This window comes from Oceaniovalibus sp. ACAM 378 (genome assembly GCF_008085915.1).
Classification (GTDB): Bacteria; Pseudomonadota; Alphaproteobacteria; order Rhodobacterales; family Rhodobacteraceae; genus Oceaniglobus.
Genome location: NZ_VSJK01000001.1, coordinates 342465 through 399178, shown reverse-complemented (window position 1 = coordinate 399178; position 56714 = coordinate 342465). Strand labels below are relative to the sequence as shown.

Here is a 56714-nt window from a genome sequence, read left to right as displayed (position 1 = left end):
CATTTCCTGCACCCGCTGTGTGCGCTTCATCACCGAAGTGGCCGGTATCCCCGAGCTTGGGCAGACGGGCCGGGGCGAAGATTCCGAGATCACCTCCTATCTGGGCAAAACGCTCGATTCCGAGTTGCAGGGCAATATCATCGACCTGTGCCCGGTTGGGGCGCTGACCTCCAAGCCCTATGCCTTTACTGCGCGTCCTTGGGAGCTGTCTAAGACCGAAACCATTGACGTGATGGATGCGCTTGGGTCGAACATCCGGGTCGATACAAAGGGGCGCGAGGTCATGCGCCTGCTGCCCCGCAACCATGATGGCATCAATGAGGAATGGCTGAGCGACAAGTCGCGCTTTGTCTGGGACGGATTGCGCCGCCAGCGGCTGGATCAGCCCTATGTCCGCGTCGATGGCAGGCTGAAGCCGGTTACCTGGCCCGAAGCGCTGAAGGCCGCAGCCGAGGCGATGCAGGGCAAGAAAGTCGCCGGTCTCATCGGCGATCTGGCCCCGGTTGAGGCAGTGTTTGCCCTGAAGCAACTGCTTGAAGGGCAGGGCGGTCATGTCGAGTGCCGCACGGACGGAGCGAAACTGCCTGCGGGCAACCGATCCGGCTATGTCGGGACGGCGACAATCGAAGATATCGATAATGCCAAATTTATCCAACTGATCGGCACCAATCCGCGCGTCGAAGCGCCGGTTCTCAACGCCCGTATCCGCAAGGCCTGGCTGCGCGGTGCCGAAGTCGGTCTGATCGGCGAAGCGGTCGATCTGACCTATGACTATGCCCACGTTGGCACTGCGCCCGCCGATCTGGCAAAGCTGCTGGACGGTGACTTCGGCAAGGTGCTGGACCAGCCGTCGCTGGTGATTGTTGGACAGGGCGCCCTGTGCCGCGAAGACGGTGCGGCGCTTCTGGCCCAAGCGATGGCGCTGGCCGAGAAAACCGATTCGCGATTGCTGATTCTGCACACCGCCGCGGGGCGCGTCGGTGCTATGGACGTCGGGGCCGTGACCGAAGGCGGCATCACCGCCGCGCTGGACGGGGCCGAGGTCGTGTATAATCTGGGCGCTGATGAGGGCGATATTCCCCCCGGCCCCTTGGTGATTTATCAGGGCAGCCATGGTGACAGGGGTGCACATCGCGCCGACATCATCCTGCCTGCCGCCGTCTGGACCGAGGAACAGGGGTTGTTCGTCAACACCGAAGGCCGCCCGCAACTGGCGTTGCGTGCCTCGTTCCCTCCGGGTGAGGCCAAGGAAAACTGGGCGATCCTGCGTGCCCTGTCTGCCGAAATGGGGGCAACCCTGCCGTATGATTCGCTGGCCGCGCTGCGCCGCGCCCTGATCAACGCGGTTCCGCATCTGGGACTGATCGACGATGTGCCGGTCAACGATTGGCAGGCGGTCGAATCAGGCGACACCGGCGATGCGGCATTCCGCCCCGCCATCGCCGACCACTATTTGACCAACCCGATCGCCCGGGCCAGCGTGCTGATGGCAGAACTCAGCGCAAACGCCCGTGCACGCAAGTCTCCTCCCCTCGCGGCGGAGTAGGGTGCGATGGGCCGCAGTGGCGGATTGGCCATCACCTGCGTGTTGTTGGCAGGCTGTGAACCGGTGAATCCGACGGTCGATCAGTTGGGGCTCGTTCCGGATTATGTCGGGGTGCAGACGCGACTGCTGGACGGCGATCTGGTGAATTTTCTGGTCGAGGCCCGGGGGGCCTTGCAGCCATCGGACGTGGCGCGTTATGCCGAGTGTGCTGCGGCGCAGTATGCGCTGATCCGTGGCTATGGGTTTGCGCGCCATGTGCGCACGAATGTGGATGAAGAGGGTGGCCTTTGGCGCGGCGATGCTGTTTACACCATTTCGCCAGCGTTGCCTCAGGGGGTCAGGACGATCGACGCCGAAGTCGTGGTCGATCGTTGTCGCGAAAGCGGCATACCCACTGTGTGAAAAGATCGGATCGAAGGGCGGGACATGGTTGAGTTTTTCACAGAGACGTCTCTGGGCATCGCGCTGCTGATTCTGGCGCAATGCCTGTTGATCGTTGTTCCGCTGCTTCTGGCGCTTGCGTTCCTGATGTATGCTGACCGCAAGATCTGGGCGGCGGTGCAGATGCGCCGTGGCCCGAACGTGGTGGGTGTCTTCGGTGTGCTTCAGTCCTTTGCGGACTTCCTGAAATACATCGTGAAAGAAATTGTCGTGCCTGCAGGGGCCGACCGCGTCGTGTTCTTTCTCGCACCCCTTATTGCCTTTGTTTTACCGGTGATCACCTGGTCGGTGATTCCGTTCAATGACGGCTGGGTTCTGTCGGACATCAACGTCGCGATCCTGTTCATCTTTGCCGTCTCGTCGCTTGAGGTATACGGCGTGATCATGGGCGGATGGGCCAGCAACTCGAAATATCCGTTTCTGGGCAGCCTGCGGTCCGCCGCGCAGATGATTTCATACGAGGTCAGCCTTGGTCTGATCATCATCGGCGTCATCATCTCGACCGGCTCGATGAACTTTGGCGATATCGTGCGCGCACAGGACGGCGATCTCGGGCTGTTGAATTGGTACTGGATACCGCACTTTCCGATGGTGTTCCTGTTCTTCATCTCGGCGCTGGCTGAAACCAACCGCCCGCCGTTTGACCTGCCCGAGGCCGAATCAGAATTGGTCGCCGGCTATCAGGTGGAGTACTCGAGCACGCCGTTCCTGTTGTTCATGATCGGCGAGCTGATGGCCGTCGTGCTGATGTGTGCACTGGTGTCGCTGTTGTTCTTTGGTGGCTGGTTGTCGCCTCTGCCGTTCCTGCCCGATGGAATGTTCTGGATGGTGCTGAAGATGACCATGGTTTTCTTCATGTTCTCCATGGTGAAGGCGATCGTGCCTCGCTACCGCTATGACCAGCTCATGCGCCTTGGATGGAAAGTGTTCCTGCCGTTCTCGCTGTTCTGGGTGGTTCTGGTGTCGTTCTTCGCACATTTCGGAGCCTTTGGCGGCGCCTATGCCCGCTGGGCCGTGGGGGGCTGAGCAATGGCTGGAAACCTTGAATACGATGTTGCCGGGGCGCCAAAGACATTACCCCAGGGGATGAATCCGGGGCTGGCAGGGCGCACACGCGCTGTCGGCACGCCGGTTGCCCAGATCAAGACAATGCCGGGGAGCGCACAATGAGCAAGTTCGACTATGTCCGCGCAGGCAAGTATTTCCTGCTGGTCGATATTCTTATCGGCTTCAAACTTGGGTTCAAATATTTCTTCGCGCCGAAGGTCACGCTGAACTATCCCCATGAAAAGGGGCCGCTGTCGCCCCGGTTCCGCGGCGAACATGCGCTGCGCCGCTATCCCAATGGCGAAGAGCGTTGTATTGCTTGCAAACTGTGCGAGGCGATCTGTCCCGCTCAGGCGATCACTATTGACGCCGAACCGCGCGACGACGGCAGCCGCCGCACCACGCGCTATGACATCGATATGACGAAATGCATTTATTGTGGCTTCTGCCAAGAGGCCTGCCCGGTGGATGCCATCGTCGAGGGGCCGAACTTTGAATTCGCGACCGAAACACGCGAAGAACTCTACTATGACAAGACCAAGCTGCTTGAGAACGGCGACCGCTGGGAAGCCGAGATCGCGCGCAATCTTGAAATCGACGCGCCATACCGGTGAATGACATGAGCGACACCCAAACCATGCAGAGACCGGGGCGGCTGAGCCGTCCCAACCTGCCCGAGGCATTCGACATTCGGGCCGGGACGTGGCAGATCCCCGAGTTCACGCGCGGGGCCATGCTGCGCAAGTCAAAGGTTAATCCGGTCGCGCTCCGGTTCGATTCATGCGAGGAGACAAGATGACCGTCGCCGTATTCGCCTTTTACATGTTCGCGATCATAACTGTCGCGGCTGGCCTGTTGGTCGTGATCAGCCGGAATCCGGTGCATTCGGTGCTGTGGCTGATTCTCGCGTTTCTGTCCTCTGCGGGCCTGTTCGTGCTGCTGGGCGCCGAGTTCGTCGCCATGCTGCTGATCATTGTCTATGTGGGCGCCGTGGCGGTTCTGTTCCTGTTTGTCGTGATGATGCTGGATGTGGATTTCGCCGAAATGCGGGCCGAGATGTCGCAGTATATGCCGCTGGCACTGCTGATTGGCGTCGTGATCCTGATGCAACTGGGCATCGCATTCGGCGTCTGGGAAGCAAGCGAGCAAGCGGTCGGACTGCGGGAAGCCGTGGCCGCCGATTTCGATGGCGCCGACAATACCACGATGCTGGGTATGTTGATTTATGACCGCTATATTCTGCAATTCCAACTGGCTGGACTGGTCCTGCTGGTGGCGATGATCGGAGCGATCGTGCTGACCCTGCGGCACCGCACGGACGTCAAACGTCAGGACGTTATCGCTCAGATGATGCGCGATCCCGCTGTGGCGATGGAAGTGCGCGATGTGAAACCGGGGCAGGGACTTTGACAGGAGGGAATACCGATGTCGACCAATACAATCGTCGTACTTGTCGTCGTGCTGATCGTACTTTTCGGCGGATACTCATTTCTGGGCTGACTTGCCCGAACGAACAAAACGGATGAACCGATGATCGGAATCGAACATTATCTGACTGTTGCGGGCACGCTGTTCGTGATCGGCATCTTCGGCATATTCCTGAATCGCAAGAACGTGATCGTGATCCTGATGAGCATCGAACTGATGCTGCTGGCGGTGAACATCAACTTCGTCGCCTTTTCGTCATTCCTTGGCGATCTGGTGGGGCAGGTCTTCACGATGTTCGTCCTGACCGTGGCCGCAGCAGAAGCGGCGATCGGGCTTGCGATTCTTGTCTGTTTCTTCCGCAACCGTGGAACCATCGACGTTGAAGACGTCAACGTGATGAAAGGCTGATCGCAGTGGAAACCATCATCCTTTTCGCCCCGCTTGTCGGTGCCCTGATCTGTGGTTTCGGTTGGAAACTGATCGGTGAAAAGCCGGCACAGTGGACAGCGACCGGACTGCTGTTCTTTGCGGCGCTGCTGTCGTGGATCGTGTTCCTGTCATTCGACGGCGAAACCCGGCAGATCCCGATTCTGAACTGGATCGAGTCGGGCAGTCTTGTCGCCGACTGGGCGATCCGGATGGACCGGCTGACCGCCATCATGCTGATCGTGGTGACAACGGTATCGTCGCTGGTTCACCTGTATTCGTTCGGCTACATGGCCCATGACGTGAACTTCCGCGAAGGCGAAAGCTACCGCCCGCGCTTTTTTGCCTATCTGTCGTTCTTCACCTTCACGATGTTGATGCTGGTGACGGCAGACAACCTGTTGCAGATGTTTTTCGGCTGGGAGGGCGTGGGTGTCGCGTCCTATCTGCTGATTGGGTTCTACTACCGCAAACCCAGCGCGAATGCGGCGGCGATCAAGGCGTTTGTGGTCAACCGGGTGGGCGATTTCGCCTTTCTGCTGGGGATCTTCGCCATCTATATGGTGTTTGACAGCACCCAGTTTGCGACGATCTTTGCCGAAGTTCCCGGCAAGAGCGACGAGAGCCTGCGGTTCCTCTGGGCCGACTGGAACGCGATCGAGGTGATTTGCCTGCTGCTGTTCATCGGTGCCATGGGCAAATCGGCGCAACTGTTCCTGCACACCTGGTTGCCCGACGCGATGGAAGGCCCGACGCCGGTTTCGGCCCTGATCCACGCGGCCACCATGGTGACGGCGGGTGTGTTCCTTGTCTGCCGCATGTCGCCGCTGATGGAGTTCGCGCCCAATGCGACAATGTTCATCACTGTGATCGGCGCGACGACGGCGTTCTTTGCCGCCACCGTCGGACTGGTGCAGAACGACATCAAGCGGGTGATCGCTTATTCGACCTGTTCACAGCTCGGCTATATGTTCGTGGCTGCCGGTGTCGGGGTCTATTCCGTGGCGATGTTCCACCTGTTCACCCATGCCTTCTTCAAGGCGATGCTGTTCCTCGGGGCCGGTTCGGTCATTCACGGAATGCACCACGAACAGGACATGCGGAACTATGGCGGGCTGCGTAAAAAGATGCCCTATACGTTTTGGGCAATGATGATCGGCACATTGGCGATCACCGGTGTCGGTGTCCCGCTGACCCATATCGGTTTCGCCGGTTTCCTGTCCAAGGACGCGGTGATCGAAAGCGCGTGGGCCGGCGGCACCGGCTATGCCTTCTGGCTGCTGGTCATCGCGGCGATGTTCACCAGTTTCTATTCCTGGCGCCTGATGTTCATGACGTTCTTCGGTGAATCGCGCGGCGACAAGAAAACCCACGATCACGCCCACGAGAGCCCCACGGTGATGCTGGTGCCGCTTGGCGTGCTGGCCGTCGGGGCGGTGTTGTCCGGGATGGTCTGGTTCAATCCGTTCTTCGGCGACCACGACAGCGTCAACCGCTTCTTCGGCATGGACAAGGGGGCGGTGCATGCGAGCGCCGCGCCATCAGGCGAAGAGGGTGCGCATGCAACCGATGAGCCTTCGGCCGAGGGACAGCCAACCGAAGAACACGCTCCGGTACCGGGGCAGGGCGCAATCTATATGTCACCCGACAATCATGTCATGGAAGACGCGCATAATGCGCCGGTCTGGGTCAAGGTCAGCCCATTCATCGCCATGATGATCGGTCTTGTCACCGCCTGGCTGTTCTATATCCGCGACACGACGCTGCCGGCGCGTCTGGCCGAGAATCAACCGCTGATCTATCGGTTCCTGCTGAACAAATGGTACTTCGACGAACTTTACGATCTGATTTTCATTCGTCCTGCCAAGGCGTTTGGGCGGTTCCTGTGGAAAAAGGGTGACGGCAAGGTGATCGATGGCGGCATCAACGGCCTGGCCATGGGGATCATTCCGTTCTTCACCCGCATGGCGGGGCGGGCACAGTCGGGATACCTGTTCCATTACGCTTTCGCGATGGTGCTCGGCATTACGATCCTGATCACTTTGATGTCGATCAAGGGATGAGGGATGTATATCGAACACCGCGCCATCACCGGCATCTGCGTTGCAGCCACGGGGCTTTCGGCCCTTCCGCTGCCGGGCGAGGCCTTGCGCAATCTGTCAGCCGCCGCCGCGGGGCGGTCAACGAGCCGTCGATTCCGGTTTTTGCGGGCGGCAGCATGATTAATCTTGTTTCCATCGTTGCCCCGGTGACGATCTCTCCGGAGTTCCGGCATGGATAACCTTCTTTCCATCGTCACGTTCATTCCCGCATTGGGCGCGCTGATCCTTGCGCTGTTCCTGCGCGGTGATGATGAGGCGGCCCAGGGCAACGCAAAATGGCTGGCGCTGATCGCGACCTCTGCGACCTTCCTTGTGTCGCTGTTTGTCCTGTTCGGCTTTGATCCAACCGACACGGGCTTCCAGTTCGTTGAAGAGCGAGACTGGATGATGGGGCTGAAATACAAGCTTGGCGTCGATGGCATTTCGGTGCTGTTCGTCATGCTGACGACGTTCCTGATGCCGATCACCATTCTGGCTTGCTGGGATGTGAAACACCGTGTCAAAGATTACATGATCGCTTTCCTGCTGCTGGAAACGATGATGCTGGGCGTGTTCGTCGCGCTGGATCTGATACTGTTCTATTTGTTCTTCGAGGCCGGCCTGATCCCGATGTTCCTGATCATCGGGATCTGGGGCGGGGCCGAGCGGATTTATGCGTCGTTCAAGTTCTTCCTCTATACCTTCTTCGGCTCGGTTCTGATGCTGGTGGCGATGGTGGCGATGTTCGTCGATGCGGGCAGTACCGACATTCCGACCCTTCTAGCCCATAATTTCGGATCGTCGACCTTCAGTCTGCTGGGAATTCAGGTTGTCGGCGGCATGCAGACCGTGATGTGGCTGGCGTTCTTTGCGTCCTTCGCGGTGAAACTGCCCATGTGGCCGGTGCACACCTGGCTGCCGGACGCTCACGTGCAGGCACCCACGGCCGGATCGGTTGTTCTGGCCGCGATCCTGTTGAAACTGGGCGGATACGGATTTTTACGGTTCAGCCTGCCGATGTTTCCTGTCGCATCCGAAATCATGGCGCCGCTGGTGCTGTGGCTCAGCGCCATTGCGATCGTCTATACCTCGCTTGTGGCGCTGGCGCAGACGGATATGAAGAAATTGATCGCCTATTCCTCGGTCGCCCATATGGGATATGTCACTGCGGGTATTTTCTCGATGAACCAGCAGGGGATCGACGGCGCCATCTTCCAGATGCTCAGCCACGGCTTCATCTCGGGCGCGTTGTTCCTGTGTGTCGGCGTGATCTATGACCGGATGCACACCCGCGAAATCGACGCCTATGGCGGTTTGGTGAACCGGATGCCCGCCTATGCGATGATCTTCATGCTGTTCACCATGGCCAACGTCGGACTGCCGGGCACCAGCGGGTTCGTCGGTGAATTCCTGACGCTTGTGGGCGTGTTTCAGGCGAACACCTGGGTGGCCGTCGTCGCCACCTCTGGCGTGGTCCTGTCGGCGGCCTATGCGCTTTGGCTGTACCGCCGGGTGGTCATGGGCGATCTGATCAAGGAAAGCCTGAGGTCGATCACCGACATGACCACCCGCGAGCGGGCGATATTCGCGCCGCTTGTGGTGATGACAATCCTGCTGGGGATCTTTCCAGGGCTTGTCCTCGATATTATCAGCCCGTCCGTCGGACATCTGATCGGCGGAGTTGAAACCGCACAGGGGGCGTTCCACGCCGCCAGCCAGACCGCGCAGAACTAGGGATTTCAGAGAATGACAAACGATCTTTTCCAGATCCTGCCTGAAATCCTGCTGTCAGTCTTTGCCATGCTGGGGCTTCTTGCAGGGGCGTATTTCGGCAAGGACGCATTGGCGCGGCCGCTGCTTTGGCTGACGGCTGCGGTTATGGCGCTGCTGGGTGTGGCCATCGCCACGGGTGCTGAAACATCAACATCCGCGTTCCACGGCATGTTCGTCAACGATGCTTTTGCGCGCTTCGCCAAGACGCTGATCCTGCTGTCCGCCGCCGGAATTCTGGTCATGAGCGAGCAGTACATGACCCGCCGCAATCTGTTGCGGTTCGAATACCCGCTGCTGATCTCGCTCAGCGCCGTGGGTATGATGGTGATGGTCAGCGCGGGCGATCTGATGACGCTTTACATGGGGCTCGAGCTGCAATCGCTCGCGCTCTACATTGTAGCATCCTTGCGGAGGGACAGTCTGAAATCGACCGAGGCGGGGCTGAAGTACTTTGTTCTTGGGGCGCTGTCTTCGGGTCTGCTGCTTTATGGCTGTTCGCTGACCTATGGCTTTTCCGGAACCACGCTGTTCTCGGGGATTATCGCTGCGGTCGGCGACAGTCAGCCGTCTGTCGGACTGCTGTTCGGCCTGGTCTTTGTGATTTCGGGAATGGCATTCAAGATTTCGGCGGTTCCGTTTCATATGTGGACGCCGGATGTGTATGAAGGGTCGCCAACCCCGGTCACCGCGTTCTTTGCCACGGCACCCAAAGTGGCCGCGATGGGGCTGTTTGCCCGCGTGGTGCACGACGCCTATGGCGGCATCGTTGGCGACTGGCAGCAAATCATCGTTTTGCTGTCCGTGGCTTCCATGCTTTTGGGGGCGGTCGGCGGCATCGGCCAAAGGGACATCAAGCGTCTGATGGCCTATTCCTCGATCTCGCACATGGGCTATGCCCTGATCGGGCTAGCCGCGGGTACGGCTTTCGGGGTCCAGTCGATGCTCGTCTACATGTCGATCTATGTCGCGATGAACATCGGCACGTTCGCCTTTATCCTGTCGATGGAAAAAGACGGACAGCCGGTAACGGACATCGGATCGCTGAGCCAATATTCGAAACGCGAACCCCTGCGCGCGCTGGCGGTTATGGTGCTGATGTTCAGCCTTGCGGGCGTGCCGCCGATGCTGGGTTTCTTTGCCAAGCTGAATGTCTGGCAGGCCGGGCTTGACGCCGATCTCTTTTGGTTGGTGGTTGTCTCGGCCGTCGCATCGGCGATCGGTGCATTCTATTACCTCAGGATCGTGTTCCTGATGTACTTCGGCAAGGACGACCAAGGGCTTGAGGCTGGCGCTTCGCCTGTGCTCTGGGGGTTCCTCATGGCTTCTGCGGCGGCAATGATTCTGGGCGTGGTGAACCTGTTCGGGATCGAGGGCGCGGCGGCTGCCGCGGCAGCGACCCTTGTCAACTGACCCCGGCGCGATCTGGCCCGAAGGCTATCGCCGGATCGTTCTGGACGAGGTTGACAGCACAAACGCCGAGGCGTCGCGGATTGCCGCCGATCTGGATCGTCCGACCTGGATCATGGCCCATCGCCAGACCGCCGCGCGGGGGCGACGTGGCCGGGCTTGGAACATGGCGCCGGGCAATTTTGCCGCCACACTTCTGATGCGGCCCGGCGGCGTGCCAGCCTGGGCGGCGCTGCGGTCTTTTCTGGCGGCCAATGCAGTGTTCGAAACTCTGGCGCTGCATGTGGACCGGACGCGATTGTCGAACAAATGGCCGAACGATGTGCTGCTGGATGGTGGCAAGGTCGCGGGAATTCTGCTGGAAAGCGCTGGCAAGGGCGGACAGATCGATTGGCTGTCGATCGGGATCGGAGTGAACCTGACGAGTGCGCCGGTGCTGCGCGACAGTCTCTTTCCGCCGGTATCGCTTGCCGAACAGGGTGGGGCAAATGTGACTGCGGAGACCTTCCTGACCGAGCTTGCCGGTTTTTATGCGTCCGAGGAATCGATCCTTGAACAGTTGGGTTTTGCGCCGATCCGTGAAAAATGGCTGCAAAATGCCGCGCGCGTCGGCGAAGTGATTACCGCCCGCACGGCGGATGGCGAACATACCGGCACCTTTGAAACTGTGGACGATGCCGGGCAACTGGTGCTGATAACATCCAACGGGCCTATGACCATTCCTGCCGCCGACGTATATTTCTGAAGGGCGCGATATGCTGCTGGCCATCGACTGCGGAAACACCAACACCGTCTTTTCCATCTGGAACGGAACGGAATTCATCGCAACCTGGCGGACCAGTACCGAATGGCGCCGGACGGCGGATCAGTACTATGTCTGGCTCTCGACCCTGATGAAATTCCGCGACGTAGAGGCGGTGATCACCGAAGTGATCGTCAGCGCGACCGTGCCACGCGTGGTCTTTAATCTGCGTGTGCTTGCGGACCGCTATTTCAATTGCCGGGCTCTGGTCGTAGGCAAACCCGACTGCCTGCTGCCGGTCGATGTCCGGGTCGATCTTGGCACCGCTGTGGGGCCGGATCGTCTGGTCAATACCGTGGCGGGACACGATATGTTTGGCGGCGATCTGATCGTCGTTGATTTCGGCACTGCGACGACTTTTGATGTGGTGGCTGGCGACGGTGCCTATATCGGTGGGGTGATTGCCCCCGGCGTGAATCTGAGCCTCGAGGCGCTGCACAATGCGGCTGCGGCGCTGCCTCACGTGGACATTTCTAAGCCGCTTAAGGTGGTCGGTACGAATACCGTCGCCTGCATGCAGTCGGGTATCTTCTGGGGCTATCTGGGCCTTGTGAAAGAGATCTGCGCACGGATCAAGGCCGAGCGTGATCGCCCGATGCGCATAATTGCAACCGGGGGGCTGGCCCCGCTGTTCCAGCAGACAGAACCAATATTTGACGTCTGGGAAGACAATCTCACGATGCACGGTCTGACCGTGATTCATCGGTACAACAAGGATATACAAGCTCGATGAGCAAATCACACCTGATCTACATGCCCCTCGGCGGCGCCGGGGAAATTGGCATGAACTGTTATGTTTATGGCTATGGCCCGAAAGGCAAAGAACGTTTCATCATCGTCGATCTGGGGGTCACATTCCCCGATATGGACGGATCGCCCGGCGTCGATCTGATCTTTCCCGATATTTCGTGGATCGCGGACCGTGCTGACCGGTTGGACGGCATATTCATCACCCACGCCCACGAGGATCACATCGGCGCCCTGGGCCTGCTTTGGGCACGGCTGAGGGCGCCGGTGTATTGCCGCGCCTTCACCTCGATCCACGCACGTCGCAAGATGGAAGAGCAGGGACAGGATGCGTCCCATGTGAAGGTCACCTCGCCTTGGCCCGAAACCGTGCAGGCCGGGCCGTTTTCGGTCGGGTTCCTGCCGATCTCGCATTCGATCCCCGAAAGCAGCGGTCTGGTCATCGACACACCTGAAGGCCGGGTCTTGCACACGGGCGATTTCAAGCTCGACAAGACACCGCTGGTTGGCGAGGCATATGACCCGGAATTGTGGGCGTCGGTGGCGCGCAGCGGCGTAAAGGCTCTGGTCTGCGATTCGACCAATGTGTTTTCGAAACATCCTGGCCGCTCCGAGGCAAGCCTTGGCGACAACATAACCGCCCTGATTGCACAGCAGCCGGGTATGGTGTTGGCAACGACTTTTGCCTCGAACGTGGCACGGTTGCGCACTTTGGCTGTGGCCGGGGTCAAGGCCGGGCGCACCGTCTGTCTGCTTGGGCGGGCGATGCAGCGCATGGTCGACGCGTCAGAGCGATCTGGCGTGCTGACCGATTTTCCGGCAACCGTCCCGGTCGAAGAGGCGCGCGACCTGCCGCGCAACAGTCTGATGCTGATCGTGACCGGATCTCAGGGTGAGCGCCGGGCGGCCAGTGCGCAATTGGCCCGCGGCAAGTATCTGGGCATGAAGATGAAGGATGGTGATACCTTCCTGATGTCGTCCAAGATCATCCCGGGCAATGAGCGCGGTGTGTTCCGGATCGTTAACGCCTATTCCGAAATGGGCGTGGATGTGATCGACGACAACGATGGGCTGTACCATGTATCCGGCCATGCCAACCGTCCCGATCTGCTGGAGTTGCAGAATCTGGTGAATCCGCAAATCGTGGTGCCGATGCATGGCGAACACCGCCACCTGCGCGAACACTGCAAGATGACGGAAGCCGCTGGCCGCACCTCGGTTCTGGCGCCGAACGGCACCTGCATTTCGCTGTCGTTTGATGTGCCGCAAGTGGTGGAATACGTCGAAACTGGCCGGACCTATCTGGATGGATCGGTGCAGATCGGTGCCTTGGACGGAGTTGTGCGCGATCGTATCCGCATGGCGCTGAACGGCCATGCCGTCGTGACGCTGATCATGGATGAAAACGACGATCCGCTGGGCGATCCATGGGTCGAAACCATGGGGCTGCCGGAAACCGGACGTTCGGGCAGTCCGCTGACCGAAGTGCTGGAAGCCGATCTTGCGAAGGCTGTTGGACGGCTGCCCGACAAGATTCTGACCGATGATGCGAAGCTGGACGAAGCACTTCGCAAGGCCATTCGCCAGAGCGCCAATGACGAAGTCGGGCGCAAGCCCGAAGTGACGGTTGTGGTCAGCCGACTGAGTTGACCGGACCGGGACGTGCGTGTGACTATGTGCGTTAGGAACCGGGCCTGGCCATCGGCTGGCTAGGGTTCACGGAACGCAAAAATCATTGAACAATGCCCGGGTCAGGGCGTTGTTCGGTGAATGGTTCTCTAACAGAAAAGCAAAGGACACCACATGATCAAGAAAAGCGGTTCCGCAAAATGGTCGGGCGGTCTGAAGGATGGCAAGGGCCATGTGTCGACTGAATCCGGCGTGCTGAGCGATCAGCCCTATGGATTCAACACCCGTTTCGAAGGTGCCAAGGGCACCAATCCGGAAGAACTGATCGGCGCCGCCCATGCTGCCTGTTTTTCCATGGCGTTCAGCCTGATCTTGGGCAACCATGATCTGGTCGCCGACGAAATCGCCACCAAAGCGACTGTGGCGCTCGAGGAAAAGGATGGCGGCTTTGCGATCACCAAAGTGCATCTGGATGTGACGGCAAAAATCCCCGGCGCGTCACAGGAAAAGTTCATGGAGGTCGCCAACGCGGCCAAGTCCGGTTGTCCGGTCAGCAAACTGCTGACGGCCGAAATCACGATGGACGCAAAACTGGTCTGACGGCGGTGCGTTATGAAACGATGGACACCCCGGCGGGTTCGCTGGGGTGTTCGCTTATTCGCTACAGACGTAGACGGCGCTGCCGACAGCCACCACGGTGACCGCTGTCGCAGCCAGCACCGCAGGGGCCGACAGGGCCGTCGCCAGCCCTGATCCTATGGTGCCAAGGGTGCTGGCAATATAACTACCTGACCCTGTCAGGATCGCTGCGCCCGAACTGTGCAACAGTGATCTGTCCGGGCCGGTCCCAAGCGCGGTATCGGCAATGGCGCGGGCGGCGGCGCTGCCCACGGCCAGGCTGGTGTCTTTTGTCGCATTCACCCTTTCGCAGGCGGTTGCACTGCACCGGCCACGGTAATTTCGCGTGCCCGGGACCAGAAGAAACCCGTCCTCTGCCTGTTCGCTTAGGCAATAGCCGTCGATGTCGTCAGCGGGCACTTGTTGACCCAGAAAAACGATCAGAGTGCGGCTGTCACATTCGGGATCCCGGTCGCGCAGGGCATCAATCCGACGACCCGGCCAGGTCAGCAAACGCTCGCGTCGGCCCGCCTTTTCGCCGTCCTTCAGGAAAGTCTCCCGGTCGATCCGCACCAATTCGCCGTTCACGACAGAGGCACAGATGTTCTGCGCCGCCGCCCCATGGGCGCCGAATATCGCGGCCATCGCGATCAGTGCAAAACTGAACCGTCGGCAGCGACGATCTTGACGCTGTCTCAGGCCGGCACCGGGCCTGATCACTCGGCGCGCCGTTCGTCAAAGCTCATCGCGATGAAGCCGGGCAGATGGTCGCCCAAGCCGACGACAACTCCCTTGTCGCCGTTGTCGTTATGGCGCGAAGAGCGGCCCCGGTCAGAGGATTGGCGACGCTCGCCCTTGTCATGGGCGGGCTGGCGTTTTCTGTCGGTGTTTTCCGAGGCTTCAGGAGCCGAAGTTCGGGCTGTGACCGGGGCAGGGGCCAGAGCTGGTGTTGGAGCGGGTGCAGTTTCGCGTACCGGTTCTGCCCGGGCGATTTCGCTGCGCGCTTCGGGTTTGGCTTCGGGTTTGACGTCAGTCTTGTCCGTCGCAGGTTTACGGGTCCGTGACCGCGTGCGCCGCTCCGGGCGGGGCGCGGCGTCTTCGCCGGTGGCGTCGGTCGGCGCGGGTGTGGCTGCGACTGCGGCAGGTGCGGCGGCAGTTTTGCCCAAAGGGTTGTCCAGACGGGGGATCGGTTTGCCAAGCAGCCGTTCGATGTCTTCGAGGTTTTTCTCATCCGACGGCACGCAGATCATCATCGCCTTGCCATCGCGCCCGGCGCGGCCCGTGCGCCCGATCCGGTGAACATAGTCTTCGGCGTGGCTGGAGACATCAAAGTTGAACACATGGCTGACACTGGGCACATCCAGTCCGCGCGCCGCGACATCCGAGGCAACAAGGAACCGCAATTTGCCTTCGCGGAACAGATCCAAAGTGCGCGTGCGCTGGGACTGGTCCAGATCGCCGTGGATCGGCGCCGCGTCATAGCCGTCTTTCTTCAATGATTTCGACACGATATCCACGTCGGTCTTACGGTTGCAAAAGATGATCGCGTTGGTGCACTTGTCACCTTCGTTGTCGATCATCGTCCGCAGGATATTTCGCTTTTCGCTAGCCTGACGGTCCTTTCGCGTTGGCTGGAACATCACGACACCCTGTTCAATGGTTTCCGATGCGGTCGCCTGACGCGCCACTTCGATCTTGACCGGGTTGGACAGGAAGGTGTTGGTGATCCGCTCGATCTCGGGCGCCATTGTCGCCGAGAAGAACAGGGTCTGGCGGGTAAACGGCACAAGGCCGAAGATGCGTTCGATATCGGGAATGAACCCCATGTCGAGCATCCGGTCGGCTTCGTCCACCACCATGATCTTGACGTCGTTCAGGATCAGTTTGCCACGCTCCTGGTGGTCCAGAAGACGGCCGGGCGTGGCGATCAGCACATCGACGCCCTTGTCGATCAGCAGATCCTGTTCCTTGAACGAAACGCCGCCGATCAGCAGTGCCTTGGTCAGTTTGACGTATTTCGAGTAGGTGTCGAAGTTTTCGGCCACCTGCGCGGCCAGTTCCCGCGTCGGGCAAAGCACCAGCGAACGCGGCATCCGTGCCTTGGCCCGCCCGCGCGCAAGGGCGTGGATCATGGGCAGGACGAAACCGGCGGTCTTGCCGGTGCCGGTCTGGGCGATGCCCAAAACATCGCGGCCCTGAAGCGCCGCGGGAATTGCGCCTTCCTGGATCGGAGTGGGGGTCGTGTACCCCGCCTCGACGATTGCTTTCAGGATTTTTGCATCAAGGTTCAGGTCTGAGAATTGTGTCATGCGGTTCCGATGGTTGTCGGACCGATTTATGGCCCGAGCGTCAAATGTGCGCGGGCCCGGATGGCCACCCCTGCCAGAAATGGCAACGCGCTGCGCCGCTGCTAGTACAACTGCGCCGAAAGGTCAACGTGACAAGGCGATAGAGCGGCAATTGGGCGCGGGTTTTGCCTCTGCCGCGGCATCAAACCATCATTTCCTTGGTCGCAGTCAGTTTGACCTGCGGGTGGTCACGTTCGATCCGGTCGATATCCCATTGCAGTCGGGTCAGGAATACCGTGTCGCCGTCATTGTCCGTGGCGATATGGCTTTTGTTGACGTTAATCAGTTTATCAATCGCGGCGTCGGGGCCCGAGGCCCAGCGGGCGCTGGTGAATTGCGACTGTTCGAATCGCACGGGCAGGCCATATTCCAGCTCGATCCGCGAGGCCAGCACTTCGAACTGCAGCGGGCCGACGACACCAACAATGAACCCGCCGCCCAGCATCGGCTTGAACACTTTTGCCGCGCCTTCTTCGGCGAATTGCATCAATGCCTTTTCCAGGTGCTTGGATTTCAACGGATCGCCCGCCCGACAGTTTTGCAGCAACTCGGGTGCAAAGGACGGGATGCCGGTGACGCGCAGCGCCTCACCTTCGGTCAATGTGTCGCCGATCCGCAGCTGGCCGTGGTTCGGGATGCCGATGATGTCTCCGGCCCAGGCCTCTTCTGCCAGCTCCCGGTCGGAGGCGAGAAACATCACCGGATTGCTGATCGACATGATCTTTTTGCTGCGTACATGGGTCAGTTTCATGCCGCGTTCGAAATGCCCCGAGGCAAGCCGCACAAAGGCCACCCGGTCACGGTGCTTCGGGTCCATGTTCGCCTGAACCTTGAAGACAAAGCCGGTGACCTTTGTTTCGTCAGGGGAAATTTGCCGTGGCACGGCGCGCTGTGGCTGTGGTTCAGGGCCGAATTCGGCGATCCCCTCCATCAATTCCTTGACGCCGAAACTGTTGATCGCGCTGCCGAACCAGATTGGCGTCAGCGTTCCTTCAAGCAGGGCCTCCCGGTCGAAGGCGGGAAGCAGTTCGCGCGCCATCGCCACCTCCTCGCGCAGGGTGGCCAATTGCGCGGGAGGCACATGTTCGGCCAGTTTCGGGTCGTCCAGCCCGTTCAGCCTGATCGATTCGCCGATCTTGTTGCGGTCGGCACGGTCCATCAGTTCAAGCCGGTCGTGCAGCATGTCGTAGCAGCCCAGAAAATCGCGCCCCATGCCGATTGGCCAACTGGCCGGGGTAACGTCGATGGCCAGATTTTCCTGAATTTCGTCGATGATCTCAAAGGTATCGCGGCTTTCGCGGTCCATCTTGTTACAAAACGTCAGGATCGGCAGATCGCGCAGGCGGCAGACCTCAAACAGTTTTTGCGTCTGGGATTCAACACCTTTGGCGCCGTCGATCACCATCACTGCCGCATCCACTGCCGTGAGGGTGCGATAGGTATCCTCGGAAAAGTCGCTGTGCCCGGGGGTGTCCACTAGATTGAACCGGAAGTGCTTGAAATCAAAGGACATCGCCGAGGCAGACACAGAGATTCCGCGGTCCTTTTCCATCTGCATGAAGTCCGACCTTGTGCGCCGCGCCTCGCCTTTGGCGCGGACCTGTCCGGCCATCTGGATGGCACCGCCGAACAGCAGGAATTTCTCGGTCAGCGTGGTCTTGCCCGCATCCGGGTGGCTGATGATGGCAAAGGTCCGGCGCCGGGCAATTTCCGGCGGCAGGGCGGGCGCGTTTGAGGTTTTGTCAAGCATGGGCGGGATATAGACGCGCGGGCAGGCAGGCGCAATCGGTCGCGCATCCGATCCCGGCGTCATTCCACTAGGGCCGACCCCTAGCCGCCGGTATGGCTCATGTGGCGGGTCATCTGCCCATCGGCGCGTTGACGGGAATAGTCGAAATCGTGTCCCTTGGGCTTATGCGCGATGGCGTTCCGGATCGCCTCTTCCAGCGCGGTGTCATCTTCGGACACCCGAAGTGGCGCGCGCAGATCGGCCATGTCTTCCTGCCCCAGACACATGTACAATTCACCGGTGCAGGTCAGCCGAACCCGGTTGCAGCTTTCGCAGAAATTATGGGTCAGTGGGGTGATGAAGCCGATCTTCTGCCCGGTTTGTTCCAGTTGCACATATCGCGCCGGACCGCCCGTGCGTTCGGCCAGATCAATCAGCGTATAACGTTCGGCCAACCGGGCGCGCAGATCGTCCAGTGACCAATATTGATCCAGCCGGTCCTCGTTGCCGAGATCGCCCATGGGCATGACTTCGATCCAGGTCATGTCGCAGTCACGGGCGGCGCACCATTCGGCCAGAGTGAACAACTCGTCCTCGTTAAAACCCTTCAGCGCGACGGCGTTGATCTTGACCCGCAGACCGGCGGCCTGTGCCGCGTCGATGCCATTCATGACCTGCGCCAGACGGCCCCAGCGGGTGACGCGGGCAAATTTCGCCTCGTCCAGCGTGTCAAGCGACACGTTGATCCGCCGCACCCCGGCCGCCGCCAGATCGGCAGCGAATCGCGACAGTTGCGACCCGTTGGTCGTCAGCGTCAACTCGTCCAGATCGCCGGATTCAAGATGCCGTGACATGGCGCGGAAAAACGTCATGATGTCGCGCCGCACCAAAGGTTCGCCGCCGGTGATCCGCAATTTGCGTACGCCAAGCCGGATGAAGGTCGAACACATGCGGTCCAGTTCTTCGAGCGTCAAAAGCTCTTTCTTGGGCAGAAACGTCATGTTTTCCGACATGCAGTACAGGCAGCGGAAATCGCACCGGTCGGTGACGGACACCCGAAGGTAAGAGATGGCGCGCTGGAAGGGATCGATCAATGGTGCATTCATGACTCGAGACTATGCACGGCGACCCTTCGCTGCAAGGGCGATTGACCGTTGAACCGGCAGGCGGTCACCACTATTCTCAAACGATGAACAATATATTTCCCTTGGGGTTCGCCGCGTTGCTCGCCGTTTCGGCCTGTTCGCAAGATCAGGTTCCGGCGTTTCTGCGCCCCGGCGAAAAGCCGCCCGCTGGCGGTTCCGCGCCGCTGGATCCGACCCGTCAGGTCCAGCCCGGCAGTGCAGACCTGAGCGATGAGGTGCGTGCCGTGGTCAGTGCGCCAACTCCGCCAAGCGCCGCCCGCACCGCCGAGGAATTTGACACAACCACTTCTGATCAGCGGACGGCGGCCAAAGCGGCGGCGGCGGCAGATGGAGGCGAAACCCGGTTGGGCGAAACCGTGGCGTCGCTCGGCGATCCGACCAAGTCAGGGTTTTGGATCAAGTCACCTCTGGTCACCAAGGCCGGGCAGGGGCGGATCGAGTATCCTGCGACCGGAAAATCGGCACTGGTCGAACTGATCCCGCTGGTTGGTCCAGCATCGGGGGGCAGTCAGGTGTCGCTGGCGGCGCTGCGTCTGGTCGAGGCGCCGATCACCGATTTGCCCACGCTGGTGATCTACGCCCGATAGCAGGGTGCGACGCACTGGCGGTCAGGGCCGCCAGTGCAGGAAGTTCGCGATCAGACGCAATCCGGCCGCCTGACTTTTCTCAGGGTGAAACTGGGTGCCGACGCAGTTTTCATGCGCCACGACAGCCGTGATCGGCCCGCCGTAATCGCAATGGGCGATTCGTTGAACGGGGTCGGCCATCGCCATGTGATACCCGTGAACGAAATAGGCGTGGTCGCCCGTCGCCAGCCCCGCAAGCACCGGATGCGGACGGTCGATCACCAGATCGTTCCATCCCATGTGCGGCACCTTCAGGGATGTATCGGCGGGATCGATTGCCACGACATCGCCGGTAATCCAGCCCAGACCTGCGGTTTCGCGATACTCGAACCCGCGAGACGCCATCAGTTGCATTCCAACACAGATGCCCAGAAACGGACGGGCCCGCACTTCAACCGCGTCAATCAGTGCGGCGTAGAGTGCGGCGTGATCCTCCATCAACGCGTCACGGCAGGCCGGAAAAGCGCCATCGCCGGGCAGGACAATCCGGTCGGCGCGGGCCACATCGCGCGGATCGGCCGACACGATAACCTCACCGGCGTCGGTTTCGGCTGCCATCCGCTGAAACGCCTTCAGGGCCGAGTGCAGGTTGCCGCTGTCATAATCAATCAGAACTGTCAGCATCTCGTCACAGCGCGCCTTTTGTCGACGGCAGGATATCGCCCATGCGCAGGTCGGGTTCCACCGCCTGACGCAGAGCGCGGGCAACCGCCTTGAACGTGGCCTCGGCGATGTGGTGACTGTTGAACCCGTGCAACCGGTCGATGTGCAGGGTGATGCCGCCATGGGTGCTGAACGCCTGAAAGAACTCACGCAGCAGTTCGGTATCGAAGGTGCCGATCTTTTCGGTCGGCAAATCGACGTTCCAGATCAGAAATGGCCGCCCCGACAGATCCAGCGCACAGGCCACCTGCGCGTCGTCCATCGCCAACCGGCAATCGCCATAACGACGGATGCCGCGCTTGTCGCCCAACGCCTGTGCCAGCGCCTGACCCAGCGCGATTCCGGTGTCTTCGACCGTATGATGGTCGTCGATATGCAGATCGCCCTTGGCGCGCACCGTCATGTCAATCAGCGCGTGGCGCGACAACTGGTCCAGCATGTGATCGAAGAACCCGACACCGGTGGAATTGTCGTACTGCCCGGTACCGTCGAGATTGATCTCGACTGTGATCTGGGTTTCCGCAGTCTGGCGGGTTATAGTGGCCTTGCGCATCGGATGTCCTCGGGTTTGGTAGGTGGTGTTTAGCCGGGGCGCGCATGGCTTGGAAGGGAAATGGAAGGTCTCTTGCCACAACGCAGGTATCGTGTTCCTTATGAAGGGGAATAGTCTGCAATAGCCGGAGTCGGGAGGGAAGACGCCAGGATTGCATAGCCGCGTTGCGTGATCGCGTGGTGTCGTCGCGTCAAGGCCTCCGATATGGAAGCGACAGTTCGTAAAAAATAGACCGAATAACGTCGGAGGAGACAAGATGGGACGTGTGGCACTTGTAACCGGAGGAACCCGGGGAATCGGCGCGGCAATTTCTGTGGCGCTGAAAGACGCCGGATACACCGTTGCGGCAAACTATGCCGGCAATGATGAAGCGGCGAAGAAGTTTACCGGCGAAACCGGAATCAAAACATATAAGTGGTCGGTCGCCGACTATGATGCCTGTACCGCGGGCATTGCACAGGTCGAAGCAGATCTTGGCCCGGTCGAGGTTCTGGTAAACAATGCCGGAATCACCCGTGACGCGATGTTTCACCGCATGACGCCGCAACAGTGGCGTGAAGTGATCGATACCAATCTGTCGGGCGTGTTCAACATGACCCATCCAGTCTGGCCCGGGATGCGGGAGCGCAAGTTTGGCCGCGTGATCAACATCAGTTCAATCAATGGCCAGAAGGGGCAGGCGGGGCAGGCGAACTATTCCGCGGCCAAGGCCGGCGATCTGGGCATCACCAAGGCGCTGGCCCAAGAAGGTGCGCGTGTCGGAATCACCGTGAACGCAATCTGTCCCGGCTATATCGGCACGGAAATGGTGCTCGCCATTGATGAGAAGGTGTTGAACGAAAAGATCATTCCGCAGATTCCCGTTGGCCGTCTTGGCGAACCTTCGGAAATTGCCCGTTGTGTGGTGTTTCTGGCAGCCGATGATGCCGGTTTCATTTCAGGCAGTACGGTCAGTGCCAATGGCGCACAGTTCTTCGTATAATTCTTGAAAATCCCGATGCATTATCCTGCTACGATGCGCCCTGAGAAGGAGACGTAAATGAAAGACGGTACCCCCGACATCGATCCGGTCGAATCCCAGGAGTGGCAAGAGGCGATCGAAGATGTGATTGCCCGCGATGGTGCGAACCGCGCCCATTTCCTGTTGGACAAAGCCGTGCAACAGGCCCGCGCGGCCGGTGCAAACCTGCCGTTCAGTGCGACGACGCCCTATCAGAACACGATACCTTCTGACGAACTGCTGGAATTGCCCGGCGATCAGGCCATGGAGTGGCGGATTCGCACGATCAACCGCTGGAACGCCATGGCCGTGGTTGTGCGCCGCAACAAGGAATCGTCGGAATACGGCGGCCATATTGCATCTTTCGCCAGTTCGGCGGTGATGTATGACATCGGGCTGAACCATTTCTGGCGCGCCAAATCGGCGACCCATGGTGGCGATCTGGTGTTCTTTCAGGGCCATATCGTGCCGGGCATCTATGCCCGCTCGTTCATGGAGGGGCGGTTCTCGGAAGAGCAGATGGAGAATTTCCGCTCTGAAGTCGCCGGAAGCGGTCTGTCGTCCTATCCGCACCCTTGGCTGATGCCCGATTACTGGCAGTTCCCGACCGTCTCGATGGGGCTTGGCCCGCTGATGGCGATCTATCAGGCGCGGTTCATGAAATACATGCACAACCGGGGCCTTATCGACATGGCCGACCGCAAGGTGTGGTGTTTCCTTGGCGACGGCGAGATGGACGAACCGGAATCATTGGGTGCCATTGCTCTGGCGGCGCGTGAAAAGCTCGACAACCTGATCTTCGTCGTCAACTGCAACCTGCAACGGCTCGACGGGCCGGTGCGCGGCAACTCGAAGATCGTGCAGGAGCTTGAGGGTCATTTCCGCGGCGCGGGCTGGGAAGTGCTCAAGGTGCTGTGGGGCAAGGGTTGGGACGAACTGCTTGAAGTGGACGTCACCGGACGACTGCGCCAGCTGATGGATGAAACCGTCGATGGTGATTACCAGACGTTCAAATCCAAAGACGGCGCTTATATCCGCAAACATTTCTTCGGCAAATACCCTGAAACGGCGGCGCTGGTCGAAGACTGGACTGACGATCAGATCTGGGCGCTGCGCCGTGGCGGACACGATCCGCAAAAGGTGTATACCGCGTTCAAACGTGCCACCGAAGTTAAGGGTCAGCCGACCTGCCTGTTGGTCAAGACCATCAAGGGTTATGGCATGGGCAAGGCCGGTGAGGGGATGAACACCTCGCACCAGCAAAAGAAGATGGTCGAGGAACAGCTGCGCGCGATGCGCGACCGGTTCGATATCCCGGTCAGCGACGAAGATCTGCCGAACGCGCCTCTGGTCAAGTTGAACAATGCGCAAAAGGCCTATCTGGTCGACCGGCGCAACGAACTCGGCGGAGAATTCCCCAAGCGTTACACAGGTGCGCCCGCGCTTGAAATCCCGCCGTTGGAGAGCTTCAAGGCACAGTTGCAGGGAAGCGGCGAGCGTGAAATCTCGACGACCATGGCCTTTGTGCGCATCCTGACCACACTGTTACGCGACAAGAAGATCGGCAAGCAGATCGTGCCGATCGTGCCGGATGAATCGCGTACCTTCGGGATGGAGGGGCTGTTCCGCAGCATCGGCATCTATAATCCGCTGGGGCAAAACTATACCCCCGAGGACGCCGAGCAGATGATGTTCTATAAGGAAACGACCGACGGTCAGGTCCTTCAGGAAGGCATCAACGAAGCGGGTGCCATGGCAGACTGGATCGCGGCGGCAACGTCGTATTCCAACCACGGCGTCCCGATGATTCCGTTCTATATTTACTATTCGATGTTTGGCTTTCAGCGGATCGGCGATCTGGCCTGGGCGGCGGGCGATTCCCGTGCGCGCGGGTTCATGTTGGGCGGTACGGCAGGGCGCACAACGCTGAACGGCGAAGGATTGCAGCACGAGGACGGGCATTCGCACATCCTTGCGTCCACCATCCCGAACTGCATCACCTATGACCCGACGTTCCAGCATGAAGTCGCGGTGATCATCCAGCACGGCATGCAGAAGATGTACGGCGAAAATCAGGATGTTTACTATTACCTGACCCTGATGAACGAGAACTATATCCATCCCGAGATGCCCATGGGCTCGGAGGAAGGTATAATCAAAGGGTTGTATGCCCTGTCGCGTGAAAAGAAGCCCGGCAAGAAGCACGTCAACCTGATGGGGTCGGGGACGATCCTTGTGCAGGCAATGAAGGCGGCCGAAATGCTCAAGGCCGATTTCGGAGTGACCTCTGACATCTGGTCGGCGACCAGTTTCAACGAACTGGCCCGTGACGGTCAGGATTGTGCCCGCCACAACCGGTTGAACCCACTCGCCGAGCAGAAGGTGCCCTATATCACCAAGACGCTGGCAGGGGCCAAGGGGCCGGTGGTGATCGCGACCGACTATATGAAGAACTATGGCGAACAGGTGCGGGGGTTCATTGAACAACCCCTCAGCATCCTCGGTACCGATGGCTATGGCCGCTCGGACAGCCGGGTCAACCTGCGCCGTTTCTTCGAAGTCGATCCGAACCATATTGCCGCCGCTGCCATGGTCGAACTTTACAAGCTCAAGGCAGTGACCAAGGCCGATCTGGAAAAAGCACTGAAGAAATATGACATCGACGGCGGGAAACCCAACCCGCGTCTGGTGTAAGCCGAATATCAGGAGAAAAACATGAGCATCGAAGTTAAGGTTCCCGATATCGGCGATTTTTCGGATGTGCCGGTCGTCACCGTTCTGGTCGCAGTGGGCGACACGGTGGCCAAGGAAGATCCGCTTGTCGAACTTGAATCCGACAAGGCGACGCTGGAGGTGCCGTCCCCGGCAGCCGGCAAGGTGAAAGAGATCAAGGTGTCCGAGGGCGATAAGGTCTCGGAAGGCTCGCTGATCCTTGTGCTGGAAGGCGAGGCGGCAGAAGAATCGTTGGGGGATGACGCGTCCGCCCCCAAGGAAGAAGCGGAAAAACCTGTCGAACAGGCGTCGCAAACATCGGCACCGGCACCCGCCACGCCTGCAACGCCCGCGGCCGCCGTGATGGACACCGGATTTTCCAAGGCGCATGCCTCGCCCTCGGTGCGTGCTTTCGCCCGCAATCTTGGGGTTGATCTGTCACGGGTGAACGGGTCGGGCCGCAAGGGCCGCATTCTGCGCGAAGACATCACCGCAACGTTCAAGACAACCGGCCCGGCTACCTCTGCCGCTTCGACCCAAGGCTCGGGAATCCCACCAATCCCGCCGGTCGATTTCAGCAAGTTCGGCCCGGTCGAAAACGTGGACATGTCGCGGATCAAAAAGCTGTCTGGCCCCGCGCTGCATCGCTCGTGGCTGAACATTCCCCATGTGACCCACAACGAAGAGGCCGACATCACCGACCTCGACAAGTACCGCAAAGAGCTGGACACAGCGGCCAAGGCCGAAGGCTATCGGGTGACTTTGCTGTCCTTCCTCGTCAAGGCCAGCGTTTCGGCGTTGAAAAAGCATTGGGAATTCAACAGCTCGATCCATCCCGACGGTGACAAGCTGATCAAGAAGGATTTCTTCAACATCGGTTTCGCCGCCGATACGCCGAATGGTCTGATGGTTCCGGTGATCAAGGATGCCGACCGAAAAGGGATCGTCGAGATCAGCAAAGAACTTGGCGATCTTTCGGCACAGGCCCGCGACGGCAAGTTGAAAAGCGCGGATATGCAGGGCGCGACCTTCACCATCTCGTCCCTTGGCGGGATCGGCGGTACGTCTTTCACGCCGATCGTCAACGCGCCCGAAGTTGCTATTCTGGGCCTGACGCGCAGCAAGATGGCACCGGTCTGGGATGGCGAAACATTCATCGCGCGCAATATGCTGCCGATGTCGCTGTCATATGATCACCGTGCCGTGGACGGCGCACTGGCGGCGCGGTTCTGCGTCCATCTGAAATATCTGCTGGGCGATGCCCGGCGGTTGATGCTGTAAGGGGGGGGCGACATTATGGAAGTCAAAGTACCCGATATCGGCGATTTCAAGGACGTTCCGGTCGTCACCATCCTCGTGGCGGTGGGTGATACGGTCGCCAAGGAAGACCCGCTGATCGAACTCGAATCCGACAAGGCGACGCTGGAAGTTCCCAGCCCCGCCGCCGGAAAGATCAGCGAAATCAAGATCAAGGAAGGCGACAAAGTCTCGGAAGGCTCGCTGATCCTCGTGATGGAAGGCGCCGAGGCCAAAACCGGCGAGGAGGGCGCGAAAGCGTCCGAGGAGCCCACCGCACCTGCACCCGCATCCGCGCCCGAGACGCCCAAACCCGTCGCCGCAACAGGCAGCGCGACCGGCAAGGGCGATCAGCACGCCGAAGTGGTCGTGCTTGGCTCCGGCCCCGGTGGCTATACCGCCGCATTCCGTGCTGCCGATCTGGGCAAATCCGTCATCCTGATCGAAAAATACGCCACTTTGGGCGGAGTTTGCCTGAACGTCGGCTGTATCCCGTCCAAGGCGCTTTTGCATGCCGCCAAGACCGTCAGCGAAGCGGATGACATGGGCGACCATGGCATTACCTTCGGCAAGCCCAAGATCGATCTGGACAAGCTGCGCGGCTGGAAAGATGGTGTCGTCAACCAGTTGACCGGTGGCCTGAAAGGGCTGGCCAAGGCGCGCAAGGTGACGACCGTGCAAGGATACGGCAAGTTCACTGGCCCCAATATGATCTCGGTCGATACCGGCGAGGGCACCACCACCATCAGTTTCGATCAATGTGTGATCGCTGCCGGGTCGGAATCGGTAAAGCTGCCGTTCATCCCCCATGATGATCCCCGCGTTGTCGATTCGACCGGTGCGCTTGAACTCGCTGACATTCCGAAACGGATGCTGGTTCTGGGCGGCGGAATCATCGGTCTTGAAATGGCGACGGTCTACGAGGCGCTTGGGTCAAAGATCACCATTGTCGAGCTGATGGACCAGATTATTCCGGGCTGTGACAAGGACATTGTCAAGCCGCTGCACTCCCGCATTTCCAAGCGTTACGAGAATATCCTGCTCAAGACCAAGGTCACGGGTATTGAGGCGCAGAATAGCGGGCTCAAGGTCACCTTCGAAGATGACAAGGGGAAGACCAGCACCGATACCTTCGACAAGGTGCTGGTGGCCGTCGGGCGTCGTCCGAACGGCAAGCTGATCGATGCCGAAAAGGCCGGTGTCGCCGTGGACGAACGCGGTTTCATTGCCGTGGACAATCAGCAGCGCACCGGTGTGCCGCATATTTTTGCCATTGGCGATGTGGTCGGACAGCCGATGCTGGCGCATAAGGCGGTGCATGAGGGCAAGGTCGCAGCCGAGGTTGCGGCGGGGCACAAACGCTTCTTTGACGCGCGTGTGATCCCCTCGGTCGCATACACTGACCCAGAGGTCGCTTGGGTCGGCGTCACGGAAAACGAGGCGAAGGCTAAGGGGATTAAATACGCCAAGGGTGTGTTCCCATGGGCCGCTTCGGGCCGTTCGTTGGCAAACGGGCGAAGTGAGGGTATCACCAAGCTGCTGTTTGATCCTGCTGACGACCGGATCATCGGCGCGGCCATCGTCGGAACCAGTGCCGGAGATCTGATCTCCGAGGTTGCGCTGGCCATCGAGATGGGGGCGGATGCCGTCGATCTGAGCCACACGATCCACCCGCACCCGACACTGAGCGAAACGGTGAATTTTGCCGCTGAAATGTACGAGGGTACGATCACCGATCTGATGCCACCGAAGAAACGCCACTGAAAAGGAGCCCGCAATGGCCCAGAAGAACCCGTTCGATATGTCCGAGATGTTCAAGGCGTTCGATCCCGCCGAGATGACAAAGATGTTTCAACCGCAGAACATGTTCGCCATGTTCCAACCCCAAACGCCGCAGATGTTCGACATGGAAGGCATCATGAAAGCCAACCAGCGCAATTTCGACGCGCTGGGTGAGGCGAACAAGGCTGCAGCCAGCGCCTATAAGGATATGCTGGACAAGCAGATGGATGTCTTTGGTCAGATGACCAATGCGGTGCGCGAACAATATCAGTGGGCCGAAGACAACGTCGGCCCCGATACTCTGAAAGCCAAGCAGCAGTCGATGAACGAAGCTGTCGAAGAGGCGCTTTCGATGATGAAGAAACTGGCCGACGCCAGTCGCGAGGCGAACGAGAAAGCCTTTACTGACCTCAAGGGTCAGGTGTCAGAAGCCGTTGACGGTATGAAGAAGAAAAAGTGACTGTCGCTTGACGCTAGGAAAGTGCGCGGGCATGAACGTCCGAGATAATTTCAGGGAGTTTGTTCATGCTGATTGGGACACCAAAAGAGCTGTTTGAGGGCGAGCGACGAGTCGCTCTGACACCTGACAGCGCCCGCGCATTGGCCAAACTTGGTCATTCCGCCATTGTTGAATCCGGCGCGGGCGACGCGGCCGGGTTCAACGATGAGGCTTACCGCGAGGCGGGTGTCGAAGTCGGGTCGGCCGCCGATGTCTGGTCACGCGCCGATGTCGTGACCAAGGTTCGTCCGCCAAAAACCGACGAAGTGTCACAACTGCACGATGGGCAGTTGCTGATCTCGTTCTTCAACCCGGCGGGCAACGCCGAGTTGATGGAACAGGCACGCGGCACGGGGGCTTCGGTCATCGCCATGGAAATGGTGCCCCGGATCAGCCGTGCGCAAAAGATGGATGCGCTGTCCTCCATGGCCAATATCGCCGGTTATCGCGCGGTGATCGAGGCTGGCAATAACTTTGGCCGTTTCTTCACCGGGCAGGTGACCGCAGCGGGCAAGGTGCCACCGGCCAAGGTGCTGGTGATCGGGGCAGGGGTCGCCGGACTGGCCGCCATCGGTACGGCAACCAGCCTTGGCGCGATTACCTATGCCTTTGACGTGCGCCCCGAAGTGGCCGAACAGATCGAATCCATGGGCGCCCAGTTCGTCTATCTCGATTTTGAGGAAACGTCGCAGAACAGCGCCGCCACCGGCGGCTATGCCGCGCCGTCTTCCCCGGAATTCCGCGAGAAGCAACTCGACAAATTCCGCGAGATGGCGCCCGACATCGACATCGTCATCTGCACCGCCCTGATCCCCAACCGTGAAGCGCCCGAGTTGTGGACGCCCGACATGGTTGAGGCGATGAAGCCCGGATCGGTGATCATCGATCTCGCGGCAGAGCGCGGCGGCAACTGCAAACTGACCGTCCCTGACGAAAAGATCGTCACCGACAATGGCGTGACCATCGTTGGCTATACCGATTTCCCGTCGCGTATGGCGGCGCAGGCATCGACGCTTTATTCCAACAACATCCGTCACATGCTGACCGATCTGACCCCCGAAAAGGACGGTACGATCGTCGTCAACATGGAGGATGACGTGATCCGCGGGTCAACCGTTGCCCATAAGGGTGAGATCACCTGGCCGCCACCGCCACCGAAGATCAATGCAATCGCCGCCGCTCCGAAAAAGGAGAAGCCGCGCGAGTTGACGGTTGAGGAAAAGCGCGCTCAGGAAGTTGCGGCATTCCGCGCTGCAACCAAATCTCAGGTCGGGCTGCTGCTGGTCGGTGGATTGCTGATGGCGATCGTTGGCGCATACGCTCCGGCGTCGTTCATGCAGCACTTCATCGTTTTTGCGCTGGCCTGTTTCATCGGCTTCCAGGTGATCTGGGGCGTCGCCCATTCGCTGCACACGCCGCTGATGGCGGTGACCAATGCGATTTCCGGCATCGTGATTGTCGGCGCATTGTTGCAGATCGGCTCGGGCAGCTATCTTGTCGTGCTGCTGTCGGTGATCTCGGTTCTGATTGCATCCATCAACATCGTTGGCGGTTTTCTGGTGACACGCCGGATGCTTGCCATGTTCCAGAAATCCTGAGGAGACGATGATGATGAGCATCGGAATTCAATCCGCGGCCTATATTGCCGCATCGATCCTGTTCATCCTGTCTCTGGGTGGGCTGAAAAATCAGGAAAGCGCCAAACGCGCCATCTGGTACGGCATCGTGGGCATGGCGCTGGCCGTGTTCGCCACGGTGTTCGGACCGGGGGTGCAGAACCTGTTCCTGATCCTGCTCGCCATCGCGGTGGGGTCTTTGGCCGGGTATTACATCGCCGCCAAGGTGCAGATGACCGACATGCCGCAGCTTGTCGCGGCATTGCACAGTTTCGTCGGACTTGCGGCAGTGTTCATCGGTCTCAACGCCGACATCATGCTGTCTGGGGTCACCGCCATGCGTGACAGCGGCGTGTCGCTGGCCGATGCCGACCTGACCGGGTTTGGCGAACTGCTGTGGCACAAGAACTCGGTGGAAGTCGCCATTCTGAAGGTCGAGGTGTTCCTTGGCATCTTCATTGGCGCGATCACCTTCACCGGCTCTGTCGTTGCCTTTGGCAAGCTGGCGGGGCGGATCTCGGGTGCGCCGAAGAAACTGCCGGGCGGTCATATGCTGAACGCCGGAACACTGGCGCTCTGCGTGATCCTGGGGCTGATGTATTTCAACGGCGCCGGTATCTGGACAATGTTCCTGGTGACCCTGATCGCAGGCTTCATCGGCTGGCACCTGATCATGGGCATCGGCGGCGCGGATATGCCCGTCGTGGTTTCCATGCTCAACAGCTATTCCGGCTGGGCGGCGGCGGCGATCGGCTTTACGCTCGGCAACGATCTGCTGATCGTGACGGGCGCGCTGGTCGGGTCAAGCGGCGCGATCCTGTCCTATATCATGTGTCGTGCGATGAACCGAAAGTTTGTCAGCGTCATCCTTGGCGGCTTTGGCGGCACCACCGGCCCGGCGATGGCGGTCGAGGGTGAACAGATCGCCATCGACGCCGACGGCGTGGCAGCCGCGCTCGAGGATGCGGACAGCATCATCATCATCCCCGGTTACGGCATGGCCGTGGCACAGGCTCAGCAATCGGTCAGCGAGTTGACCAAGCGCTTGCGTGCCAAGGGAAAAGAAGTGCGGTTTGCGATCCATCCGGTCGCCGGGCGTCTGCCGGGGCACATGAACGTGCTGCTGGCCGAGGCGCGTGTGCCCTATGACATCGTGCTGGAAATGGACGAGATCAACGACGATTTCCCGAAAACCGACGTGGCCATCGTGATCGGGAGCAACGACATCGTGAACCCGGCGGCGCAGGATGATCCCAACAGCCCCATCGCCGGTATGCCGGTTCTGGAGTGCTGGAAGGCGAAACAGGTGTTTGTGTCCAAGCGCGGGCAGGGCACCGGATATTCGGGCATCGAAAATCCGTTGTTCTACAAGGAAAACACACGGATGTTCTATGGCGATGCGAAGAAGTCGCTGGACGAATTGCTGACGAAAATCAGCTGACGTCCGGCCAGAGCGTGCTCCGGCATGCTCTGGCGGCTGATGTCCAGCACAGGCGGCGCGGGGAAACTGCGCCGCAATGAGACTGGAACGACCGGCCCTTGGGCTGCGCGATCCAGCAGCTAGAAGGAATTCCAACCGTGCGTTTCACAAATACTCTTGGCCAGTCGCAAGAAAACGAACTGTTGCTCAACCCGCAGGCCGATTCGCTGGCGGTCTATGGCCCAGAGCAATCGGCAGTTCTGAACGACAATGCCTTCGCCAATGCCAAGGCGACGATCACGGCATGGCCCGGATATGCGCAAACGCCATTGGTGCCCCTGGCGAATCTGGCAGCACAGATCGGCGTTGCCAGCCTCCATTTCAAGGACGAGGGATCGCGCTTTGGTCTGGGCAGTTTCAAGGCGCTTGGCGGAGCCTATGCGGTTTCGCAACTGCTGCGCCGCGAAGTGGCCCGGATCAAGGGAATCGAGATCCCTGCCACCAGTGAAATTATCGACGGAACTCACGCCGACGTCATTGCCGACATAACGGTGTGCTGTGCCACCGATGGCAACCATGGGCGCTCGGTCGCATGGGGCGCGCAGACCTTTGGCTGCAAATGCGTGATCTTCATTCACGCCACGGTCAGCCAAGCCCGTAAACAGGCGATTGAATCCTTTGGCGCAAAGGTCGTTCGCACGGCAGGCAACTATGACGACAGCGTCCGCGCCGCGCAGGAAACCGCGACGCGTGAAGGCTGGTTCGTTGTCTCCGACACATCCTATCCTGGCTATACCGACGTGCCCAAGGACGTGATGCAGGGTTATGAAATCATGGCCGCCGAGGCTTGCGACCAACTGGGTGCGGCCCCGACGCATATCTTTTTGCAAACCGGCGTTGGCGGCATGGCCGCAGCGGTCGCGGCCCATGTCAAACGCCGATACGGTGCTGAGCGGCCAAAGATCGTTCTGGCCGACCCCGACAAATCGGCCTGCTGGGTTGAAACGATCCGGGCAGGTGCGCCCACGGCCGTTCACGGCGATCTTGATACCCTGATGGCGGGTCTCGCCTGTGGAGAAATCAGCCTGATTGCCTGGGACATCCTGCGCGAATCCGCCGATGCGGTCATGTCGGTTGCCGATGACGATGCAGTTGCGATGATGCGCCTGCTGGCCGATCCCTCGACCGGCGATCCGTTGATCGTGGCGGGTGAATCCGCCGTTGCGGGGTTGGCTGCGCTGATCGCGGCAACTGGGCATGACGCGGCACGCAAGGCGCTGGGGCTGGATGCAGATTCGCGCGTGCTGGTGTTCGGAACCGAGGGTGACACCGATGCCGAACTCTATTTACAGCTGATCGGGCGCAGCGGCGATGACGTACGCCGCAGAGCATGACTGCCCGGATCGGTGCCTCCGGTTACAGAGGATCCGGCAGGCTGACCTGCTACAAGGTCGGTCCGTGAGACGGAACGAGGGTGCAAAGCAATGAAGGCTGATTCAGCCTGATTATCAGCGCAATCGGCGGATGCTTCAAAGCACCGGGCCGATTGTTGCGACAACGTTGTTCCAGATCCGCCTGTGCCAACGCCATGCAAGAACAGCGGGCAATGCAACCGCGTCACTGCGGCCGATATAGTCCTGTTGCCGCTCAAAAACCGCCCGCGCCGTGCCTTCGTCCTGAATAAGGATGTTATTCTCATAGTTCAGATCGAAACTGCGCAGGTCGAGATTTGATGACCCGACCAGACAGATCTTTCGGTCAATGGTCAGGGTCTTGGCATGCAGCAGCCCGTCCCGGAATTCATGGATCACACAGCCCGCATCCAGCAATTTGTGATAATAGCTGCGGCTGGCAGCGGCGACGATCCAGCTGTCGTTCATCTGGGGATAGATCAGCGTGACGGTGACCCCGCGATGGGCTGCGGCGCAAAGTGCGTCCATCAGCGTCGTATCGGGCACAAAATAGGGCGTGGAAATCGTCAGATCACTTTGGGCGCAGGCAATGAGGTTGGCAAAAAGCTGAGGCGTGGCACCGCGACGTTCGGTAGGGCCGACACCCATGACCTGCGCCGGAAATCCGCCTGCAACCGGCTCGGCCACCAGTTCAATTCCGTCCAGCGTGTTGCCCGTCGCATGCATCCAGTCACTGGCGAACAGCAGTTGGTTCTGCGCCACGACCGGCCCGGTCAAGCGCAGCATGATATCGACCCAGGGTGCATATTTTGCTTTTGGCAGAAACTCGGCATCGGCGGAATTCCGACTGCCGCAATAGGTAATGCGCGAGTCGATCACGGTGATCTTGCGGTGATTACGCAGGTCGATACGGCTGGTCAGAAGAACGCGGAAAACGTTCCTGAACGACAGCGCCACGGCAAGTTCGACCCCGGCGTCACCCATACGTTTCCACAGCGCCGATCTGATCAGGGAACGCGATCCAAGCCCGTCCGCCATCGCGCGGCAGGTCACCCCACGCCCGGTGGCGCGGATCAGCGCCTCGGCAACATCGGTGCCGGTGTTGTCGGCCAGCCAGATGTAATAGAGCACATGCACATGATCGGTGGCAGCGTCGATATCCGCCACCAGCCTTGCGCGAGTCGCGTCGCCGTCCGCCATCAGTTCAGCGGCATTTCCACCGACCGGGTGAAAGCCGTTGATCGACCCTGCGTATCGGAACGCCGGGCGATAAACCGGGTCAATCAGGTGATCGGTTTCGTCAGCGTCGCCCATGAATTCAAACGCTTTTGCCCTGATCTCATCAAAGATTTCCTTGTGCCGTCGGTTTGCACGGCTGCCGATATCGATCTCGCCGAACAGAAAATAGACGATGCTTCCGAAGTAGGGCAGCAGGTTCAGCACAATGAACCAGGCCAACCGGGCGGGGGGCGACAGGTCGTCGCGCAGCAGGATGCGCACCGTAAGTGTGGCGACCAGAAGCGCGTGTAAAACCAGCAGAAATGTCATCGTGCCACCTTTGCAAATTCAACGCGGCTTGTCATCGGTCGGTCACGCGGTTGCAGACGGCCGTGGACTGAATTCGCAGATGAAGCTGCGCTGTGACAGGGTGCGATTGCGGGTCTTGATGGGACCGGGGCGCAAAAAAAGTCCTCCCCCCCGGCAACGGGAGGAAGGACAGTTTTTTCAATCGTCAGGTGAAAGCGGATCGCAGGATCAGCCTTCGCGCACGCCTTTTTCAATCCGCTCGCCGAGCGTCCTGTCGACGTTGCGCCAGTATTCCAATGCCCGTTGCAGCACCGGTTCTGACACGCCGCCTTTCAGGTGGCCGACGATGTTGCTGACCAGACGGTCACGCGCACCGTCGTCCATCACGTCACGCACCAGGGTTCCGGCCTGGCCCCAGTCGTCATCATCGGGGCGCAGGGTGTATGCCTTGCGCACCATGTCGCCGTCGGCATACCACAGCCCGCCGTCGTCACTGAGCGATGGATCGGCCTTTGGTCCGCCATAGGAATTCGGCGCATAGACCGGATCCGAGACGTTATCGACGCGCATCCCACCGTCTTTGCTATAGCTGTTGACCGGCGATATTGGCCGGTTCACCGGGATCTGCTTGTAGTTGACGCCAAGGCGCGCGCGATGGGCATCGGCATAGGAGAAACCACGACCCAACAGCATCTTGTCCGGGCTCAGACCGATACCGCGCACCAGATTGTTCGGCTCGAAAGCGGCCTGTTCGATCTCGGTGTGGAAATCGGTCGGGTTGCGATCAAGCGTCAGTTTGCCGACCTCGATCAGCGGGTAATCCGCGTGCGGCCAGACCTTGGTCAGATCGAAGGGGTTGAAGCGATAGGTGCGCGCCTCTTCGAACGGCATGATCTGCATGTGCAATGTCCAGCTTGGGAAATTGCCATCGCGGATCGAGTTGAACAGATCGCGGCGATGATAATCGGCATCTTCGCCCGCCTTTTTGTCGGCCTCGGCCTGTGTCAGGGTTTCGATGCCCTGATCGGTCTTGAAGTGGTATTTGACCCAGAACTTTTCGCCACCTTCGTTGATCCACATATAGGTATGGCTGGAAAAGCCATCCATGTGACGCCATGTTTTGGGGATGCCGCGATCACCCATCAGCCATGTGACCTGATGCGCCGATTCAGGGGACAGCGACCAGAAATCCCACTGCATGTCATGATCGCGCAAGCCATTGTCGGCACGGCGTTTTTGCGAGCGGATGAAGTGCTGGAACTTCATCGGGTCACGCAGGAAAAAGATCGGGGTGTTGTTGCCGACCATGTCGTAATTGCCTTCGCTGGTATAGAATTTCAGCGAAAAGCCGCGCGGATCGCGCCAGGTGTCGGGGCTGCCACTTTCGCCCGCCACGGTCGAGAACCGAATCAGCGTGTCGGTTTTGGTGCCCGGCTGAAACAATGCCGCCCGGGTGTATCTGCTGACGTCCTGCGTCACCTCGAAGCGACCGAAAGCGCCGGCACCCTTGGCGTGGGGCTGACGCTCGGGGATACGCTCGCGGTTGAAATTGGCCATTTGCTCGATCAGATAGTGATCGTTCAATACGATGGGCCCGTCCGCGCCGATGGTCAGCGAATGCTCGTCGCTGGCGACGGGGATCCCTGCGTCGGTGGTTGTGGGTTTACTCTTGTCAGACGTCATGGTCGTTCTCCTTGTAATTACTGCGCAGTCAGATCCCCGCGCTCGGGTTCGTGGACTTGGCTTTGCTGGCCAACAGCGGCCTCTGAATATCATTCCCGCTGTGTCGACTTCGAACCCGTTTTCTTCGCCCGCTGTGAGAAATGGGCGGACCCCGATCCTGCCGCAAATGCGGTCGGCAGACAAGCTGATGATCGATCCGGCAGCGGCGTGCAAGTCGGGAGGGCAGGCCGTCGCCACCACCGTCAATCGGAGTTTGCAATGCCAGTTGGCGCGATCTATATTAGGCATTAGTAATACCTAATAAATAATGCCCATGCCTGTGCATCTCACTTCCGGCAGCGCGCTGCGGATTCCGAGGTTACGAATTTCGGGAAAGCCGCGGCCCCAAGGAAAAGGAGCCCCCATGCCCGAAATTGAAATCGGCCCCGACCGGATCCAGATTGACGCAGAGATTGTCGCGAGGGCCCTGAAAATTGCGCCGCAAGACCTGCGCGACAGAATGCGCGACGGCACAGTGACAAGCATGTTCGAACGCGGAGAGGGCGAAGATACCGGGCGCTTGCGGCTGACCTTTTTCTCTGAAACCCGCCGCGCAAGGATCACTGCAACTGAAACCGGCGCGGTTCTGACCTGCACCGGGGTCGATTACCGCCGGGCGTCAGTGACGTCGAAGAAAGCAACAAATCCCGATACTGCGCAAAATGCCACAGATCGCCACCGGCTTGACGCGCTTCTTGATGCGGCGCTGGAAGAAACCTTTCCGGCCAGCGATCCGATCGCCGTCAGCTTCGACAACAGGCGCAGTTTCACAAGAAACGATTGACCCGTTTGCGATCCGAAAGCAGGCGGCGGGCGCGTAACAGGCGGTGCTAAACCGGAGATCACCATGCTCGTCGAAAAGATATTGCCAGACATTCGCAAGCGCCTGCTGTGCATCAAACCGCATGAAACGCTGCTTCAGGCGGCGGGGCTTCTGGATAATGGCAGCGATATGCTGCTGGTCTGTGATGATGCAAGGCAACTGGCCGGGATCATTACAAAGACTGACGTTGTGCGGATGATCCGCCGCTGCTCGGGGGCGAGCTGCACAGCGCCCGTCACCGATGCAATGACCCGTGACGCGCTGACCACGACTCCCAAGGCCTGGTTGCATGAGGCTTGGAAACTGATGCGCGTAAAGGGTCTGAAGAACCTCCCGGTTCTTGATGTGGACGGTTCAGTTCTTGGCATTCTGAATGCCCGTGACGCGCTGCAGACCCTGTTGCAGGAGACGCGCAACGAAGAGGAACTGCTGCGCGATTACGCAATGAACATCGGTTATCGCTGAGCCATATGAGAGGAAGGACCATGCCGGACAATCTGTATCCCACGAACACCCACGCGCTCGCGAAGCGCCGCAAAGAGCTTTCACCGGACGCGTCAGCGGCGTTTGAAGCCTTCAGCCATGCGGTCTTTGCCGATGGTGCGCTGGACGCAAAGACCAAGCAGTTGATCGCCGTTGCTGTCGCACATGTCACCCAATGCCCCTATTGTATCAAGGGCCATACCAAGGCGGCGCTGCGCCACGACGCGTCCGAGGCGGAGATCATGGAGGCGATCTGGGTTGCGGCTGAAATGCGTGCCGGTGGTGCCTTTGCCCATTCGGTGCTGGCGCTTGACGAAATGGAGAAGGCAGCCACAAGAGCTTGAAGGCAGGCGGCTGAAATCGAGCGGTCTGGATAAAGTCAGGCGCCTGCGGCAGCGGGATAGATCACCTTTCCCGCCGCTATCCGGTCCGCGCCGGGTGTCGGTTTCGCCGGGTCTTCGCGCCCGTTGCCCATCAAGTGAATCACATCATAGCCGTTCAGGATAAGGTAATCCGTGATGATCCGGCGATGGCAGCGCCACCAGACGGCCTCGGAACACATCATTGCGATAATCTGCTGCTCTCCAAGCTCGACCAAGGCGCGATAAGCTTGGGCGAATTGTTCACTCATCGCGTAGTCTGCATAGTTGTGAAAGCTTCGGTTGCGCCAGAACGCATTCACGTCATCGGGTATGTCGTGCTGTATGTTTCGTCGCCCGCCCAGATCGGGAAAGTGACGATACCCGATCTGATATCGTTCAAGCTCTTTCGGCAGGCTGTCGATATTGAACCACGGGTTGGTGCGCGATCTGGGAAAGCTGCGAACGTCGCAAACTGTCTGCACACGCGCCCGTTGCAGGATATCGACAAATTCGGCCAAGCTCCGGTTTGAGTGGCCGACAGTGCGGAATCCGGTTGCCATCAGTCGATCTTTGTCAGCGCATCTTCCTTGTGGGCCGCCACATGATCGGTCTTGTCGCTTTCGATCTCGTATTGTGGATCATCCTTCGATGCGCGCCGCAGATGCCCTTTATAGTCGAAATCGCTGGTGTGGATCTTGGAGATCTTGCCCGTCACATGACCCGCTTCCGAATTCCATTTCACATGGTCGCCAATTTTGAATTTGGCCATCTCACATCCTCCTTTTCTGGATCAACCGCTGTTGTCGCGTGAAAGTTCCGACCGGAAAATTGGCGGTCACGTGCCGTGTATGATGGGTCGCCCGGTAAGAACGAGGATTGTCATGCCGATAACCGCCGAGAAGATCGAGCCGAGCAGAATGGCAAGTTTGATCGTGTCGAGTTGTGGTCCTTCAAACGCTGCCGATCCAATGAAAATCGACATGGTAAACCCGACACCGGCAAGGAACCCCGCGCCAATGAACTGTTGCCAGCTGACCTCGGACGAGAGTTGTGCCCAGCCCAGACGGATCGCCACCCAACAGGCCAGGACAATGCCAAGCGGCTTGCCAATCACAAGGCCCAGCATCACGCCCATGGCTTCGGGGGCGAGCGGGGTGAAGGTTGAACCGATCAGCAGCACCCCGGTGTTGAAGAACGCAAACAGCGGCAGGATCAGGAAATTGGTCCAATTCTCCAGCGCATGTTGCAGGTGATATCCGGGTTCACGCAACCTTGTGATCGCGTTCTCCAATGCGCCAAGGGTAAATTCCGCGATGTTTTCGCGGGCGGTGTCACCCTCAGGCTCGACCGCTTCGGCGATTGCGGTGGCCTGTGCCGCCACTTCAGTGACATTGGCGGGACGGCGTGCGGGAATAAGCATCGCCGTCAGAACCCCTGCCAATGTCGCGTGCAGGCCCGATGCATGAACGAACATCCACAGAATGAACCCGAGGATCAGATAGGGCAGCAGCGCATAGACCCGCACCCGCCCAAGCAGGAACATCACCGCGATACAGCCAAGCGCACCCAGCATCGGCGCGACACTCAGCCCATGTCCGTAAAACAGCGCGATCACGACAATGGCGCCAAGATCATCGGCAATCGCCAGCGCCGCGACGAATATCTTGAGCGAGTTTGGCACCTGCCGCCCCAGCACCGCCATCAGCCCCAATGTAAACGCGATGTCCGTCGCCATCGGAACGCCCCAGCCATGGGCAGCCGGACCGCCAAAGTTGAAAGCAGTATAGATCAGCGCAGGGGCCACCATGCCACCGGCGGCACCAATGATCGGCAGCATCGCACTTGATAGATCCGATAACTCGCCCGACACGACCTCGCGTTTGATCTCGATCCCGACGATCAGGAAAAATATCGTCATCAGGCAGTCGTTGATCCACGCCTCGACCGATAACGCAAACCGGGCGTCACCGAACTCGAGCGCGAACACGGTCTGGCGCAGGTGTTCATAGACGTCATGAAGGCCGGTATTTGCCACGATCAACGCGGCAAGGGTTGCGAGGATCAGCAGCAGGCCGCCCGACGCCGCCCAGCCAAAGAACCGCTGACTTGCCCGCTCGACGCGAAACCCCAGCGGGCGCTCGATCGCGTCGATGATCGACAATTCATCCCAGGCGCCGAAATACGGCTCTCCTGCGATGAACAGGGCTGGCGTGTGCAGGACATTTGCCTGTTCGGCCAGATCCCGGTCCTGCCTCAGGTGCGTTTCAACCCGGTCCGATGACAGGTCACCCGAGAATTGCGTGACATCCAGTTCGATTTCTTCGGCAAGGTTTGCAATGTCCTCTGCCGTGAACCTCGCGCCTCGGCGAAACAGCACCTGATGCATCTCCCAGAACTTTCCCTGACGCCCTGCGGCAATGGCGGCCCGCGCCGCCCGTTCTGCATCGGCATTTCCGGGTGCGGGGTGCTGACGATAGATATAGACGATCCTGCCATTGCGGCGGTCGGCGATCCTTCGCAGAATATCGCGAAGTCGGCGGCAGGCGTTGGATGTGTAATCGCCGTAAAGCACGACGGTACGCCCCAGATCCGGTTCGCCGAGAAAGAAATCTCGAGCGGCGTCGAAATCCTGGGTTTCCGTGTGGGTCATGGCGGCAAGATTTCCCCGAGTCGGGCATTGCCCCGATTTCCGGCCTTTTCCCGGACAATGCAAGGAAACAATTCCCCGTCGCAGTCCGGTTCCAGTGTTGTCCTGAGATTGGGACGCATGGCAGACGAAACTTTGAAGAAACCGGGAACCTTTCTGCTCCCCTTGCATCCAATGCTTCAGACACGCCGATTTGGGCATGTCTCTGGATACAAGAGAGGACTACAAGATGACCCGTTTTCTGACCGCTTTTGCGGCTTCGGCCCTTGTTGCGGGCGGCGCAGCCTTTGCGCAGGGGGCTTCGGATACCGTCGCGACCAATCCCCCCGAAGCGCCATTTCAAAAGGTGAGCGATCTGGTGAAACTGCCCGATTTTCTGCCCGGCATCGGCGAGTTGTTCGTTGATCCGGCAACACTGCCCGCCGGTCCCTTCGTGGCCTATGACCATGATGGCCGGCTGGTCAGCACGGTCTATATGATCCCGATTTCGCAGATGAATGCCGATACCAGTTTCAACGACCTGTCCGCGCCGGGCGGCAATGTCGATCACGTGGATGTCTATTTCAACGCGGGCCACCCCGGTGTTGAAGAGCCGCACCAGCATATCGTGCTTTGGCATGTGCCTGCCGCCGATGAAGCCAGCGTGGCCGAGTAAGATGCAACGCAGAGGTTTCCTCTGGGGGGGCGGCAGCCTGGCTGCCGCTTTCTCCCTCTCGCCCGGGCTGGCCATTGGCGGCTCGGTGGTCGAGATCACCATGTCGGGCCGACCCGATGGCTCGAAAGTCTGGTTTGATCCCTACGGCGTGCTGATCCAACCGGGGCAGACCGTCCGCTGGACCAACCGTGACAAAAGCAACGCGCACACCGCCACGGCCTATGCGCCACAGAACGACGAGCACCCGCGCCGTATTCCGGAAGGTGCGGCGGCTTTCGACAGCGATTACCTGCTGCCGGACGAAAGCTTTGAAGTGACGTTCGAGGTGCCCGGGGTCTATGACTATTACTGCATTCCCCATGAAATGTCGGGTATGGTCGGGCGGATCATCGTGGCAGGTCCGGATCAGACCGGGTTCAACGATTATCCCGATGGCGATCTGCCCGATGAGATTCTTGATGGGTTTCCACTGATTGCGGACATTTTGAAACAGGGCCGCATCCAAAAGGACAACTGACATGCGATCTGACCCGGATCCACTCCGCAACCCATGCACGGCGCTCAGCGAGGCCGAGTTGGTGACGCAGGCGCGCGGTGGCAGTGATGCCGCCGTTCGTGTGCTGGTGCGGGACAACAATCAGAAACTGTTCCGTATCGCACGGGGCATCCTGCGCAATGACGCAGAAGCCGAGGGCGCGGTGCAGGCCGCCTATGTGACCGCCTTCACCAAGCTTGAGTCGTTTCGCGGCGAGGCGGCATTTTCCACCTGGTTGACCCGGATCGTGATGAACGAGGCCTATGGCCGCCTGCGCCGCCAACGCCCGGTTGTCGATCTTGCCGAATATCGTGAAGGGACGCGCAATCGCCTGGATGGAGAATTTTCCGATCCAATGACATTCTCACCCTCAAACCCCGAATCCGAGCTTGGCCGTGCAGAAGTACGCAAGTTTCTTGAAGCGGCAATCGACGCACTGCCTGAACCTTTCCGCCTCACCTATGTGCTGCGCGATGTTCAGGAGATGACAACGCGGCAGGTGGCAGCACTGCTTAATATCAATGTTGTCACGGTGAAAACCCGGTTGTTCCGGGCCCGGCGTCTTTTACGTTCGGAGTTGCAAAAGAATATCTCGGGCGGGTTCTCGGGGATTTTTCCATTCGATGGCGCGCGCTGCGCCGGAATGGCCGACCGGGTGATCCGCGCGCTGGCCGGGCGTCAGGAAGGCTGAAAAACCGTCTGGCGTGTCAGTTTTACCGTTTTGCGGGGGCAGGGCGCGGGCCACTTGAAATTCCCGGTGCAGGTTTTGCGCAATGCTGTCCTGTCCGGCGCGATCGGCCCGGGAATGTGGCAAAGCTCAGCTGAGCTAATAGTCCCGATTGCCTCTGTCCGTTCAAGCGATCGGGGCATTCCCGGTTCCGCCTCGTCAAACGCGCAGGCCCTCGGCGTCAAAGAAAATCTGGTCAGCTCCGGCCCAGTCCAGATGCACCGCGTCGCCCTCAACGGGAAGGGGCGCGCTGGCGTCTTGGCGAACGGTGATTTGCGGCCCTTTCGGCAGGTCGATATGGACCAGCGTTTCAGCGCCCAAGGCTTCGGTATAGACCACCTTGCCGGTGATCCGTGCAGGCGACGCGACGACCCGCAGGTTTTCGGGCCGGATGCCCAGTTTCGCTGCCCGGCTGGGTGGGTCTTGCGACAGATCGGCGGCAAGGAAGTTCATTGGCGGTGAGCCGATAAAGCCCGCGACAAATTCGGTCTGTGGATTGGCATAGACCTCAAGCGGCGCACCAATCTGATCGGCGCGTCCGGCGTTCATCACGATCATCCGGTCGGCCAGCGTCATTGCCTCGACCTGATCATGGGTCACGTAAAGCGATGTGACCCCCAGACGACGCTGCAATTGCTTGATCTCCAGCCGCATCTGCACGCGCAGTTTCGCATCGAGGTTGGACAATGGTTCGTCGAACAGAAAAACCGAAGGCTTGCGCACGATGGCCCGCCCCATGGCGACGCGCTGTCGCTGACCGCCTGAGAGTTCACGGGGGCGGCGTTTCAGGTAGGGTTCCAGTTGCAGCAGTTTCGCTGCCTCATTCACCCGCTCGGCAATCTCGGCCTTGGGTTTGCCCGCGATTTTCAGGCCATAGGCCATGTTTTCGAACACCGACATATGCGGGTAAAGTGCATAGTTCTGGAACACCATCGCGATGTCACGTTCCATCGGTTCGCGGTCGTTGACGCGCTCTCCTCCGATCTGAACCTCGCCGCTGGTTACGGTTTCCAGTCCTGCCACCATCCGCAGCAAGGTTGATTTACCACAGCCGGACGGGCCGACGATCACGATGAATTCGCCGTCCTTTATATCCACGTCGATGCCGTGGATCACCTGGGTTTTGCCAAAGGACTTTTTGATATCCTTGAGGGTGACTGTCGCCATTGATTATTTCTCGCTGTCTACAAGGCCGCGGATGAACAGCTTTTGCATGCTGATCACGACGATGACGGGCGGGATCATCGCAAGGATCGATGTCGCCATGATCACCGGCCAATCCGCCGTATCGTCGCCCGAGGGAAACATTTGCTTGATGCCCATGACGATGGTGTTCATCGACGGGTCCGTGGTGATCAGCAGCGGCCAGAGGTATTGGTTCCAGCCATAGATGAACAGGATCACAAACAGCGCCGCGATGTTGGTCCGGCTCATCGGCAGCAGGATGTCCCAGAAGAACCGCATCGGCCCTGCACCATCGACGCGCGCCGCCTCGGCGAGTTCATCGGGCACAGTCATGAAGAACTGGCGGAACAGGAAGGTCGCCGTGGCCGAAGCGATAAGGGGGAAGATCAGGCCGGAATAACTGTTGAGCATGCCGAAATTCGCCGCCACCTGATAGGTCGGCACGATGCGCACCTCGACAGGCAACATCAGTGTCATGAAAATTAGCCAAAAGAACAGCCGCCGCCCGGGAAACTTGAAATACACGATGGCAAAGGCCGAAAGCAGTGAGATCACGATCTTGCCCAAGGCAATGCCCAAGGCCATGATCATCGAGTTCATCATCATCATCGCCACCGGCGCATTGACGCCAGCCACCAGTGCCTTGCGATAGTTCGTGAAGAACTGGTCACCCGGCAAAAGCGGCATCGGCGGGCGGACAATCTCGGGCTGCGTCACGGTCGAGGCGACGAAGGCCAGCCAGATTGGGAAGAAGATGAAGAGCAGCCCGATGATCAGCCCCAAATGGGTCATCCAGTGGCCAAGACCACGTCGCTCGACCATACCCGAGGAACCGGCCATCAGTAGTGCACCCGTCGTTCGATGAATTTGAATTGCACGATGGTCAGGAAACCGACGATCACCAACAGGATCACCGACTGCGCGGCGGAAGACCCAAGATCCTGCCCGACGAACCCGTCCGAAAACACTTTATAGACAAGGATCGTCGTTGATTGCTGCGGCCCGCCGCTGGTGATGGTGTGGATCACGCCGAAGGTTTCGAAGAACGCGTAAACGATGTTCACGACTAGCAGGAAAAACGTGACCGGCGACAGCAGGGGCCAGACGATGGTGCGAAACCGGGTCCAGAACCGCGCGCCGTCGATTGCGGCGGCTTCGATCACGCTACGCGGAATCGCCTGTAACCCGGCAAGGAAAAACAGAAAGTTATAGCTGATCCGCCCCCATGCCGAAGCGACCACGACAAGGCCCATCGCCTCATCGCCGTTCAGCACATGGTTCCAGTCATAGCCAAGCTGTCCCAGATACCATGTGACCACGCCAACGCGGGTGTTGAACATGAACAGCCACAGCACCCCCGCGACAGCCGGGGCCACCGCATAGGGCCAGATCAGCAATGTGCGATAGACGCCCGACCCTTTGATCAGCCGGTCCGCCAGCACTGCGAGGTAAAGCGCGACGCCCATCGACACCACGGTCACCAGAATCGAGAACACGGCGGTAGTGATAAACGATGCGCGATAATAGGAATTGGACAGCAGGTATTCGAAGTTCCCCAAGCCGACATATTTCATCGACAGCCCGAACGGGTCGGGAATGAACAGCGATTGCCAGACCGCCTGCCCGGCGGGGTAAAAGAAAAAGACAGCCGTCACCACCAACTGCGGCAAGACCAGCAGCAGAGGCAACCAGAGGCCTTTGAAGGTGACGCGCTTTTCCATCGATCAGACCACGCCCCGATCAGGACCGGGGCGTGGCTTTGTCCTTAGCGGTTGGCTTGTTCGAAGCGGCGCAGCAATTCATCGCCCCGCTTCTTCGCCGAATCCAGTGCGGCCTGCGCATCCTTGTCACCGGTCCAGACCGCCTCGAGCTCTTCATCGATGATGGTGCGGATCTGGTCGTAAGATCCCAGACGAATGCCCTTGGAATTTTCGGTCGGTGCTTTGGCTGTCATCTGCTTGACGGCAATATCCGTGCCGGGGTTCGCTTCGTAGAACCCTTGTTCCGCTGTCAGATCGGCAGCCGCCTGCGTGCTTGGAAGATAGCCGGTGTCCTGATGCCACTTCGCCTGAATCTCGGGCGAGCTGAGGAAGTTGAGGAATTCGGCAACGCCTTTGTATTCCTCATCCGACTGTCCGGCCATGACCCAGAGCGATGCGCCACCGATGATGGTGTTCTGCGGCGCGCCCTCGACATCCGACCAATAGGGCAGGGGACGCACGTCGAATTCAAACTGTGCTTCGTCCTTGATCCCGGCATAGCCTGCCGAGCTTTCTGTAAAGAGCGCACATTCGCCGCTGCGGAAGTTTGCGCCGCTTTCGTTGCGCCGTCCGGTGTAGACGAATTTGCCGTCCTTGGCCCATTCACCCATGGTCTGGATATGCTTGACCTGAAGCGGGCCGTTTATCTCCAGCTCCGTATCGAACCCGCCAAAACCATTGGATTTGGTGGCGAACGGGACGTTGTGATAGGCGGACAGGTTTTCCAGCTGGATCCAGCTTTGCCATGCGGTGACCAGCGGGCAGGAATGTCCGGCCTCTTTGAGGTCGCCCAACACGTCGCCGACCTGTTCCCATGTCGTCAGATCGACATCGGGGTCGATGCCCGCACCCGAAAGCGCATCACGGTTGACCCACAGCACCGGTGTCGAAGCGTTATACGGCAACGACAGCATTTTCCCGTCGCTGGTGGTATAATATCCGTTGATCGAGGAGATGTAATCGTCCGGATTGAAGTCGGCGCCTGCGTCGGCCATCACTTCATAGACCGGCTTGATCGCGCCTTTGGCGGCCATCATCGTGGCGGTGCCAACTTCGAACACCATCAGGATATCAGGCTGTTCGCCGGCACGGAACGCCGCGATCCCGGCATTCAACGTCTCGGAATAGTTCCCCTTGTGCGATGCAGTCACCTTATAGTCGGATTGCGATGCGTTGAAGGTTTCAACCTGCTCGGCCACCAGTTCGCCCAAGCGACCGGTAAAGGCGTGCCAGAAGTCCACTTCGGTCTGCGCCAGTGCCGGGGCTGCCGTCGCCATGACCGCAACACCGCTTAACAACATATTTCTGATCATCATCTGACATTTCCCCCTGATCGATTTCCCACATAGCGTAGGAGCGATTGCCATGTGCTTGCAACTGTTCTTTGTCTTCCCGCCACAACGGCCGAAAGTGGGCATTCGTTTGCTCTGCATTTGGCGCTGAAAAAGATCCTGCGAACTATTCGGCGTCGTCTCCGGTTGGCAACGTCTCGATCAGGCGTGTTTCAAGCAGCTGCCCACCCCGATACAGGATGGGGTAAGCAACCGATGCCACCAAGCTGTTGAACTCTCTGAAAGAACGGCTTGTTTCAAGATGGATATCGCTGGATTCGAAACTGTTTACCGTACCGTCGCTTAGCCGTCTGAGGTGTTTTTTGCGGCTGTTGCGTTCCATCTTGGCCATTTCCGCCTTTTCTTCAAGCAGCAGACGGGCGCTGGCCAGATCATCGGAAACCAGCACATTGGACGCCAATTTCAGGTTGTCGAGAATCCGTTCATGCATCGCCACAAGTTCGTCCTGTCCGGCATTCGAAAACCGGATGTTTCGGGACTCTTTTTCCTGCGCAAGCGGCAGCAGCGTCTTGACGATGATGTCGCCCGCCGATTCCAGCGCGATGGCGTATTCGGTCAACTCGCGCGCTTGCTTGTGATCTCGCCTACGCATTTCCGCAGGGGGAATCGTGGTGACATAGTGTCGGATACTGTCAAGCGCGCGGTTCACCGCCGCTTCTTCGCTGCGCAGCGCAACGGCCCGGTTTTTGTCGAAGGTCGTATAAAGATCCATCACCGGCAGCATCATGCCTTCGACGATCTGGCTCATTCGCATGACTTCACGCTTGAGCGCCGCAAGGGCAAGCGCCGGAGAGTCGGGCGGATTGTTGTCCAGAACGCTGCGATGGATCAGCGGCGTATCGGTGTCCATCGACGTGACATCCGGCAAGAACCGGGCCAGCGGAGCCTGAAGGAGCCCACATAGCGGCAGCGCGGCAAGTTGCATCAGGTTGAAGGCGATATGCACATTTACCAGCGTCTGCCCCGCGCCACCTGTGGTCAGCCAGGGCAGAACCGCAAAGGTGTTCACCAGAACCACTGCAATGATCGCCCAGCTTCCGCGGATGAGCAAATTGGCAAGGGGGACACGCCTGCCAACCGGCGGCATCGATCGGCTGAGCCAGACGGGAATGACCGCCGATCCCAGATTTGCCCCCAGCACCAGCGACACGCCCGCCGTCACCGGAAAGGCCTGCAACCCGACCAACGTGACACACATCAGCACCACGGCAAGCGATGAGTGCATGACCAGCGCAAGCACGGCCCCAACGATGAAGGCCGTCACATAATCCTGCGCAAGGTAACCTGCCACGGCAGGCAGGAAATCACTGTCTCGGATCGGGTCCATCGTCTCGCGTAGAAAGCGCAGAGAGATAAGGATGAAAGCCACCCCAAGGATGATCCGCCCGGTTTGTTTTGCATTGCGGCCCGTCGAGCGGATGAACGTCACCCCGCCCACCGCCAGCAACAGCGGAACCAGCCAATCCAGCGGGAATGACAGGATCTGAATCAGCAGTGCCGAGCCAAGATCCGCCCCAAGCGTCATCGCCAGCCCCGGACCGAAAGCCAGCGCCCCGGTGCCCGCAAACCCGGCAACCAAAAGTCCGACAGCAGCCGAGCTTTGCAGGATGACCGCCAGGACCAGACCCGTAAAGGACGCCCGCACGACGTTCGAACTCCGGGTCATCACACGGCGAAACGACGCGCCAAACGCCCGCTCGATTCCCGTGCGCACCATGCGTACTGCATAAAGCAGCAGCATCGTTGCCCCGGTGAGGTGAACAATGAAGGAAAGGATCGTCACGGCGATTTCCCGAACAGCAGGATCGTCGACGAAAATTCGCGGGAGGTAATCAGTCTCACTCCTTTGGTGCGGGGGCGGGTCAAGGCGCTCAATGTCCTACAGTTATCATCGAATGGGAAGAGAGCTTGCGAGACATGTCCATAGGGTCCACGCCCCGGCGGATAATGTTGAGCAATCAATGTCTCAGATGGCTCGCAACGTGGCTCGATGAACGTGGCCGGGCGACGTGACACAGCCTGCACGCGTCCGAGATCATGCCGGACCATGTGAGGGTTAAGGCCCGGAAAGCCACGTTCTGCTGCACAAAGCTGACTACCAAGACTTAGACACGGCGTAACACAACGACGCGTCGACTTTGACAATCTCTGGCAAGAGTAATCGTTTTTGCCTTCGTTGGAAAACAATCGGCGGATGATCTGTTCGTACCACCGGCGCATCTCCATGCCGCGTAGCTTGCTCTTGGCCAAAATTGACGCATAAATTCAGTTTCGATTGTTAACTTCGCCGCTGGGACGGTGCAAATTCCGTCCTCAGATTTCGCCATCATACACGGGGCAAAGCCATATCCCTCCTCGTCCATCAGGGTTTCGCCACCCGCGTCACGGCGCACCATAAACCGCCCGATACCTTGTCGGCGTCGCACGGACTTTGCCTACCTGAACGTGGTCATCGACCTCAATTCTCGCCGTGTGGTCGGATGGTCCACGCAAAGCTGGCGCACAACCAACGTCGTATTGTGTGGGTTACTCATGGCCATCTGGCGAGGTGCTGATCTACTCGGACCACGACAGCCAGTTCACCAGCATGGACCGCACAGCATTCCTGGGGCTGTTCAAATGTTTCCCGAACCCAGTGCCATTCGGGTCCTCTCAATGCCATTTTGAAAGGATTTTGTCCTCTACGGGAAAATCTGAAAAAGGGGCTCTTTCGCCTTGCAATCACTATGTTTGCTTGGATATACGCGTCGGTGGAGATGTGGCCGAGTGGTCGAAGGCGCTCCCCTGCTAAGGGAGTAGGCCCGGAAGGGTCTCGAGGGTTCGAATCCCTTCGTCTCCGCCACCATCATATTCGTTCCTTTGTTTTCAGGGCTTTGTGAGGTGACTTGGCGAACCTAAGATTTTTGTCGTCAATTCTCGTTCGGCTTTAGTTCTATCCCAGCCTCGTGATAGCTTTATCGTCAAGCATCGAGCGATTTGCGTCCCTTGCATAGCGAGTCACCTCTGCCAAGGTAGCATGGCCAGTGACGGCCATGATCTCATGAGGAGAAGCGCTGGCCTCCGCAAAACGTCTTGCAAAGGCTTTTCTCAAGCCATGAGAGGTGCATTTTGGGAGATCGGCTGCGTCGCACCAGCCTCGCATTCAGTTTCCGAGTTCGTTCGCTGAGCGACTTTTTCCAGCTATTGTTGCAAGGAAAGTAAATCCTTTGGTCGGGCAGTCGTCCAACGCCGCGCGAAGTACGGGGTGGAAAGGGATGGCGATGAGAACACCACCGTGATCCTCAGTTTTTGCCGTCGGCAGAGCAAGCGCTCCCCGTTTATGTTACTCCAGCCCAATTTCACAGCGTCCGCACGCGCAGCACCAGTGCAGAGCATTAAGGTCATGCAGACGTGCGCGGTTGATCCAACCATGTGAACAAAATTGCACCGTATTATCCACCAAACGAAGCTTGGACCGAACGCACTAACCGTATGGCGGCCTTGCTGACAAAGCACCACATTGCCGAGGTTCCCCGGATGGCGACTTTTGATAGTAAAGGCTATCGCGCTCGGCTGGATATAATGATTAGATCAAGTTCTGTCCCGCAGAGGATAGAGCGCCCCGCTGCGCCATCATACGCCGCCAACCCAACCCTTCAAATAGAGCTTCGAGCGGCGCCCGTGACAGCCGCATCGATCCGTCCTGCACCTTTGGCCAAGCCAAGTTGCCCTGCTCCAACACCATGTAGATCATGCCCGTGCCGTCCCACACCAAAATCTTCAACCGGTTCGCGCGCTTTGATCGGCAGCACCACTAAATTCGCTTACGTTGAGTTGTACGCGAAAGCCGGGAAAATGGCTGCCACCGCGTTTCTACGCAACTTGATCGCTGCCGTGCCTTACTGGATCCACATCGTGCTGACCGATAATGGAATCCAGTCCACCAACCGCGAAGGGCACCTTCACGCCTTGGAACACATCTTCGACCGGGTCTGCGGCGAGCGTCAGATCGACCACCGGTATATCAAGATCAAACATCCCTGGCGTAACGAGGATCAGAAAACGATCGGGCGGCTCGTTTTCCCGAGTGGCGGCCAGGTCGAACGCGTGAACCGCACGATCAAAGAGGCAATCGTCAAACGTTTCCATTATGACGACCACGAACAGTTTCGTGCCAATCTCGCTAATTTCCTCACCGCATGCAGCTTCGGGCGAAGGCTCAAGACCCTCAAAGGCCTCACGCCCTACGAGTTCATCTGCAAACAATCGGCAACTGAACCCGAATGGTTCACCCTGAACTCAATCCGCCAAATGCCGAGGCTGAACACCTAAGCGACTGACCTTAATAACTTTAAGGGCGATTGCCGGCGGGAGTATTTTTACAAAGAAGAAGCCTGAGTCAGACGCCAATTTTCGGGCCGAGGCACAGCATGGGTTCACTGCTTTGTTTTGCCTCGTACAATTCACCACCCGGTTCATCGTCCTGAAACCGCGCCCGCAGCCCGTCCGCGCTTTGAAAAAAGGTCCAGCATTGCGGGCCGGTGCCGTCGTCGTATTCGAAACAGATTTGTTCGCCCGATGCGTACCAGGAGCCTTCCTTGCACTCGCCGTCCAGAAACGCCCAGCGTACGCGGCGGTTGGGCAGGTATTCCTCGACCCCGTAGGACACGCCACCGGAATTGAAATACAGCGTTTTTCCCTGGGTATAGCCGTCAAATTCCACCGCACTCATGGCGGTTTGCGCATGGGCGGGCAGGCCGGTGGTCAACAGGCCGATGGTCAAAAGGGCGGCAAGGGTCATCTTGGCGTTCATCGGGGAAGGTTGGCACAGGAGCGCGCGGCATGAAAGAGCCCGCGTGTCACATCCCTGTCAGGCGGCAGTCTTGTGCCGGGACGCCTCGGCCCATTTTGCCACGCGTCGGTCCATCACCCGGCGCCAAAGCGGCGGCCAAAGCGCAATAACGGCCATGACGGGCAGGGCGCGGGGCAACATTGGCAAGGCGCCGGACAGTTCCAGAGACGGATAGGGTTTGGCGGGGTTCATGTGGTGATCGGAATGGCGCGGCGCATTCAGCATCAGCGCGCCTGACCAGGCATGCGGCGCGTTCCAGCTGTGGGCCAGGCCCACCGGCTCGAGCCGGCCGGGGGCAATTTCGCGACGTTTCAATCCGTAATGCTGCACATAATCCGATAGCAGCAGTTGCATTTGCGCAAATCCGCACAGGGCGACATACCACAGCAGGCCAGCCCAGCCGCCGATTGCAAAAGCCAGACCCAGACAGGCCAGCGCGCCGATGCAATAGAGAACATAGGGGTTGGACAGCAGGGCGCGGTGCCGGGGCATGTCGCGCCGCAGGGCGGATTCGGCTGTATATCCCGAACGGAACGACCCGATCCAAGCGCGGATTGCAAAGGCGGGAAATGATTCGCCCAATCGCGCGGTGTTGGGGTCAAGATCACTGCCGACGTACCGGTGATGCACCCGCGTGTGGGCAGACGTGTGGTGCCCGAACAGCAGCGAAACGAACAGCCAGCGCCCCAGCCGGAACTGCAACCGGTCGGGACGGTGAATCAGCTCGTGGGCATTCGAATTGCCGACCTGACCGAGCCACAGCCCGACCCCGGCAAAGATCCCGGCATGTTCCGCCGCCGTCAGGGTTGCGTGCCCCAGCCCGAAGACCGCGGCCGACAACAAAAGGATATGCGCCCCAAACAACCCGAGAGAAAGGGTTTCACCAGATGGGAACTCTTGATCAACTGTGGGCACGGCTGCGACAATCCGGTCCATCGCGCTGACCAGCAGGGTCATTGTGACCAGCCCTACCCATACCGCAGGCCCGCCCAACAGCGCACCGAGCAGCAGGGGTAAAACCGGCGTCAGCGTGGCCAGCGCAAAGAGATATGTCGCAGACAGCGTTTTCATCCCGATGACTTAGCACGAAATTCTGACCGGATCATGACCCTGGCTGTCCAAATCCGGTGTTCGACCGGTGATGGCGTCGCTGAGGATAGCGGTAAAAACTCTCCATCTGTCCTTTGGCTCTTTCCTGCTTGCAGACTAGGGCGCCGAAAACGTGGCAAGGGTGACAGGTATTGCCTTGAACTCATTTGCCTTTCCGTCTTTTTGCCATTGGGCGGGTTTTGTCACCCAATCGATCCAGCGCATACGGCGGCACCAGCGTTGCGCGAGTTGCCAGATCCCGGCGGAATCGCTGGCCCGATAGGCTGCGATGGCCGTCTGCATCTCGGGCGTCATTCCGCGCCCCACGGCCAGACCGTTGAACACGAACATGATCACGTCCATTGCGTGACCTTTAGGGGTGTTGCGATGGTCGGCATACCGTTCGAGATCAATGAAGGTGATCCGCGCGCCGTCCCAGCAGACATCCTTGAGCGACGGGCGCCCGTGACTGAGCCCCATGCCGTGCAACCCGGCCAGCGCCCGCCCGGCGGCGGTAAAGGCGGTCATCTGATCGGGCAGGGCGCGGGTGCCATCCGTCAACAACGTGGACAGCGGGCGCCCGCTGTCGGGTATGGCAAAGAAATTGTCACCTTCGGCAAGGATCGGCGGCACGGGGGCGTCCCGTTCGGCAAGCCGGTGCAGGGCCGAACGCTCGGATGCAAAGGCGGTTGACGGGTTGCCTTTTTGCAGCCGACGCAACCCGCGCAGAGTCTCGCGGCGCTTGATCCACAGAACCTGTCCGTCATGGGTCAGCCGCTGAACGCGGGCCGGATTGCGGGCCAGCGCCGCGGTGATTGCCGCGTTCAGGGCATTCTGCTCTGTTATGCTGTTCTGCTCTGTCATCGCGTCGGTATAGGGCTGCATTGGACCGGTTACAAATCCGCTGCCCTTCCATCCCGGCGCGACTTGCCCTAACTGGATATGATGCAAGGCAAGGGGGCGGGCGATGTCATTCTTCAACAAGCTGAAGGACCGGCTGTTCAAAAGTTCGTCGCGGCTGGAGCAGGGCGTGGATGCCATCGTCGACGATGGCGGCACGGCCGAGCCTGAGGTTGCGCCCGAACCGGCGATCACGCCCGAACTGGCGGCGCCGCCGCGCGGGGCTGATCCCGAATCGATACCGCTGCCCGCCGCGCCGATACCACCCGAGCCTGAACCTGTTTCCGACCCCAAGCCAACCACCACTGTGGCCCGACCGGGTCTGTTGGACAGGCTGGCTGGGCGCAAAACGCCCGATGCGCCGGTCATGCGCCGCGCCCTTGACGACGATATGCTGGAACAGCTTGAAGAGTTGCTGATCGCCGCCGACATGGGGGTGTCGACCGCCGCCCGCGTCACCGCCAACCTGGCCGAAGGCCGCTTTGGCAAACGTGTGTCCTCGGGCGAAATTCGCGCCCTTCTGGCCGATGAGATTGCCCGCATCATGGAGCCTGTGGCCCGGCCCATGCCGCTGTACCCGAACCGCCCGCAAGTGGTTCTGGTTGTGGGGGTCAACGGATCCGGCAAGACGACGACCATCGGCAAGCTGGCGTCGCAGTTCCGCGCCGCGGGTAAGACCGTGGTGATTGCGGCGGGCGATACGTTTCGCGCCGCCGCCGTCGAACAGCTTCAGGTCTGGGGCGAACGCGCTGGCGTGCCGGTGCTGACGGCCCCCGAAGGCTCGGACCCGGCGTCGCTGGCCTTTGACGCGATGACCAAGGCCGCAGAAACCGGTGCCGATCTGTTGCTGATCGATACCGCAGGGCGGCTGCACAACCGCGCCGATCTGATGGAGGAACTGTCGAAGATCATTCGCGTCATCCGCAAGAAAGATCCGACTGCGCCGCATAACACCTTGCTGGTGCTGGATGCGACCACCGGGCAGAACGCCTTGCAACAAGTTGAAATATTTCAAAAGCTCGCCGATGTCAGCGGGCTGGTGATGACCAAGCTGGACGGAACGGCGCGTGGCGGTGTTCTGGTTGCGCTGGCTGACCGGTTCGGGTTGCCGATCCATGCGATCGGTGTGGGCGAACAGATCGACGACCTGTCGCCCTTCGACCCCGAAGAATTCGCCGCAGCCCTGACCGCCAGGGCCCTGTGATGGCATCACAGGGATGAGCGATTGGCTTTTGTCGCTGGAAGGCACCGAGGCGGGGCACCGCGCGGCGTTGATCCTGGCCTTGTCGGCGGCGTTCCTGCACGCGGTTTTCGGCGCATTGCAGAAGGGGGCGCATGATCCCTGGTTGACGCGTGGCGCGGTCGATCTGTTCATGTTCTGGCTTGCGCTTCCGGTTGCTCTGTTCGTCGTGCCCTGGCCCGAGGGGTCACAGTGGGGCCTGCTTCTGGGCGCGCTTGCGATCCATTTCGTCTATAAGGTTGGGATGGCGCTGGCCTATTCCCGGGGGGCGTTCACCGTGGTTTACCCGGTGGTGCGCGGCACCGGGCCGCTGTTCACCGTGATCGGCGCCTGGGCGATCTTTGGCGAAACCTTCGCGCCGATGCAGTGGGTGGGGGTGGCGGTCCTGCTGGTCGGAATTTTTGGGCTCGCGGTATATAATCTGATCTTCATCGAGGTGCAGCGCGAATCATTGGTGCCGGCGCTTTGGATCGCTTTGGCGACCGGGGGACTGGTGGCGGTCTATACCACCTGGGACGCCATGGGCATTCGCGCCACACCGAACCCGTTTACCTTTCTCGCATGGTTTTTTGTTATTACAGCGGTCGACTTTCCGGTGATCGCCTATGTTCGCTGGCGCCGCATGGACGCGCCGCCCCCCTTGGCACCTTTGTTGAAGCGCGGATTTCTGGGCGCGTTCATCGCATTTGGCAGCTTTGGTTCGATCATGATGGCAACCCGGCTTGATAAGGTCGGCGAGGCGGCGGTGCTGCGCGAAACCTCGACCGTGTTCGCGGCGCTGATCGGCTGGCTTGTGCTCGGTGAAACGGTCGGGCCGCGCAGAATGGCGCTCATGGCATTGATCGCGCTGGGCGCTGTGATAGTTGAGTTCAGCGGCTGAAACGGAGAATGACATGACTGAAAAACCCATCGCCCCTTGGGTGAAAACGGCGCTTGAGATGGGGCCGATCGTGCTGTTCTTCATCGGCTATCTTTGGCTGCGTGACCGGACATTCACGTTTTCAGGCACCGAATATTCCGGATTTATCGTGGTTACAGCGGCTTTTGTGCCGCTGATCGCCCTGTCCACCTTGGCGCTTTGGCGGCTGACCGGCAAGGTGAGCAAGATGCAACTGGTCACGCTGGTGCTGGTCGTCGTGTTCGGCGGGCTGACCGTCTGGTTCAACGACGAACGGTTCTTCAAGATGAAGCCGACGCTGATCTATTTGATCTTCGGCGGCATTCTGGGCTTTGGTCTGTTGCGTGGGAAATCCTATCTGCGGATCGTGATGGACGAGATGATCCCTCTGACGCCTGAGGGCTGGATGATCCTGACCCGGCGGTTCACGGCGTTCTTCTTTGCGCTGGCCTTGGCGAACGAGGTGATCTGGCGCACGATGTCGACCGGCGCTTGGGTGAATTTCAAGACCTTCGGCCTGACCCTCGCGATTTTTGGCTTTTTCCTGTTGCAGGGTCGTCTGTTCGAAGCGCACAGCACCCGCAAGGATGACGGTGCCTGACCCAGGGGAAAGTACCGAACCTCCGCCGCAGATCTGACGCGGCGGCGGTTCAGTTCGATTGAGGCGAGGCGATGACCGAGAGATAGCGGATCGGAAGTTTGACCATGACTTCGGGTCCGTGCGGGGCATCGGCATCGAAGTGCAGCGTATCGCCCGGTCTGAGCGAAAACACTTTGTTGCCATGACGATAGTCGACTTCGCCTTCCAGCATATACATCGTTTCAATACCGTCGTGTTGGAAAACCGGATAGACGTCGGGGACCTCGGTCAGCGTGATCAGATAGGGCTCGACCACCACGCCGCTGGCGTTGGAGCCGATATGGCCCAGCAGATGATACTGATGTCCCGCCCTTGTGCCACGGCGCGCGGTCTCTGCACCTTCACCGGCCCGGGTCAGCACCGCACACCGGCTTTCCTCAAACCCGCGAAAGAACGCGGTCAGAGGCACGCTCAGGGCATGGGAAAGCGCCTGCAGGGTTGTAAGCGACGGCGACGTGTTGCCGTTTTCGATCTTTGACAACATCCCGATGGAAAGCCCGGTCGCCTCGGCAAGGGCAAAGACCGTCATCTTTTGCTGGGTGCGAAACGCGCGAAGCTCTTTGCCGATTGCGACTTCCAGCACTTTCTCGCG

Annotated in this window: 55 protein-coding genes, 1 tRNA gene and 1 pseudogene (2 of these 57 cut by a window edge); 35 read left to right on the top strand and 22 right to left on the bottom strand. The window is 59.5% G+C overall.

Annotated features, from left to right (window positions below):
* The 15 genes from nuoG to FQ320_RS01730 form a co-directional block, all read left to right on the top strand.
* Positions 1-1546: the 3' portion of an NADH-quinone oxidoreductase subunit NuoG gene (gene nuoG / locus FQ320_RS01795; RefSeq protein WP_148469405.1), read on the top strand. 473 nt of this gene lie to the left of the window's left edge; 1546 of the gene's 2019 nt are visible here — the last part of the coding sequence; its start codon lies beyond the left edge, outside the window; its stop codon occupies positions 1544-1546.
* A gap of 6 nt (positions 1547-1552) precedes the next feature.
* Positions 1553-1948: a hypothetical protein gene (locus FQ320_RS01790; RefSeq protein WP_148469402.1), complete on the top strand. Its 396-nt coding sequence runs from the start codon at positions 1553-1555 to the stop codon at positions 1946-1948.
* A 24-nt stretch (positions 1949-1972) separates the two neighbouring features.
* Entirely contained in the window at positions 1973-3013 is a 1041-nt protein-coding gene (gene nuoH, locus FQ320_RS01785) for an NADH-quinone oxidoreductase subunit NuoH (protein WP_148469400.1), read from the top strand.
* A 140-nt stretch (positions 3014-3153) separates the two neighbouring features.
* The gene (nuoI, locus tag FQ320_RS01780; RefSeq protein WP_148469398.1) at positions 3154-3648 is read left to right on the top strand and encodes an NADH-quinone oxidoreductase subunit NuoI; all 495 of its coding nucleotides are present in this window, start codon (positions 3154-3156) and stop codon (positions 3646-3648) included.
* A gap of 5 nt (positions 3649-3653) precedes the next feature.
* Positions 3654-3833 carry a hypothetical protein gene (locus tag FQ320_RS01775; RefSeq protein WP_148469396.1) on the top strand — a complete coding sequence of 60 codons (180 nt, stop codon included), beginning with the start codon at positions 3654-3656 and terminating at the stop codon, positions 3831-3833.
* Positions 3830-4444, top strand: a complete 615-nt coding sequence (locus tag FQ320_RS01770; protein WP_148469395.1) for an NADH-quinone oxidoreductase subunit J — start codon at positions 3830-3832, stop codon at positions 4442-4444. Before FQ320_RS01775 ends, FQ320_RS01770 begins: the two co-directional genes overlap by 4 nt.
* Positions 4445-4564: 120 nt before the next feature.
* A complete protein-coding gene (gene nuoK / locus FQ320_RS01765) occupies positions 4565-4870 on the top strand; it encodes an NADH-quinone oxidoreductase subunit NuoK (protein WP_148469393.1) in 306 nt (101 codons plus the stop codon).
* Between the two features lie 5 nt (positions 4871-4875).
* Entirely contained in the window at positions 4876-6951 is a 2076-nt protein-coding gene (nuoL, locus tag FQ320_RS01760; RefSeq protein WP_148469391.1) for an NADH-quinone oxidoreductase subunit L, read from the top strand.
* 3 nt (positions 6952-6954) lie between these two features.
* Complete coding sequence (locus FQ320_RS25480; RefSeq protein ID WP_187393736.1) at positions 6955-7110, top strand: hypothetical protein; 156 nt, start codon at positions 6955-6957, stop codon at positions 7108-7110.
* A gap of 51 nt (positions 7111-7161) precedes the next feature.
* The gene (locus FQ320_RS01755; RefSeq protein WP_148469389.1) at positions 7162-8703 is read left to right on the top strand and encodes an NADH-quinone oxidoreductase subunit M; all 1542 of its coding nucleotides are present in this window, start codon (positions 7162-7164) and stop codon (positions 8701-8703) included.
* Between the two features lie 12 nt (positions 8704-8715).
* Entirely contained in the window at positions 8716-10152 is a 1437-nt protein-coding gene (gene nuoN / locus FQ320_RS01750; protein WP_148469387.1) for an NADH-quinone oxidoreductase subunit NuoN, read from the top strand.
* The gene (locus FQ320_RS01745; RefSeq protein WP_148469385.1) at positions 10142-10894 is read left to right on the top strand and encodes a biotin--[acetyl-CoA-carboxylase] ligase; all 753 of its coding nucleotides are present in this window, start codon (positions 10142-10144) and stop codon (positions 10892-10894) included. The genes nuoN and FQ320_RS01745 overlap by 11 nt, the downstream gene beginning before the upstream one ends.
* A gap of 10 nt (positions 10895-10904) precedes the next feature.
* Positions 10905-11684, top strand: a complete 780-nt coding sequence (locus FQ320_RS01740; protein WP_148469383.1) for a type III pantothenate kinase — start codon at positions 10905-10907, stop codon at positions 11682-11684.
* Positions 11681-13348 carry a ribonuclease J gene (locus tag FQ320_RS01735; RefSeq protein WP_148469381.1) on the top strand — a complete coding sequence of 556 codons (1668 nt, stop codon included), beginning with the start codon at positions 11681-11683 and terminating at the stop codon, positions 13346-13348. Before FQ320_RS01740 ends, FQ320_RS01735 begins: the two co-directional genes overlap by 4 nt.
* Before the next feature lie 153 nt (positions 13349-13501).
* Positions 13502-13927: an OsmC family protein gene (locus FQ320_RS01730; protein WP_148469379.1), complete on the top strand. Its 426-nt coding sequence runs from the start codon at positions 13502-13504 to the stop codon at positions 13925-13927.
* Positions 13928-13981: 54 nt separating this feature from the next.
* Here the strand turns inward: FQ320_RS01730 and FQ320_RS01725 are convergent, their stop codons facing one another.
* From FQ320_RS01725 to moaA, 4 genes are all read right to left on the bottom strand, one after another.
* Entirely contained in the window at positions 13982-14590 is a 609-nt protein-coding gene (locus tag FQ320_RS01725; protein ID WP_148469377.1) for a hypothetical protein, read from the bottom strand.
* Positions 14591-14661: 71 nt separating this feature from the next.
* Positions 14662-16254, bottom strand: a complete 1593-nt coding sequence (locus FQ320_RS01720; protein WP_148469375.1) for a DEAD/DEAH box helicase — start codon at positions 16252-16254, stop codon at positions 14662-14664.
* A gap of 181 nt (positions 16255-16435) precedes the next feature.
* Complete coding sequence (locus tag FQ320_RS01715; protein ID WP_148469373.1) at positions 16436-18043, bottom strand: peptide chain release factor 3; 1608 nt, start codon at positions 18041-18043, stop codon at positions 16436-16438.
* A gap of 80 nt (positions 18044-18123) precedes the next feature.
* Positions 18124-19128 carry a GTP 3',8-cyclase MoaA gene (moaA, locus tag FQ320_RS01710; protein WP_148469371.1) on the bottom strand — a complete coding sequence of 335 codons (1005 nt, stop codon included), beginning with the start codon at positions 19126-19128 and terminating at the stop codon, positions 18124-18126.
* 11 nt (positions 19129-19139) lie between these two features.
* Here moaA and FQ320_RS01705 point away from each other — a divergent pair, with 11 nt between their 5' ends.
* Entirely contained in the window at positions 19140-19754 is a 615-nt protein-coding gene (locus FQ320_RS01705; RefSeq protein WP_148469369.1) for a hypothetical protein, read from the top strand.
* 21 nt (positions 19755-19775) lie between these two features.
* Here FQ320_RS01705 and hisH read toward each other — a convergent pair whose 3' ends face one another.
* Positions 19776-20417: an imidazole glycerol phosphate synthase subunit HisH gene (hisH, locus tag FQ320_RS01700; protein WP_148469367.1), complete on the bottom strand. Its 642-nt coding sequence runs from the start codon at positions 20415-20417 to the stop codon at positions 19776-19778.
* 4 nt (positions 20418-20421) lie between these two features.
* Positions 20422-21009 (bottom strand): imidazoleglycerol-phosphate dehydratase HisB, encoded by a 588-nt coding sequence (gene hisB, locus FQ320_RS01695; protein ID WP_148469365.1) that lies wholly within the window; start codon positions 21007-21009, stop codon positions 20422-20424.
* A 256-nt stretch (positions 21010-21265) separates the two neighbouring features.
* On the opposite strand from hisB, the gene phbB reads away from it, so the two are divergent.
* The 8 genes from phbB (at position 21266) to FQ320_RS01655 (ending at position 32728) form a co-directional block, all read left to right on the top strand.
* Positions 21266-21991: an acetoacetyl-CoA reductase gene (gene phbB / locus FQ320_RS01690; protein ID WP_148469363.1), complete on the top strand. Its 726-nt coding sequence runs from the start codon at positions 21266-21268 to the stop codon at positions 21989-21991.
* Positions 21992-22048: 57 nt separating this feature from the next.
* Positions 22049-24703: a pyruvate dehydrogenase (acetyl-transferring), homodimeric type gene (gene aceE / locus FQ320_RS01685; protein ID WP_148469361.1), complete on the top strand. Its 2655-nt coding sequence runs from the start codon at positions 22049-22051 to the stop codon at positions 24701-24703.
* Positions 24704-24724: 21 nt separating this feature from the next.
* Positions 24725-26002, top strand: a complete 1278-nt coding sequence (gene aceF / locus FQ320_RS01680; protein ID WP_148469359.1) for a dihydrolipoyllysine-residue acetyltransferase — start codon at positions 24725-24727, stop codon at positions 26000-26002.
* Positions 26003-26017: 15 nt separating this feature from the next.
* On the top strand, positions 26018-27781 hold the full coding sequence (gene lpdA, locus FQ320_RS01675) for a dihydrolipoyl dehydrogenase (RefSeq protein ID WP_148469357.1): 1764 nt from the start codon (positions 26018-26020) through the stop codon (positions 27779-27781).
* 13 nt (positions 27782-27794) lie between these two features.
* Complete coding sequence (locus tag FQ320_RS01670; RefSeq protein WP_148469355.1) at positions 27795-28259, top strand: phasin family protein; 465 nt, start codon at positions 27795-27797, stop codon at positions 28257-28259.
* Between the two features lie 65 nt (positions 28260-28324).
* Positions 28325-29896, top strand: a complete 1572-nt coding sequence (locus FQ320_RS01665) for a Re/Si-specific NAD(P)(+) transhydrogenase subunit alpha (RefSeq protein ID WP_148469353.1) — start codon at positions 28325-28327, stop codon at positions 29894-29896.
* Positions 29897-29909: 13 nt separating this feature from the next.
* Complete coding sequence (locus tag FQ320_RS01660; RefSeq protein ID WP_148469351.1) at positions 29910-31355, top strand: NAD(P)(+) transhydrogenase (Re/Si-specific) subunit beta; 1446 nt, start codon at positions 29910-29912, stop codon at positions 31353-31355.
* A gap of 137 nt (positions 31356-31492) precedes the next feature.
* Complete coding sequence (locus tag FQ320_RS01655) at positions 31493-32728, top strand: diaminopropionate ammonia-lyase (protein WP_148469349.1); 1236 nt, start codon at positions 31493-31495, stop codon at positions 32726-32728.
* 135 nt (positions 32729-32863) lie between these two features.
* On the opposite strand, the gene cls is transcribed toward FQ320_RS01655, so the two are convergent.
* Both cls and FQ320_RS01645 read right to left on the bottom strand, forming a co-directional pair.
* Positions 32864-34294, bottom strand: coding sequence for a cardiolipin synthase (gene cls / locus FQ320_RS01650; protein WP_148469347.1), 1431 nt, complete (start codon positions 34292-34294; stop codon positions 32864-32866).
* Positions 34295-34501: 207 nt separating this feature from the next.
* Complete coding sequence (locus tag FQ320_RS01645; RefSeq protein ID WP_148469345.1) at positions 34502-35956, bottom strand: catalase; 1455 nt, start codon at positions 35954-35956, stop codon at positions 34502-34504.
* 403 nt (positions 35957-36359) lie between these two features.
* Here FQ320_RS01645 and FQ320_RS25475 point away from each other — a divergent pair, with 403 nt between their 5' ends.
* From FQ320_RS25475 to FQ320_RS01630, 3 genes are all read left to right on the top strand, one after another.
* The gene (locus tag FQ320_RS25475; RefSeq protein ID WP_187393739.1) at positions 36360-36779 is read left to right on the top strand and encodes a DUF6522 family protein; all 420 of its coding nucleotides are present in this window, start codon (positions 36360-36362) and stop codon (positions 36777-36779) included.
* A 63-nt stretch (positions 36780-36842) separates the two neighbouring features.
* Positions 36843-37283: a cyclic nucleotide-binding/CBS domain-containing protein gene (locus tag FQ320_RS01635; RefSeq protein WP_148469343.1), complete on the top strand. Its 441-nt coding sequence runs from the start codon at positions 36843-36845 to the stop codon at positions 37281-37283.
* A 20-nt stretch (positions 37284-37303) separates the two neighbouring features.
* Positions 37304-37645, top strand: coding sequence for a carboxymuconolactone decarboxylase family protein (locus FQ320_RS01630; protein WP_148469341.1), 342 nt, complete (start codon positions 37304-37306; stop codon positions 37643-37645).
* Between the two features lie 35 nt (positions 37646-37680).
* Here FQ320_RS01630 and FQ320_RS01625 read toward each other — a convergent pair whose 3' ends face one another.
* The 3 genes from FQ320_RS01625 to nhaA form a co-directional block, all read right to left on the bottom strand.
* Positions 37681-38223: a DUF488 family protein gene (locus tag FQ320_RS01625; RefSeq protein ID WP_148469339.1), complete on the bottom strand. Its 543-nt coding sequence runs from the start codon at positions 38221-38223 to the stop codon at positions 37681-37683.
* Entirely contained in the window at positions 38223-38432 is a 210-nt protein-coding gene (locus FQ320_RS01620; RefSeq protein ID WP_148469337.1) for a DUF2945 domain-containing protein, read from the bottom strand. The genes FQ320_RS01625 and FQ320_RS01620 overlap by 1 nt, the downstream gene beginning before the upstream one ends.
* A 66-nt stretch (positions 38433-38498) precedes the next feature.
* Entirely contained in the window at positions 38499-40313 is a 1815-nt protein-coding gene (nhaA, locus tag FQ320_RS01615) for a Na+/H+ antiporter NhaA (protein WP_187393734.1), read from the bottom strand.
* Between the two features lie 226 nt (positions 40314-40539).
* Here nhaA and FQ320_RS01610 point away from each other — a divergent pair, with 226 nt between their 5' ends.
* From FQ320_RS01610 to FQ320_RS01600, 3 genes are read left to right on the top strand one after another with little or no spacing between them, the layout of a single operon-like run.
* The gene (locus tag FQ320_RS01610) at positions 40540-40965 is read left to right on the top strand and encodes a DUF5602 domain-containing protein (protein WP_148469333.1); all 426 of its coding nucleotides are present in this window, start codon (positions 40540-40542) and stop codon (positions 40963-40965) included.
* Position 40966: 1 nt separating this feature from the next.
* A complete protein-coding gene (locus FQ320_RS01605) occupies positions 40967-41482 on the top strand; it encodes a plastocyanin/azurin family copper-binding protein (protein ID WP_222861555.1) in 516 nt (171 codons plus the stop codon).
* A gap of 1 nt (position 41483) precedes the next feature.
* A complete protein-coding gene (locus FQ320_RS01600; protein WP_148469331.1) occupies positions 41484-42191 on the top strand; it encodes an RNA polymerase sigma factor in 708 nt (235 codons plus the stop codon).
* Positions 42192-42386: 195 nt separating this feature from the next.
* Here FQ320_RS01600 and ugpC read toward each other — a convergent pair whose 3' ends face one another.
* The 5 genes from ugpC to FQ320_RS01575 all read right to left on the bottom strand — a co-directional run bounded on the left by ugpC (position 42387) and on the right by FQ320_RS01575 (position 48307).
* On the bottom strand, positions 42387-43394 hold the full coding sequence (gene ugpC, locus FQ320_RS01595; protein WP_148469329.1) for a sn-glycerol-3-phosphate ABC transporter ATP-binding protein UgpC: 1008 nt from the start codon (positions 43392-43394) through the stop codon (positions 42387-42389).
* Positions 43395-43397: 3 nt separating this feature from the next.
* Positions 43398-44234, bottom strand: coding sequence for a sn-glycerol-3-phosphate ABC transporter permease UgpE (ugpE, locus tag FQ320_RS01590; RefSeq protein ID WP_148469529.1), 837 nt, complete (start codon positions 44232-44234; stop codon positions 43398-43400).
* A gap of 17 nt (positions 44235-44251) precedes the next feature.
* Positions 44252-45133: a sn-glycerol-3-phosphate ABC transporter permease UgpA gene (gene ugpA, locus FQ320_RS01585; RefSeq protein ID WP_148469327.1), complete on the bottom strand. Its 882-nt coding sequence runs from the start codon at positions 45131-45133 to the stop codon at positions 44252-44254.
* Positions 45134-45177: 44 nt separating this feature from the next.
* Positions 45178-46485, bottom strand: coding sequence for a sn-glycerol-3-phosphate ABC transporter substrate-binding protein UgpB (gene ugpB, locus FQ320_RS01580; RefSeq protein ID WP_148469527.1), 1308 nt, complete (start codon positions 46483-46485; stop codon positions 45178-45180).
* Between the two features lie 145 nt (positions 46486-46630).
* Entirely contained in the window at positions 46631-48307 is a 1677-nt protein-coding gene (locus FQ320_RS01575; RefSeq protein WP_148469325.1) for a Na/Pi cotransporter family protein, read from the bottom strand.
* 969 nt (positions 48308-49276) lie between these two features.
* On the opposite strand from FQ320_RS01575, the gene FQ320_RS01565 reads away from it, so the two are divergent.
* Positions 49277-49366 (top strand) — tRNA-Ser (locus FQ320_RS01565).
* A 90-nt stretch (positions 49367-49456) separates the two neighbouring features.
* On the opposite strand, the gene FQ320_RS26810 is transcribed toward FQ320_RS01565, so the two are convergent.
* Positions 49457-49666 (bottom strand): tyrosine-type recombinase/integrase, encoded by a 210-nt coding sequence (locus FQ320_RS26810; protein WP_148469323.1) that lies wholly within the window; start codon positions 49664-49666, stop codon positions 49457-49459.
* A gap of 423 nt (positions 49667-50089) precedes the next feature.
* Entirely contained in the window at positions 50090-50287 is a 198-nt protein-coding gene (gene tnpB, locus FQ320_RS01555) for an IS66 family insertion sequence element accessory protein TnpB (RefSeq protein WP_148469321.1), read from the bottom strand.
* A 17-nt stretch (positions 50288-50304) separates the two neighbouring features.
* Between tnpB and FQ320_RS01550 the strand changes: the two are divergent.
* Positions 50305-50835, top strand: a pseudogene (locus FQ320_RS01550) (IS481 family transposase); the annotation flags it as partial.
* Positions 50836-50902: 67 nt separating this feature from the next.
* On the opposite strand, the gene FQ320_RS01545 reads toward FQ320_RS01550, so the two are convergent.
* The 3 genes from FQ320_RS01545 to FQ320_RS01535 all read right to left on the bottom strand — a co-directional run bounded on the left by FQ320_RS01545 (position 50903) and on the right by FQ320_RS01535 (position 53329).
* Positions 50903-51304 carry a hypothetical protein gene (locus FQ320_RS01545; protein ID WP_148469317.1) on the bottom strand — a complete coding sequence of 134 codons (402 nt, stop codon included), beginning with the start codon at positions 51302-51304 and terminating at the stop codon, positions 50903-50905.
* Between the two features lie 69 nt (positions 51305-51373).
* A complete protein-coding gene (locus FQ320_RS01540) occupies positions 51374-52426 on the bottom strand; it encodes an alkane 1-monooxygenase (RefSeq protein ID WP_148469315.1) in 1053 nt (350 codons plus the stop codon).
* A gap of 135 nt (positions 52427-52561) precedes the next feature.
* Complete coding sequence (locus FQ320_RS01535) at positions 52562-53329, bottom strand: hypothetical protein (RefSeq protein ID WP_148469313.1); 768 nt, start codon at positions 53327-53329, stop codon at positions 52562-52564.
* An 82-nt stretch (positions 53330-53411) separates the two neighbouring features.
* Between FQ320_RS01535 and ftsY the strand changes: the two genes are divergently transcribed.
* From ftsY to FQ320_RS01520, 3 genes are read left to right on the top strand one after another with little or no spacing between them, the layout of a single operon-like run.
* Complete coding sequence (gene ftsY, locus FQ320_RS01530) at positions 53412-54548, top strand: signal recognition particle-docking protein FtsY (protein WP_148469311.1); 1137 nt, start codon at positions 53412-53414, stop codon at positions 54546-54548.
* Between the two features lie 13 nt (positions 54549-54561).
* The gene (locus FQ320_RS01525) at positions 54562-55464 is read left to right on the top strand and encodes a DMT family transporter (RefSeq protein ID WP_148469309.1); all 903 of its coding nucleotides are present in this window, start codon (positions 54562-54564) and stop codon (positions 55462-55464) included.
* 13 nt (positions 55465-55477) lie between these two features.
* A complete protein-coding gene (locus FQ320_RS01520; RefSeq protein ID WP_148469307.1) occupies positions 55478-56083 on the top strand; it encodes an inner membrane-spanning protein YciB in 606 nt (201 codons plus the stop codon).
* Between the two features lie 49 nt (positions 56084-56132).
* Here the strand turns inward: FQ320_RS01520 and FQ320_RS01515 are convergent, their stop codons facing one another.
* Positions 56133-56714, bottom strand: partial view of an XRE family transcriptional regulator gene (locus FQ320_RS01515; RefSeq protein ID WP_148469305.1) — the 3' portion only. The gene runs 75 nt beyond the window's last position; the window shows 582 of its 657 coding nt (coding positions 76-657); the start codon falls outside the window, past its right edge — the gene reads right to left on this strand; its stop codon occupies positions 56133-56135.

Excerpts from the sequence above, each read along its gene's own strand:
- ugpB (WP_148469527.1), bottom strand. The coding sequence starts at position 46,485 with ATGATCAGAAATATGTTGTTAAGCGGTGTTGCGGTCATGGCGACGGCA.
- nuoK (WP_148469393.1), top strand. The coding sequence starts at position 4,565 with ATGATCGGAATCGAACATTATCTGACTGTTGCGGGCACGCTGTTCGTG.
- FQ320_RS01720 (WP_148469375.1), bottom strand. The coding sequence starts at position 16,254 with ATGACACAATTCTCAGACCTGAACCTTGATGCAAAAATCCTGAAAGCA.
- ugpC (WP_148469329.1), bottom strand. The coding sequence starts at position 43,394 with ATGGCGACAGTCACCCTCAAGGATATCAAAAAGTCCTTTGGCAAAACC.
- FQ320_RS01725 (WP_148469377.1), bottom strand. The coding sequence starts at position 14,590 with ATGGCCGCGATATTCGGCGCCCATGGGGCGGCGGCGCAGAACATCTGT.
- FQ320_RS01755 (WP_148469389.1), top strand. The coding sequence starts at position 7,162 with ATGGATAACCTTCTTTCCATCGTCACGTTCATTCCCGCATTGGGCGCG.
- FQ320_RS01670 (WP_148469355.1), top strand. The coding sequence starts at position 27,795 with ATGGCCCAGAAGAACCCGTTCGATATGTCCGAGATGTTCAAGGCGTTC.
- FQ320_RS01635 (WP_148469343.1), top strand. The coding sequence starts at position 36,843 with ATGCTCGTCGAAAAGATATTGCCAGACATTCGCAAGCGCCTGCTGTGC.
- aceE (WP_148469361.1), top strand. The coding sequence starts at position 22,049 with ATGAAAGACGGTACCCCCGACATCGATCCGGTCGAATCCCAGGAGTGG.
- FQ320_RS01535 (WP_148469313.1), bottom strand. The coding sequence starts at position 53,329 with ATGCAGCCCTATACCGACGCGATGACAGAGCAGAACAGCATAACAGAG.
- FQ320_RS01520 (WP_148469307.1), top strand. The coding sequence starts at position 55,478 with ATGACTGAAAAACCCATCGCCCCTTGGGTGAAAACGGCGCTTGAGATG.
- FQ320_RS01740 (WP_148469383.1), top strand. The coding sequence starts at position 10,905 with ATGCTGCTGGCCATCGACTGCGGAAACACCAACACCGTCTTTTCCATC.
- FQ320_RS01645 (WP_148469345.1), bottom strand. The coding sequence starts at position 35,956 with ATGACGTCTGACAAGAGTAAACCCACAACCACCGACGCAGGGATCCCC.
- FQ320_RS01770 (WP_148469395.1), top strand. The coding sequence starts at position 3,830 with ATGACCGTCGCCGTATTCGCCTTTTACATGTTCGCGATCATAACTGTC.
- hisH (WP_148469367.1), bottom strand. The coding sequence starts at position 20,417 with ATGCTGACAGTTCTGATTGATTATGACAGCGGCAACCTGCACTCGGCC.
- FQ320_RS01625 (WP_148469339.1), bottom strand. The coding sequence starts at position 38,223 with ATGGCAACCGGATTCCGCACTGTCGGCCACTCAAACCGGAGCTTGGCC.
- lpdA (WP_148469357.1), top strand. The coding sequence starts at position 26,018 with ATGGAAGTCAAAGTACCCGATATCGGCGATTTCAAGGACGTTCCGGTC.
- nuoH (WP_148469400.1), top strand. The coding sequence starts at position 1,973 with ATGGTTGAGTTTTTCACAGAGACGTCTCTGGGCATCGCGCTGCTGATT.
- FQ320_RS01730 (WP_148469379.1), top strand. The coding sequence starts at position 13,502 with ATGATCAAGAAAAGCGGTTCCGCAAAATGGTCGGGCGGTCTGAAGGAT.
- FQ320_RS01735 (WP_148469381.1), top strand. The coding sequence starts at position 11,681 with ATGAGCAAATCACACCTGATCTACATGCCCCTCGGCGGCGCCGGGGAA.
- FQ320_RS25475 (WP_187393739.1), top strand. The coding sequence starts at position 36,360 with ATGCCCGAAATTGAAATCGGCCCCGACCGGATCCAGATTGACGCAGAG.
- nuoI (WP_148469398.1), top strand. The coding sequence starts at position 3,154 with ATGAGCAAGTTCGACTATGTCCGCGCAGGCAAGTATTTCCTGCTGGTC.
- ugpE (WP_148469529.1), bottom strand. The coding sequence starts at position 44,234 with ATGGTCGAGCGACGTGGTCTTGGCCACTGGATGACCCATTTGGGGCTG.
- cls (WP_148469347.1), bottom strand. The coding sequence starts at position 34,294 with ATGACATTTCTGCTGGTTTTACACGCGCTTCTGGTCGCCACACTTACG.
- FQ320_RS01605 (WP_222861555.1), top strand. The coding sequence starts at position 40,967 with ATGCAACGCAGAGGTTTCCTCTGGGGGGGCGGCAGCCTGGCTGCCGCT.
- FQ320_RS01630 (WP_148469341.1), top strand. The coding sequence starts at position 37,304 with ATGCCGGACAATCTGTATCCCACGAACACCCACGCGCTCGCGAAGCGC.
- aceF (WP_148469359.1), top strand. The coding sequence starts at position 24,725 with ATGAGCATCGAAGTTAAGGTTCCCGATATCGGCGATTTTTCGGATGTG.
- FQ320_RS01600 (WP_148469331.1), top strand. The coding sequence starts at position 41,484 with ATGCGATCTGACCCGGATCCACTCCGCAACCCATGCACGGCGCTCAGC.
- FQ320_RS01790 (WP_148469402.1), top strand. The coding sequence starts at position 1,553 with ATGGGCCGCAGTGGCGGATTGGCCATCACCTGCGTGTTGTTGGCAGGC.
- FQ320_RS01620 (WP_148469337.1), bottom strand. The coding sequence starts at position 38,432 with ATGGCCAAATTCAAAATTGGCGACCATGTGAAATGGAATTCGGAAGCG.
- FQ320_RS25480 (WP_187393736.1), top strand. The coding sequence starts at position 6,955 with ATGTATATCGAACACCGCGCCATCACCGGCATCTGCGTTGCAGCCACG.
- phbB (WP_148469363.1), top strand. The coding sequence starts at position 21,266 with ATGGGACGTGTGGCACTTGTAACCGGAGGAACCCGGGGAATCGGCGCG.
- FQ320_RS01610 (WP_148469333.1), top strand. The coding sequence starts at position 40,540 with ATGACCCGTTTTCTGACCGCTTTTGCGGCTTCGGCCCTTGTTGCGGGC.
- ugpA (WP_148469327.1), bottom strand. The coding sequence starts at position 45,133 with ATGGAAAAGCGCGTCACCTTCAAAGGCCTCTGGTTGCCTCTGCTGCTG.
- nuoN (WP_148469387.1), top strand. The coding sequence starts at position 8,716 with ATGACAAACGATCTTTTCCAGATCCTGCCTGAAATCCTGCTGTCAGTC.
- FQ320_RS01665 (WP_148469353.1), top strand. The coding sequence starts at position 28,325 with ATGCTGATTGGGACACCAAAAGAGCTGTTTGAGGGCGAGCGACGAGTC.
- FQ320_RS01775 (WP_148469396.1), top strand. The coding sequence starts at position 3,654 with ATGAGCGACACCCAAACCATGCAGAGACCGGGGCGGCTGAGCCGTCCC.
- FQ320_RS01525 (WP_148469309.1), top strand. The coding sequence starts at position 54,562 with ATGAGCGATTGGCTTTTGTCGCTGGAAGGCACCGAGGCGGGGCACCGC.
- moaA (WP_148469371.1), bottom strand. The coding sequence starts at position 19,128 with ATGAATGCACCATTGATCGATCCCTTCCAGCGCGCCATCTCTTACCTT.
- FQ320_RS01715 (WP_148469373.1), bottom strand. The coding sequence starts at position 18,043 with ATGCTTGACAAAACCTCAAACGCGCCCGCCCTGCCGCCGGAAATTGCC.
- FQ320_RS26810 (WP_148469323.1), bottom strand. The coding sequence starts at position 49,666 with ATGCGAGGCTGGTGCGACGCAGCCGATCTCCCAAAATGCACCTCTCAT.
- FQ320_RS01705 (WP_148469369.1), top strand. The coding sequence starts at position 19,140 with ATGCACGGCGACCCTTCGCTGCAAGGGCGATTGACCGTTGAACCGGCA.
- FQ320_RS01660 (WP_148469351.1), top strand. The coding sequence starts at position 29,910 with ATGAGCATCGGAATTCAATCCGCGGCCTATATTGCCGCATCGATCCTG.
- ftsY (WP_148469311.1), top strand. The coding sequence starts at position 53,412 with ATGTCATTCTTCAACAAGCTGAAGGACCGGCTGTTCAAAAGTTCGTCG.
- FQ320_RS01540 (WP_148469315.1), bottom strand. The coding sequence starts at position 52,426 with ATGAAAACGCTGTCTGCGACATATCTCTTTGCGCTGGCCACGCTGACG.
- hisB (WP_148469365.1), bottom strand. The coding sequence starts at position 21,009 with ATGCGCAAGGCCACTATAACCCGCCAGACTGCGGAAACCCAGATCACA.
- FQ320_RS01545 (WP_148469317.1), bottom strand. The coding sequence starts at position 51,304 with ATGACCCTTGCCGCCCTTTTGACCATCGGCCTGTTGACCACCGGCCTG.
- nhaA (WP_187393734.1), bottom strand. The coding sequence starts at position 40,313 with ATGACCCACACGGAAACCCAGGATTTCGACGCCGCTCGAGATTTCTTT.